Here is a 55,913-nt window from a genome sequence, read left to right as displayed (position 1 = left end):
GCACCCACCTGCCGGATGAAATCCTGCGCATGACGGGTGCGACGGCAAGCCTTGCGCTCTACATTCAAGAGCAGCCCTGATGTCTTCCAGTGCCTCGAAGTCCGAAAAGCCCACGGCCAAACGCCTGCGTGATGCCGCACGCAAAGGCCAGACCTTCAAGGCCCGCGATCTGCTGACCAGTTGCATGCTGCTGGTGGGCCTGGCGTTGATGCTCAACGATGCGCGTCTGCTGGAAATCATGGAGGTGTACCGGCGCTTGCTCGCAGGCGGCCTGGAAGATGACCTGGCCCGTTACTCGGCGAGCCTGCTGCGCCTGGCCCTTGAACTGATTCTGCCGATGGTGCTGGTGTGCATTCTGGGCAGCGCGTTGCCGGCCCTTGCGCAAAGTGGTTTTCGTCTGGCCAGTGAAGCGCTGAAGCTCAACCTGGGCGCCCTGAACCCGATCAATGGTTTCAAGAAGCTGTTCAGCCTGCGCACGGTCAAGGACAGCATCAAAGCTCTGCTCTACGTGCTGTGTTTCGCCCTGGCCCTGTGCCTGCTCTGGTGGAACTACCGGCCGCTGTTGTTTGCCCAGTTGCACGCCTCGCCACTGGCGCTGTTGTCGATCTGGGGTGAGCTGCTGCTGGCGTTGTTTGTATTGATCCTGGGCTGCGTGCTGGTGGTTGTGCTGCTCGATGCGCTGCTGGAGTACTGGCTGTTCATGCGCGAGATGAAGATGGACCTGCATTCGGTCAAGCGCGAGCACAAGGAGCAGGACGGCGACCCACAGATCAAGGGCAAGCGCCGGCAGTTGCATCAGGAATTGCTTAACGAACAGGTGCGCTCGGACGTGCGCAGCTCGCGGATGATTCTCGCCAACCCGACCCACATCGCCATTGGCATCTACTTTCGCCCCGAGGTCAGCCTGCTGCCGTTCATTTCAGTGATCGAAACCAACCAGCGGGCGCTGGCGGTGCGTGCTTATGCCGAGCAGGTGGGGGTGCCGGTGATTACTGATATCCAACTGGCCCGGCGCATTTTCCAGACCCATCGGCGCTACAGCTTCTTGCAGGTGCAGGAGGTCGAGCAGGTGCTGCGCCTGCTGGTCTGGCTGGAGCAGGTGGAGCAAGCCTGAGTGGGCTGGATGAGCGTTATGTGGCAGCGCTTGCCGCAAGGCTGGGGCCCAATACCCGGGTTGGCTTGAAGGAGTGCTTCGATGAACGACGGCGAAACGCTGGATGAAGATGTAGCACTGGGTATTGCCGATGCGGTGATGGCCGGAGCGACGTTGCGCGATATCCATGGGCTCAGTGATGAGCACATGGACAACCTCTATGCCTTTGCCTACCGCTTCTATGAGCAGGGGCGTCTGGACGATGCCGGCAAGGTGTTCCATTTCCTGTGCATTTACGACTTTCACAACAGTCAGTATTGGACCGGCTTGGCGGCCGTGCACCAACTCAAGAAGGACTACGCCAAGGCCATCGACCTGTACAGCGTTGCGCTGTTGCAGGACGACAAGGACTGCCGGCCGATGTTCTTCGCCGGTCAGTGTCAGCTCGCCATGGGCAAGCCCGGCAAGGCCCGACGCTGCTTCAACTATGTACTGCGCTATAGCAGCGACAGGCCATTGCAGGCTCAGGCGCAGTCCTGCCTGCAGGCACTGGATCAATTGCGCGACAACGACAAGGAATAACCAGCATGGACCTGTCAGCACTTTTCAAGGCTGCCCGTCAGCCCCTACCCGAACCGTCTGCAGACTACCGAGCGGCCGCCGGCATTGCCGCGCAGACCCTGGAGTTTCGCCACATTGCCAGCCAGGCCCTGGCTGCGGTGCAGTACACCGGCAGTGCGCAAGCGATCGCCGGCCGGCCACAGTTGGCCGCGCCACGCAGCCATGCCGACAGTCAGGCCACCTTCATCGCGTTGATGGCAAGCGTCAATGCACTGCTGGGCGAAGTGGGTAATCACAAGCTCAAGCAGCAACTGTCGATGCTGCAGGACCTCAATGGCGCACGGCAAAAAGCGCTGGAGCAACTGTCCGCCGAGTTCACGGGTGCGCTGCAAGCCTTCGACCAGGCCCAGGCGCAGGCCGAGCAGGGGCAAGGCCAGTTGGAGCAGCTGGCGGCACGCTTGGAGCAGGCCCGGCAACTGCTTCGCCAAAGCGAAGAACGCCTGGCCGGGCTATCGCCCGAGTCCCCCGAGTACCAGCAGGAGCTGCAGGTGTTGAACGGGTTGCGTGGGCAGGTCGAAATACAACAGCAGGTAATGAACACCGCTGTTGAGCGTCAACGTCAGCTCGTTGCCCAGGTAGAGCAGCTTGGCGCAAGGGCAATCCAACTTGAGGCGCAGGTTGCAGAATCGTCCTTTGATGGCGGTGCGGGCAAGCCACCCAACTCGCCATTGGCCCCCTTGATTGCCCGAGCGCTGCTGCTTCGCTTACAGATTATCGAGCTGCTTGGCGATGCGGCGCAGGAAAAGGAGCTGGCCAGCCGCGAGTTGTATCAGACCCTCCAGACAGCCCAGCAGGAAAAGCTCGAAGAAGAGGCACGCAAGGCCGAGCGTAGCAATGCCCTGGGGTGCATCTTCAAATGGGTTGGGGTCGCAATTGCCGCTGCGGTTCTGGTGGTAGCAACGGCAGGGGCGGGGGCTGCTGTCGCCGGAGGGGGCGTTGTCGCAGCAGGAGCGGGTACAGCCGCGACTGCCGCAGGCACTGCTGCGGGCGCGGCCGCCACGTCGGCGGTATCGGTCAAGGTCGTAGTGGCGGCAGTGGGCCTTGGCTTGACCCTGACCGACATGCTCGTCGAACAGGCTACCGGCAGTTCGTTCATGGCCAAGGCCATGGAGTCGTTGATGGAGGTCATGCAGTTCATGATGAAGGTATTTACCGAGCTGTATGCCGCGCAATTGAAGGCGCTCGGATTCGGTGATCAGGCGCGCAAGGTGGCCGAGATTGCCGCAATGATCGCCGCAGTGGTTGCCACCACGGTTGCCGTGGCGCTGGCCGCCAGTGCTGCTGGCAGCCTGGCCAGCAGCGTTGCGTCAAAGGTGGGCGCCAAACTCGGTGCCATGCTTCCGCAGGCCGCCAGTGGGGGACTGCAGAGCCTGCGCCAGGCCGCCAGTTCTGCCAGCGCCAGCCTTGGGCAGTCGATGCGTTCGGCTGTGGGGGTGGGGAGTGACAACGTATCCCTGGCGCGCTTCGCCACCCGTGTGGAAATGGCCGTGGAAGGTATCCAGCTGGGTGGCAGCCTGGTCGAGTCGGGGTTGCAGGTGGGCATCGGCGTACAGCACAAACAGATTGCCGAACATCAGGCCCAGGCGCATCTGGCCCAGGCTCAGGTCGAGTTGATTGTCCGGTACCTGGGGGAGGTGACCGAGCGTTACGGGGAGGCGCTAAAACAGCGCACCCGTGAAGTGGAGCAGCTTTTCAACGACCTGCAGCGTCAGGCAGAAGTGGGTCGATTTATCAGTCAACGTGTTTGAGGAATGAACTATGGAAATTCTGACTGTACCAGCAATGCGACAACTACCGGTCATTGGGTCCACGTCTTCTGCGCCTGCAGCCAAAGCATCCATTGCACATACTTTGCCAGGCTTGAATCTGGACAACCAAGTGCAAGGCCTGCACTTTCCCCCTGTTCAGGTCCCTGATGCTGCACAGGTCGAATCGCTGCTCAGTACCGAGGATTGGACGGTGGAGGAGAAGGTGCTTGTGCTGGATGGGTTCAAGCAATCGCTGGCCCCGGATGAGCGTGAGCGCCTGGCGTTTGACCCTGGCGCCTGGGAGAAACACGTCAATGTGCTGATTCAGTTCATCATCGCGCAGAACGTTGCCCGGCAGGTCAACGCCACCTTGGAGGGGGTGTTCATTGCTATTGAGGCGACGGCGACCCAGGCGCAGGCCGAGGCGATTGAAAAGGCCGGCATGATGCAAATGTACAGCGCGATTGCCTCAGGTGCAGTGGTGTGTACGGTTTCTTCGCTGGGTACGGCAAAGAGTCTCCAGGGCATGGCCGGGCGGCACCATGATGTCAGCACCCATAAGAAAAGTGCCATGGATGCACAGGATCTGGCCAGTGATTTGCGCGTGCAGCGTCATGATCTTGAGGTGCGGGGCAATCAGGCCGACGCTCGGGAGCTGGCCTGGTTCGACAGTGAGATCGCCAAGGCCAAAAAGCAGTCGCGCCTGGCCGAGTGGAACAGTGCGATGAGCGAGCAGGGCAATGGTCGGTTGCAGGCGGTCGGTCAGCAAATGTCAACCATGGCGGGTGTGCTGGGGCAGGCGCTGGGTGGCATCTTGCGCACCTTCGAGTCCAGCGCCAGGGCCGAGGAAGCCAGGCAGCAAGCCCAGGCCCGACTGGGCAAAGGGCTGGCCGATGAAACCGGGCAGAAGGATGCGGCAGATGCCAGCCTGCTGAACAAGCTCATGGAGCTTTTCATGCAAATCATGCAGTCGCGCGCGGCGACCATCAAAGTCAGTTGAGGCCAGCACCATGCATATCATCGTAGCGAACAACAGCATTCAACCGCAGGCTTTCGATGCAGCGGCCCAGGCACAGGCTTTACCGCAGCGGTTACCTACCAGTGGAGCGACTGCCGCCTCTCCTGCACGGCAACAGATGCTGGAGTGTTCAGTAGGGCAACTGCTGCGTCACCTGCACCCGGGTGTGCAGGGGGAAGCGCGCCAGGTGCGGATGGCCTTTGCCCAGCAGGAGCTGCGGGTGTTCGCCCGTATTGCCGAGTGTTGCGCTGCTGGCCTGGCCGACCGGCAACACGAACAACTGCAGGCGCAGCAAAGAGCGAGCGAGGGGATGCTTTTTGGCAATCTGCCTGCCGCGCTGAACCTGGGGGTACAGGCGGATGTACCGTTTTTCGACAAGTTGATCGAGCTGATCGGGGTTATCCGGGATGATTACCTGAGCGTGTACGAGCATGTTCTCGACGTATACACAAAGTTCTATGCCGCCTTTACCGACCAGATCACCAGCAAGATGAGCGGCTGGTTCGAAGCGGACAAAGATGGCAAGAAGATCATTTTCCAGCGCGCGACCTTCGAAAGTGCCTTGCGCTCGCTGATACAGCAGTTCGAGTACCAGCCCAGCCAACTGGTGCCCATTCCCGGCGCGGCGCCGATGAATGAGGACGAGGCGCGTAACTGGCAGCGTGCGCTGGGGTTGCCCGACTATTGCCTGAGTGAGGATGGCAACGGTAACTGGGTGGTGTACATGGATACCGCTCCGGTCATTGCCATTCTTCAGGGGCTGCCGCCCTCCGGGCCCGGTGGGACGCCACCTGTGATCGACACCGCCAAGTTCAATGCCTGGCAATCGGGCTTCAATGCCCAGGAAGAACGCTTGAAAAACATGCTCCAGTCCATCACCTCAAAATATGCCAACGCCAACACCTATCACGACAACTTCAACAAGACCTTGTCGGCGCACCTGAGCCAGTATGCCGACCTGCTCAAGCACATGACGACCTTGTGAGCGGCCTCGAGCCGCAGGTCATCGCCGTCATCGCCGGTTGCCTTGGCGGGCCCGCCAGGTCCATTGGTATCAATGATGACCTGGTGCACGATCTGGGGTGTGACTCGCTGAACATTGTGGAGCTGGTCGAGGCGCTCAACGCGGGGTTCCAGATCGTCCTCGCGCCCGGTGAAATCAGGACGTGGCGTAGCGTTGCCGATGTCATCGGTTCGGTACGGTGCGCTCAGATCGGCTGAAGGGTCCTACGGCCTCTTACGGATTAGTTGCTTTGTTATGTAGGTACTTGCCTGCATTTTCGCCGGGAAGTACTTCTTATAGTCGTTGGCCCGCCATCCTGTTCCGAGGTGTTCGCTCAGTGACAGGTGCGTAACAAAAAGGGCCAACCCACCATGACTGCCTTTGTCCACGCCCCCGAAAATGTCCACTATTACTTCGGCTATTGGTGCCTGTGCCCGGAGGGTGTGCTCTGGCACAACGAGAGCGGGCAGCACCTGCCGCCCAAGGAACTGCAGGTGCTGCGCCTGCTGCTGGCCAATCCCGGCATGCTGATTTCCAAGGACCGCATGCTCAGTGCAGTGTGGCCTGGGCTGGATACCGCCGAGGAGTCCTTGACCCGTTGTATCAGCGTGCTGCGCAAGCTGCTCAAGGACTGTCGCCAGTTCATCGTCACTGTGTATGGCAAGGGCTACCGCTTCAATTGCAGGGTCCAGCGCACTGCAGGCATCGCAGAGCAAACCCCGCTAAAGCCTACCCTTGCTATCCTGCCGTTTCGCGGCGGCCAATCGCTGGAGACGCTGGTGCTCAATACCCAGCTCAAATGTGCTGCGGGCATCGCCCTGGAGCAGCGCGCGCAGTTGCTGTCGCTATCGGTGGCCAGCTTGTCTGCGACCCCGTTGGAGACCTTGGCCCTGATCGAGCGCCTGGCGCCGAGTCATTACCTGTGCGGTTACTGCGTACAGGGCGAGCACCATTGGCAACTGACGGTCGAACTGGTGCGCGGCAATGATCATCGGGTGCTGGACTGCCGTCTGTTCCGGGGCACTCAAACACAGGTGATCGAGGCGCTGCTGGCATTTCTCCAGGCGTGTTTTCCGCTCACCGATCACCCTGATCGGCCCTCGTCAGAATTCCATCAGGATCCTTGCTTGCCACGTCTCTAGTCTGTGCTCGTTCTTGTGTTGTCACCTTTTCCAAGAGTGCGGGTATGCCAGCTTCCCTGACCGAAACTTGTGTCATGCGTGTGTTCAACGGCCCAATGGCCGGCACCGAGTTTGTCCTGTCCCAGGGTTTGACTCGGGTGCTGGTTGGCGCGCCGCAGGTGTTGGCAGCAGCCAGTGAGCCCGACCTGGTAACAGGGCAGGCGCTACTCATCGCGCTGGAGCAGGGCGGTTGCAGCTTCGAGATCCTGCTCAGCGATCCGCTTGGGCAATCGCTCAAGATTCGGCCGCAGCAAACACCGCCAACCCCCTGGCAGGAATGGCCGTTGCAGCAGCAGCGCCAGATCGGCGGGTTGCAGCTGGCGTTTCGTTCGAGCGCCCAAGCCTGGGACCTGCGACAACCGCCGGTGGCGCCCAGTGGAAAACGAGGCCTGGTCTCGATACGTATGCTTAGCCTGGCGACCGCCGTGTGCCTGCTGGCGGTCTCGGTAGCGGTCTGGTCGTTGCCGGACCGGACCGTATCGGCGCAGCAACGCGGCATCTCGACACTGGTCAGTGCCCAGGCGCGGGTCCTGCAAGGGCGCGACCTGCGCATGTACGTGCTGGTCGATTCACAACGTGAGGCCAGCTGGAACAGGCAAGTGCTGATGCGCCATCAACTGGGCAGCGTTGCTGTTGTCGTGACGGCCGACGAACAGCGGCGCCTGGAGCAACATTTGCTGGCGCTGGAGCCTGGCCTGGCCATTCGTCTGGTGGATTTGCGAGACCCCCGGGCGCCGGTACTGGTACTGGCCGGTACGCCGATCCAACCTGCACTCAAAGCGCAGCTCGAGGCGCAGTTGCTACGCGCGGCGCCTTATGCCGGGCACCTGGAAATTCGCGTGCAGGACGACAGCGCCAGTGTCGACCAGGCCATCGCTGGCCTGCGGCAGATCGGGGTGCCGTTCCAGCGGCATGACCAGCATAACGCGGTGGCCCTGCGCATCGAAGGCAACCTGCAGGACAGCCAGTTGCAAGCGACCCGGCGCTTCATTCAAAACTTCGAACAGCAATGGGGCACGCGCTTTGTGCACTTTTCCATCGTCCTTCAGGATGACCGACTCAAGGGCCTGTCGCAGCAGGCAGGCGAGCAGGGTTACATCAAGACCTCGTCGGCGTCCTGGCAATTTCACTCCCCTCGTACAGGTGGTTAACCATGCGCAGCATCTCAGCTCCAATCGAGTTTCACGATGACTTTCTCGGGCGTCAGGCCGATGCGTTCGAGCAGGGCGCCCAGGGCCTGAAAGAGGCCTTGGACAAAGCCCTGGAAGCCTTGCAAGGCGATGCCTCGGATCCGACCTTGCTGGCGGCTTATCAAGCGGCGTTCTCTTCCTACACGGTGTTTCGCAATGCGCAGACCAACACGGTCAAGGGCTTCAAGGATATCGACATGGCGATCATTCAAGCCGCCCGTTGATGACCTGACGCTTCGCCCCACCCACAGGAGCATTTGCCCATGGCTATTGATTTCATTGCCCCTTACGCCACGCCGCGCCTGGCCCACAGCCTTGATCCTGGCGGTCAGGGCGTCCCGGTTTCATTGCAGGATCGGTTGATTCAGTCATTCGCCGAGTCGGCACAGGCGAGCGAGTCGCAGGTCGCGCAGATTCAGCAGTTGCTGCAGCGGCCCGATATCACCAGCCCGCAAGCACTTGCCCTGCTGCAGGAGCAAACCGGCCAGTACAACGTCGATATCAACCTGCTCAACACCCTGGTGCGCAAAACCGTGGGCACCGTCGAAACCTTGTTGCGCCAGTCATGAGGTACTGGCTTGGGGTGATGTTCTGCCTGCTACTGAGCGGCTGCCGGCAGCCCCTGTTATTGCAGGGGCTCGACCAGCAACAGGCCAATGAAGTGGTGGCGTTGCTGCAGCGCAACAATATCGCGGTGCAAAAAGTCGACATCGGCAAGAGCGGCTACAACGTGCTCGTCGCGCAACTGGACTTCCCGGCAGCGGTGGATCTGCTGACCCAATATGGCTTGCCGTCGCGCTCGCGAATGCAGGTGGCCGAGATGTTCCCTGCCGATGCCCTGGTCGCCTCGCCACGGGCCGAAAAGGCCCGCTTGTATTCAGCCATCGAGCAACGCCTGGAACAGTCGGTGACGGCCTTGGCCGGCGTGGTATCGGCGCGGGTACATGTCAGCTATGACCTGGCTGCAGGTGAAGGCGGGCGGGCAAGTGCACCTGTTCATCTGTCGGTGCTGGTGGTGCATGAGCCTGACAGCGAGGCGCAGACGTTGATCGATGACCTCAAACGTTTTCTCAAGAACAGTTTCAGCGGTGTCGATTATGAACACATTTCCGTGATTCTGACCCCGCGTGTAGCCATCCAGCACCACGCGCCGCAGGCTCTGCAGTCGGGCGCCGGCATGTGGCGATGGCTGTTGCTGTTGGCTTTCGCCGCGATCATCAGCGGTGGATGGCTGTGCTACCAACGGCGGGAGTTGCGTAATGCAGCCACCCCTTGAATGGACCGAACGGCTTGCACGGCATCCGACCTACTGGCTCAGCGCTGATCGCCTTGACCTGCCGCCGGAATTCCATGGCCCGCAGGTCAGGCGAGTGCTCGACGAAGTACTGGTCCAGGGGCTTGAGCTGCCAGCGTTGCCGCAAGCCTGGCCAAACCATGATGTGACCCTGCTGTGGCTGGAGCATTGGTTGTTGTTGCCGCGCATCGCCCAGTTGCTCGGCGCCTATCGCTTATGGCCTGTGCTGGCCCGAGACGCCACCACTGACGGCTTGACGCCAGCGTTGCGCACCTTTGCCAGTTGCACACTGGGCCCGCGTCCGCTGTTGGACGAGCTGCCGGACCTTGCCTTGCCCTTGCGGCTGGAGACGCTCGGGCTAAATGCCTTGCTGGCCTGGCAAACCGAAGTGCCAGCGGGAATGTTGGCCCGTCTATACCTGCAGTTTCCCTATCAAGTGGTTGTCCTGCAGGCTGAACTGGCGGTGGCGCAACCGGACAAAGGACTTTTGCTCATGGCCCTGCAACATGCTCGATTTACTGCGTCGTGAACCCCACTTGCCGGGCCTGGACCCGGTGCACGTACGCCGGGCCGAGCGGGCCATGGCGCGGCGCTGTCAGCAGCTCGAACAGCAGGCTCGGCAGCGGGCGCAACAGTGCCTGGCGCAAGCCGAGGCACAGGCCGAGGTGCTACGCCAGACGGCCAGGCGCCAAGGCTATGGGCAAGGGGTATTGCTGGCGGCGCAGGACTTGGCCGAGGCCTTGCTGCACAGCCAGTGCCTGGCGGATCAATTGCGCGTTGAGGTGGTCGAGGCTACGCGTGCAGTGATGGCTGAAGTAGTGGGGCAGGTGGAATGGCTCGAGGCGATCCTTGCGCAGTGGTCGGCGGCGCACGCCAGGAGCGCAGCCTGCCTGCGGCTATTGGCGCCGCTTCACAGCCAGCGTGATGACGCCCGCCTGCTGATCGCGTTGCGTCGGGCCTGGGCGGGTGAGGTGCAGGTCGAGTATCGCCAGCAGAGCCATTACCGCCTGCACCTGGGCGAGCTGGCGCTGGAGTTTCACCCAGCGGCGGTCGAGGCGCAGTTGGCCGAGCAGGTATTGGCCCGTTGTAACGGCCTGGCATGCAGTGCCCTGCAACTGGATGAAAGTGCCAGGACGACCCTTGCCGCGAGCTTGCAGCAATGGTTGAGGGCGCCCGATGCGCAGTGAAGGCATCGGCAGCCCGCCACACGCGTTGCCGGTTGCGCAAACCGTGCACAGCCTGGAAGCGCGCATGGGGCCGGCGCCGGCTCGCTTCGACGGTTTGTATCAACAATTGCTGTCCATGGGCGGCCAGGGGGCGCAGGCCTTGTACCGGTGTATTCGCGGATGGCCCATGGAGCAGGGCAGTGATCCGGCGTATCGCACCGTGGCCGCGCAACTGGCGGTGGTCTTGCAAGTGTTGCAACAGCTCAAGGCTGACGGTCTTGAAGAGGATGTGCTGTACCAGGAAATGCGCGGTGTGCACACGCGGGTGTTCGGCGTCGAGTTGCAGATGAAGGCGTTTTTGCAGCAGGCGATGAATCCGCAGTGGGATGAGGACAGTCGGGAAGAGGTTGAGTGGTAAGTGTGTGCTGTTCCCAACAACAAAGAGGGAGTTCTAATGGTTGATTCAATCAGCAATGCCGGTTCAGCCAGCTATGTGCCAGCTGAGGCTTCCGAGCAGTCGATGCTATCAGCGCATGTCGTTATCGACATGCCAGAGGATTTTAATCCAGCCGACTTTCAGGGTTCGCAAACGCCTTTGAGCCGAGAACAGAACGATGTCTGCATCGACATCATCCAGACACTTGAAATCTTTGAGCAGCAAATCGGCTTCTCTGCGCAGGAAGCCCAGGCGGTGCAATCCTTTGTTGAGGACGGCATTGCTTCTCAGAATAGTGAGTTCGCCCATTCGCCGTCTTTGGAGACTGTACCGCAACGTATCGGTGCCTTGACTCAGCTCCTGCAAGTGCAACTGCGTGAAACCCTGGACAACCTGCCGCGCCCAGTCAACAACGTGTTGCTGTCCACCGCCTTCAACCTGCCATCGGTCTGTGCCCTGACCATGGCCCGCAGTGCGCTGAGTGCCGCCGTGGCCGAAGGCGTGTCAGGGTCGGCTGCGCTCATCACCGGTGCCGCTTGCTCGGCGCTTCCCTTGCTACTGACCCTCGCCGCTGCCGGGCACCACCTTTACAACGGCACTGCGACTCCGGCCTACCTGGCTTCCCAAGGCGCGTTCCTCGCAGTTTCGGCGCTGATTCTCGGTGCTGCGCTTGCTACCGGCCCGGCGACCATCTTCGCCGGGCTGGGTGGTTCGGCGCCAGCAGTGGCCTTGTACTGCCTCAGTCGTGATCTGCTACAGCCGTTTCACGGACTGGGCAGCAACACCGGCCTGAGCCTGCCGGTCAACCTGATCGATAGCGTCGCCTACGGTGCCATGCAGTTTGCCGCAGGCGCGGCGGCCCTGTGGACCGATTCGGGATTGGTGGGGGCCTTGATCAATGGTTTGATTGAAAGCATCGAGCCTGCGTTGAACGAAGAGCTTTCAGCCTGGCTGCAGGGTGGGGACGAGGCGGGTGACGAGCAGAGCTTCCGCTTGCAACACGAATTGCAGGTACCCAGCTGGCAACAGATTGTCACCCGCTTGGAAAACACCGGCATTCCCCGCATGACCGCTTTTGCCATCATCTCCACCGGGGTGGCCACCGCCCAGCATATCGGCGCCATGGGGCTCAGTGACAATCAGAACTTCTGGCTGGCCAATGGCGCCGGAGCACTGTTGGCCAGTTACATCCTTACGCCGTTCTATCAAAGCCATGCCTTACTCGCCGAAGTGGTGATCAGTTAGCTATAATCGCCGCCCCATCGCCGCTACCCGAGTTCATGCCGCCCATGTATACCCTGGCCCGCCAGCTGCTGTTCAAGCTCTCCCCGGAGACTTCCCATGACCTGTCCCTGGACCTGATCGGCGCCGGTGGCCGCCTGGGCCTGAACGGCTTGCTGACCAAGGCGCCGGCCTCCTTGCCGGTGACCGTCATGGGCCTGAACTTTGCCAACCCGGTCGGGCTGGCGGCGGGTCTGGACAAGAACGGCGCGGCCATCGACGGCTTTGCCCAGCTGGGTTTCGGCTATGTCGAGATCGGCACCGTGACCCCGCGTGCGCAGCCGGGCAACCCCAAGCCGCGGCTGTTCCGCCTGCCTGAGGCCGAGGCGATCATCAACCGCATGGGTTTCAACAACCTGGGCGTTGACAACTTGCTGACCCGAGTGCGTGCAGCCAAGTACCGCGGCATTCTGGGTATCAACATCGGCAAGAACTTCGACACTCCGGTGGAGCGTGCGGTGGACGATTACCTGATCTGCCTCGACAAGGTCTACGACCAGGCCAGCTACATCACCGTCAATGTCAGCTCGCCGAACACGCCGGGCTTGCGCAGCCTGCAGTTCGGTGACTCGCTCAAACAACTGCTCGACGCCCTGGCCGAACGCCGTTCACAACTGGTGAGCGAGCATGGCAAACATGTGCCTCTGGCGATCAAGATCGCCCCGGACATGAGCGATGAAGAAACCGCCCTGGTGGCCGCGGCCCTGCTCGAATCGGGCATGGATGCGGTGATCGCCACCAACACCACCCTTGGCCGCGAAGGTGTCGAAGGCTTGCAGCATGGTGACGAGGCGGGCGGTTTGTCGGGTGCGCCAGTGCTGGAAAAGAGCACCCATATCGTCAAGGTGCTGGCCGCTGAGCTGGGCGGCAAGTTGCCGATCATCGCCGCAGGCGGGATTACCGAGGGCAAGCATGCCGCGCAGAAGATCGCAGCCGGTGCCAGCCTGGTCCAGATCTACTCGGGGTTCATCTACAAGGGACCGGCCCTGATCCGCGAAGCCGTGGACGCCATCGCCGCCCTGCCTCGTTAAACGGCAGGCATAAAAAAGGGCCCCCTCAAGGGGCCCCTGGGCCTCAGCCCGCCGCCCGGATGGGGCGCGCATGGTAATCGGATTCAGTTCCTCGTTCAGCCAACGGCGTGAAGTTCGTTGAGTCTATGGATACCCGCAGTGCCGGTCATACCGTCCCAGTTGTCGCCGCGTCCTTCGCGCCAGCCATTGATCCATGCCTGGCGTACAGACGGTAGAGTAAAAGGGCAAAGCTCGCGGGATTTGCCGGTGACCCCATATTGGTAGCCACGTGAAAATGCTCGTTCCAACGGATCACGCTTAAGTCTTCTCATAGGGTGTTGCCCTCACTTGTTGACTGTAATGTCCCGTCGACCTCTAGAAGGTCGGGCAGAATCGTTCTGCCGGTTTACGCTCGCTGCCGGCGTCGCGAGCGGAAAATGTTGCCCCGTTGCGGTGACAACCTAAAACCAGTTCTAACCAATGCAAGACACAGTGTGAATGATCGTTTTGTCATAAGGACGTAACCTTTCATAGGGTCAAAGGATAAGTAAATAAATGCGTCTGATTAGGATCTGACGCAAAGCCCGCTATGATCAGGGTTTGACCCGAAGCGAAATCATCGGGCCATCGCTATGTGATAATTTGTAACAACGAAGGCAAAACGACGAAGGGTCATTTTTCCCGGTTTTTCGCCTGAATTTTTCATTCTGCCCGGCAATCAAAGACTCTCAGCCCATGGCAAAAGTCAGATTGGCGGGTGGCCCGGCGCTGACAAAAGCGCCATTCGAACGCTGTGGAAAGGCGTTCGATTAAACATCGGAAGGGCGATGCGCTTGCCTTTCCACTTTATTGCTCAAAGCTCTGGATACCCCATGTCGGACCGTTTCGAACTTTACCTCACCTGCCCCAAAGGCCTTGAAGGCTTGCTTGCCGAAGAAGCCCGCGGGCTCGGCCTTGAAGATGTGCGCGAGCACACTTCGGCGATTCGCGGCACGGCCGACATGGAAACCGCCTATCGGCTGTGCCTGTGGTCGCGTCTGGGCAACCGCGTACTGCAGGTGCTCAAGCGCTTCAACATGAAAAACGCCGACGACCTGTACGACGGCATCAATGAAGTCGAGTGGCAGGATCACCTGGAGGCCAGTGGTTCGCTGGCGGTGGAGTTCAGCGGTCACGGCTCGGGCATCGACAACACCCACTTCGGTGCCCTGAAGGTCAAGGACGCGATCGTCGACAAGCTGCGCACCAGCAGCGGCGAGCGCCCCTCGGTGGACAAGCTCAACCCGGACCTGCGTGTGCACCTGCGCCTGGAGCGTGGTGAAGCGATCCTGTCCCTGGACCTGTCCGGCCACAGCCTGCATCAGCGCGGTTACCGCCTGCAGCAAGGCGCTGCGCCACTGAAGGAAAACCTTGCCGCCGCCGTGCTGATCCGTGCCGGCTGGCCGCGTATTGCCGCCGAAGGTGGCGCCCTGGCCGACCCGATGTGCGGCGTGGGTACCTTCCTGGTTGAAGCGGCGATGATCGCTGCCGATATTGCGCCTAACCTGCGCCGCGAGCGTTGGGGTTTCAGCGCCTGGCTGGGCCACGTGCCGGCACTCTGGCGCAAGCTGCATGACGAGGCGCTGGCCCGTGCTGCGGCTGGCCTGGCCCGCCCGCCGTTGTGGATTCGTGGTTATGAAGCCGACCCGCGGTTGATCCAACCGGGTCGCAACAACGTCGAACGAGCAGGCCTGAGCGACTGGGTGAAAATCTACCAGGGCGAAGTCGGCAGCTTCGAGCCGCGCCCGGACCAGAACCAGAAAGGCCTGGTTATCTGCAACCCGCCCTATGGTGAGCGCCTTGGCGATGAAGCGAGCCTGTTGTACCTCTACCAGAATCTCGGCGAGCGCCTGCGCCAGGCCTGCCTGAACTGGGAGGCGGCGGTGTTCACCGGCGCGCCTGACCTGGGCAAGCGCATGGGCATCCGTAGCCACAAGCAATACGCCTTCTGGAATGGTGCCTTGCCGTGCAAGTTGTTGCTGATCAAGGTTCAGCCGGATCAGTTCGTCACCGGCGAGCGCCGCCAGCCGGAGCGCAACGGTGAAACCGCCGAGCCGCGTTCGCCGGCGGCAGTGGCCAGTGAGCCGGCACGCCTGAGCGAAGGCGGGCAGATGTTCGCCAACCGCTTGCAGAAGAACCTCAAGCAACTGGGCAAGTGGGCCAAGCGCGAAAACGTCAGTTGCTACCGCTTGTACGATGCCGATATGCCTGAGTACGCCCTGGCCATCGACCTGTACCAGGACTGGGTGCACGTGCAGGAATACGCCGCACCACGCTCTATCGATCCGGAAAAGGCCCAGGCACGCCTGTTCGACGCCCTGGCGGCGATTCCCCAGGCCCTGGGTATTGACCAGAGCCGCGTCGTGGTCAAGCGTCGCGAGCGCCAGAGCGGCACCCGCCAGTACGAGCGCCAGAGTACCCAGGGCCAGTTCCTGGAAGTGCAGGAAGGCGGCGTCAAATTGCTGGTCAACCTCACCGATTATCTGGATACCGGACTGTTCCTCGACCACCGTCCGATGCGCATGCGCATTCAGCACGAGGCCGCCGGCAAGCGTTTTCTCAATCTGTTCTGCTACACCGCCACCGCCAGTGTGCATGCGGCCAAGGGCGGCGCGCGCAGCACCACCAGCGTCGATTTGTCCAAGACCTACCTGGACTGGGCCCGGCGCAACCTGTCGCTCAATGGTTTCTCGGACAAGAACCGCCTGGAACAGGGCGATGTCATGGCCTGGCTGCAAGCCTGCCGCGACGAGTATGAGCTGATCTTCATCGACCCGCCGACCTTCTCCAACTCCAAACGCATGGAAGGAGTGTTTGACGTGCAGCGCGATCATGTCGAGTTGCTCGACCTGGCCGTGGCGCGCTTGGCGCCGGGTGGTGTGCTGTACTTCTCGAACAACTTCCGCAAGTTCCAGCTCGATGAGAACCTGGCTCAGCGTTATGCGGTGGAAGAGATCAGTGCCCAGAGCCTGGACCCGGACTTTGCCCGTAACAGCAAGATTCACCGGGCCTGGAAAATTCAGGCGCGCTGATCGAGCGATTGTCGCGGGCGATGATTGCTTCGTTAATGGCTAATGGCTATAACTCAATCAGAGCCCGCGATCTGCTGGACGCTGGCGTTTTGAGTGCTTTCTATGTCAATGCACGCCGCTCGTCCGAAGATGCTCGGCTTTGTCAGCGAGGAAGTGTCCGCCTGGCTGGTGGCCGGCGTGGCGTTTGTCGCCGGCGGTCTGTTGACGGCGTTGCTGGCACTGGCGACCCATGACCTGTACCACCGGCAACTGCGGCAACGCTTCGAGCTGCTGGCCAGTGAGCGTTACAGCCGTATCGAAGAACGCTTCGAGGATCAGGTGCAGCGCCTGGATGGGTTGCGCCGCTTCTTTGTGTTTTCCACCCAGGTCACGCTGGCCGAGTTCAATGGCTACGCCAAACCCTTGCTTTACCGTACCCAGGTCTATGCCTGGGCGCCGCGGGTGGCGGGGGATGCGCGCGAGCGGTTCGAGCAAAGCGCTACGCAAACCCTCGGCAAACCTTTTGTCATCCAGGAATTGAACGACGCGGGCAGCTTGCAGGTTGCGGCACGGCGCGCGTTGTATTACCCATTGCTCTATACCCAGGCCCTGGGCCAGCAGGCTCAACCACTGGGCCTTGACCTGCTGTCGCAACCCTTGCGCCAGGCTGCCCTTGAGCGTGCCCGGGAGCCTGGTAGCATGGCCGTTTCCGCGCCGTTGAACCTGGCCAGCGTTGACCCGGCCTTCACCCGCGGCGTGTTCATGGTCGCACCGGTATTTGCCCCAGGCAGCAACGCCGCGCCAGAGGGCTACGTGCTGGCGGTGATCAGCCTGCAACAACTGATGGCCGAAGGGCTGCCCAGCCCTGGCCGAGACAACCTGGTGGTGCGCATTACCGATCTGTCCGGGCAAGGCCAGCACGAGGTGCTGTTCCAGTCCGGCAACCAGGGCGCTGACACCGACCTGATTGCCAGCCACCTGTTGCGCCTGGCCGATCATGATTATCAGTTGGAGATCCGCCCCAGCCTGGCTTTCATGGAGGCCAATCGTTCTGCGGCGGTCAATGCCGTGGTGCTGCTCGGTGGATTGCTCAGCCTGTTGCTCAGCGCCTTGTTGTTCAGCCTGTTCGGTCAGCGCCAGCGTGCGCTGACACTGGTCGAGCAACGTACCGCCGAGTTGCGCGTCAGCGAGCAGTCGCTGCGCGATACTCACAGCCAGTTGCGCAGTGTCCTTGATGCCGCCACGCAGGTGGCGATCATCGCCACCAGCTTGCGCGGGGTGATCAGCACCTTCAATGCCGGTGCCGAACGCATGCTCGGTTATCACAGCGCTCAAGTCATCGGCCAGCTGACCCTGGAAGACCTGGTTTCACCGCAAGAACTGCAGGCCCGAGCGCGGGCCTTGAGCCTGCGCTACGGCCGCGAGGTCAGCCCGGCCCAGGCGATGTTTGCCGAGACGGTTCAGGAAGGCGAAAGCGAACCGGGCGAGTGGACCCTGTTGCGCAAGGATGGCAGCCATCTGCTGGCCAACATGCTGGTCACTGCGGTGCTCGACGAGCATGGGCTGTGGGTCGGTCATCTGGCCATCTGTATCGATGTCACCGAACGCAAGCGCGTGCATGAAGCCCTGGCCGCCCGTGATCGCTTGCTGGAGAAACTCAGCGCCGAGGTGCCTGGCGGTATCTACCAGTTCTACCTCGACCCCGACGGCAGGTCCTGCTTCAGCTATGCCAGTGAAGGCCTGCGCGATATCTACGAGATTGACCCACAGCGCCTGCGTGAGGATGCTACTGCGGTATTCGAGCGTATTCACCCGGATGATCTGGCGCGGGTGCGCACCTCGATTCGCTTTTCCGCCGATCACCTGACGCCCTGGCGCGAGGAGTACCGGGTCATGCTGCCAATAGCCGGGTTGCGCTGGATTCGCGGCGAGGCGACGCCGGAGCCGGCCGAACAGGGCGGTACCTTGTGGCATGGCTATCTTACGGATATTTCCGATCTGAAACGGGTTGAGGAGGAGCTGCGGGCGTTGTCGGTGACCGATGCGCTGACCGGTATCCACAATCGCCGCTATTTCCAGGAACGCCTGAAAGCAGAGTTGGAGCGGGCCCAGCGGGACAGTCAGGACCTGGCCGTGATCATGATGGACATCGACCACTTCAAACACATCAATGACCTGCATGGTCACGCCGTCGGCGACCATGTGCTGCGCAGCCTGTGCCAGCGCATCAATCACCGCCTGCGCCGTACCGATGTGTTCTGCCGCCTGGGCGGTGAGGAGTTCATGGTGCTGTGCCCGGGCAGTAACAGTGAGCAGGCCTACACCCTGGCCATGGAACTATGGCAGGGCCTGCGCAGTGTCCCGGTTGACGGCGTTGGTATCGTCACAGCGAGCTTTGGTGTGGCCGGCTGGCGCCCGGGGGAGGGCGCCGATGCTTTGCTGCTGCGTGCCGACTCGGGGGTTTACGCGGCCAAGCAGGCGGGCCGCGACCGGGTCGAGAGCGAACTGCCCTGAGCCAGGCTCAGGGCTGAACGGCGGCGGTGCTGTTGACCAGCTTCGGCTGGCGGTACAGGTCGAGCAGGACCTGATCGAGCACGGCCGAGGCACCCCAGGGTTTCGGGTCGTTGAGGATCGCCGCCACTGCCCAGGTGTTGCCGTTGCTGTCGCGGCTGAAGCCGGCAATCGCCCGTACGGTGTTCAGGGTACCGGTCTTGATATGCGCTTCACCGGTCATGGCCGTGCGCTTGAGGCGTTTGCGCATGGTGCCGTCCATACCCACCAGCGGCATCGAGCTGATGAATTCGGCAGCATACGGGCTGTTCCAGGCTGCTTGCAGCAAGGCGGCCATTTCCCGGGTGCTGACCCGTTCGGCGCGGGACAGGCCCGAGCCGTTTTCCATGATCAGGTGCGGTGCGGTGATGCCTTTTTTCGCCAGCCACTGGCGTACCACACGCTGCGCGGCGCGAGCGTCGTCGCCGTCGGCGTCGGTACGGAACTGCGCGCCCAGGCTCAGGAACAACTGCTGGGCCATGGTGTTGTTACTGTACTTGTTGATATCGCGGATGATCTCCACCAAGTCTGGCGAGAAGGCGCGGGCCAGCAGGCGGGCGCTCTTGGGTACGTTGTCGACCCGGTCCTGGCCCTGGATGCTGCCACCCAGCTCGTTCCAGATCGCCCGCACGGCACCGGCGGCGTAGGTCGGGTGGTCGAGCAGCGACAGGTAGGTCTGTGAGTTGCAGCCGTCGCCCAACTGGCCGCTGACCACGACGCTGACGCCATCGGCCTGGACCACCGGGTTGTAGCGCACGTCGCCACTGCACTGCTTGGAATTGACCGCCTTGACCTGGTTGTCGATGCGGATGTTGGCAATGGGTGGCTCGACCGATACCAGCACCTTGCCACCGTCGTTGCGGGCGACAAAGCGCAGGGCCTTGAGGTTGATCAGCAGTGAATCGGGCTTGACCAGGAACGGCTTGTTTTCATCGCCTCCGTCATCGTTGAACTGTGGCAGTTGCGGCTGGATGAAGTGGCTGCGATCGAGCACCAGGTCGCCGCTGATGGTCTGCACGCCATTGGCGCGCAAATCGCGCATCAGCAGCCAGAGTTTTTCCATGTTCAGCTTCGGGTCGCCACCGCCCTTGAGGTACAGGTTGCCCTGCAGCACGCCATTGCGCAGCGGGCCGTCGCTGTAGAACTCGGTTTTCCACTGATGGGTGGGGCCAAGCATTTCCAGGGCGGCGTAGGTGGTGACCAGCTTCATGGTCGAGGCCGGGTTGACCGAAACGTCGGCATTGAAAACGGTCGGGGTGCCCGGGCCGTTAAGCGGCAGCATGACCAGTGACAGGGCCGAGTCTTGCAGCTTGTTGGTTTTCAGGGCCTGCTGCACTTTTGGCGAAAGCGTGGTGTTGACCGCGGCGGCGTGGCTGGAAAGCGCCAGGGGCATCAGCAAGCCGGCAAGTAGCAGAGGGCGAAGAGATCTGATCATGTGCAATAAAACCCTGCGAGCGAGGGGTGAAAAAAACGGAGCGAAAAAAGGTGAAGGCCCCGACACGGAAATATATAGCGCGCATTATGCCCCAAGCCGAAAGCTCATGGGCCTGTGAATACAGGATCAAACAACAGCTTATCGGCTTTTAGTCCGACAAGGGCGCGGCGAAACTGGTAAAGTGCCGCGCGTTATTACTCAAGAGGATTGTTTCATGGCCACTAACCGTTCCCGCCGTCTGCGCAAAAAACTCTGCGTGGATGAATTCCAGGAGCTGGGTTTTGAGCTGAACCTGGAGTTCAAGGAAGACCTGTCCGACGAAGCCATTGACGCCTTCCTCGATGCATTCCTGGAAGACGCCATGGATGCCAATGGTCTGGACTACGTTGGCGGCGAAGACTTCGGTCTGGTCTGCAAGGCAGATCGTGGCTCGGTCACCGAAGAGCAGCGCGCTGCTGTTGAAGCCTGGCTCAAGGGCCGTAGCGAACTGACCAAAGTTGAAGTCAGCCCGCTGCTGGACGCCTGGTATCCGGAAAAACCGGTCAACCCGGCTTCCTGATCCAGCTGAAAACGGCGGCCCCAGTGGCCGCCGTTTTCGTTTCTGGGCCTGGATGCCTGTTCAGGCATTGTCGATGGAGCGCCGCTGTTGCGCAGATTGCTGCAGGTGTGCCTGTAGTGCGCATTCGAGCGCCTGCATGACGCTCAGCACTTGTCGTTGGCGCCGCCCGAGCACCGTGAGCGCGCGCGCATCCTTGCAGTCGGCTTCCAGGCGTTCACAGGCCTGGATCAGCTCGTCGGCCTGAATGATGCGTGCCGGCCCCAGAATCCTGTGGGCCAGGTTCATCAGTTGCAACGCATCCTGACTAGGGTCGATGGCTGCAAGCTTCGCCGCATCGCGCTGGAAGCTGCGTCGCAGTTCTTCGAGCAACTGACGCAAATCGCTGGCATTGCTGCCCACTAACGGCTCCAGCCCCTGCAGGTCGAACGGTATGGACATGGGCACTGTCTGGCGTGACGCCAGCAGCGGGGCCTTGGCCAGGCGCAGGCCCAGGGCATTGAGACTGATGGGCTTTAGCAGGCAATCATCCATTCCGACCTGTCGGCAACGTTCGCGTACTTCCGGCTGGGCGTTGGCGGTGTAGCCGAGAACAGTGCAGGGTAACCACTGGTATGCCTGCTCGTGGTCTCGCATGGCCTGGGTAAATTGATAGCCATTCATCTGCGGCATGTTGCAGTCGACAATCACCACGTCGAAACGGCCTTGACGCCAAATGCTCAGACCACTGAGGCCGTTGTCGGCGCTGGTGTGCTCAAGCCCGAGGAAATCCAGCTGCTGGGCGATCAGCAGCAGGTTGGCCGGATGGTCATCTATCACCAGTACGTGCAGTGCCGGCAGCAGTGTATCGGGAGCTGGGGGCGCGGGGGCCGGTTTGGGTGTATCGGCGAGCAGGGTCAGGGGCATGTTGATGGATACCCGGGTGCCTTGGCCGAACACACTGTGCAAACTCAGCGTGCCACCCATGGCCTGGCACAGATCACGGCTGATGGCCAGGCCCAGCCCGGTGCCGCTGCGGGCCAGGTTGCTGTCCGGGTTGGCTTGGGCGAAGGGCAGGAATAGACGTTGCTGGTCCTGCGCATGAATGCCGATGCCACTGTCCTGTACCGTGACCAGCAAGGTCGGTTGGCCGGCCGCGGGCCCAGGCTCCAGGGCCAGGTGTACGGTCACCTGGCCCTGCTCGGTGAACTTGATCCCGTTGCTGACCAGGTTTGACAGAATCTGCTTGAAGCGCAGGGGGTCGAGCAACACCTCACAACGCGCTTGCGCGGGGATTTCCAGGTTCAGGCGCAGGTCCTTCTGCCGGGCCACACCGTCGAACACGCGACCGACCGATTCAACCAGCTCGGCCAGGTTGACAGATTCCGGCGCCAGGGTCATGTGCCCGGACTCAATGCGCGCCATGTCGAGGATATCGCCGATCAAGGTCAGCAGTTCTTTTGCTGAGTTGTAGGCCACCTCGATTGCCGGCCGATCGATATGCCCCTGGTCCGCGCGTTTGAGGGTGAGCTCAAGCATGCCGATGATGGCGTTCATCGGCGTACGGATCTCGTGGCTGATGGTCGCCAGGAACACGCTCTTGGCGCGATTGGCATCGTCGGCCCGCTGCTTGGCCAGGCGCAGGTCCTGGATCAACTGGCGGCGCTCGCTGATGTCGATCCAGCCGCCGATGATGCCCTGGACTTCGCCGAGGGAGTCGCGGTAAGGCAGGATCCAGTGGTAGATGGTCAGCTCACGCTCCTTGAGCAGTAAAGGCCGGTCAACGATCAGTGGGACCCCTTCGCGCAGGACCCTCTGGTAGTCGGCCTGGATCTGACTGGCATAGCAGCTGTCGCCCAGGGTGCTGTCCCGGATGCTTTTGCCCAGGACATCTTCAAGCCGTGCTTCCACCGCTTCCAGATAGCTGACATTGCAGCTCTGCAGCAACCCCGCGCGATCGCGAACGTACATCGGGTGGGGCGTGCCGTTGAGCAAAGCGCGCATGAACTCGAGCTGGTCGTTGAGGGCGCGTTCGGCGGCCTCGCGCTGCTTGATCTGGCGGCGCATCCAGGCATTCCAGGCCAGTGACAGCAACAGCAACAGGCTGGTGCCCAGCACCACCTGAAGGATCAGACGCTGGTACTTTTGCCAGTAGGCATCGGTTTCGGTGCTGTAGCCACGCCAGCGGCTGTTGATGATACCGAGCTCCTCCGGAGCGATGCTCAGCAATGCCTTGTCGAGGATGGAACCCAACTCCTGAGCGCCTCGTGCCGTCGCCATGGCAAAGGTGGCGGGTTCGGCACCGACCGATGAGCGAATGACCAGCTCGCGTTGGGACGCCAGGCTGAAGTTGGCATTGATCAATGCGGTAATCGCCGCATCGACATGGCCGTTAGCCAGTAGCGAGGTGGAATAGAAGGTACTCTCGGTTTCGACCAATTGGATGCCGGGGAAGCGTTGGCGCAAGTCATCGTACAAGGGACTATCGCGGGTCAGTGCCAAGCGTCGGCCAGCCATGTGCTCCAGTGAGTCGGGTTGGTCGCTGCCCTTGCGCGTCAACAGCACGTAGGAATTTTCCAGGTAAGGCCGGCTGATCGCCAGGGTTCCTGCCCGGCGGGGGCTGGGTGAAATCGCCGCGATGACGTCGGCCTGGTCATGGTTAAGGCGATCGATCATGTCGCTGATACCACTGGCGCGCTGCACTTCGAAGCGCAGTCCGGTACGCAGGCGAATCAGTTCCAGCAGGTCGGCGGCAATTCCGCGAAAGTTTCCGGCGTTGTCGAAGAAGGTCAGTGGCGCGGCGGTTTCATTGACCACCACCCGCACCACCGGGTGGCCGCTCAGCCAGCGTTCTTCACGTTGCGACAGTTGCAGCTTGCGGTCGGTCAGCAACACGTCGCTGCCGGCGCTCCAACGCTTGAAAATGCTTTCTCGGGTGCTGCTGGACACCGTTTCGAGGGTGGCGTTGATCAGTTCCAGCAGGAGCTGGTTGCTGCGTTGCACAGCAAAGCTGAAACCAACGGGTTCATGTTTACCGAAGTTGGCCATCTTGACGTTCTGCAGATGGCCCTGATTGATCAGGTAGTGGGTGGAGATGGTATCGCCGAGAAAGACATCGGCCTGGTCGAAGGCCACCGCATTCAGCGCGTTCTGGTATGAGGGGTAGGACTGGATGGTGGCGTCAGGGTAGTTGGCCAGCACTTCCTCCATCGGCAGGTAGTGGTAGACCATGCTCAGGCGCAGGCCGGCCAGGCCGGTATCCAGGGGCCGCGTTTCGTTTTCACGGGTCACCATTACTGGTTGATCAACGGCGTAGGGTAATGACAGGGCGATGCCCGGGGTGACCGCCTCGAAGCCGTTGGTGCTGCCGAGCAGGTCGATCTGGCCTTGTGCCAGTGCCCTGACCGCCTCCTGGCGGGTGGCGAAGCGTTGCACTCGGATCGGCAAGCCCAGGGCCGAACCGATCAGGCCGGCGAAGTCGGCGGTCAGGCCTTCGTAGTCACGGCCACTGGCGGTCATGTCGAAGGGCGGGTAATCCGGTGCCGAAGTGCCCAGGACCAGTTCGCCTTTGCCTTTGATCCACAGGCGCTGGGCTGGGCTCAAGGACAGTTGCATGGCAATCGGGCCGGCGCGGCTGAACAAGGTAAAAGGCGTGGAGGCGACTTCGTGCGCCTGCGGGGCCATGCTCAAACAGGCCAGCAGGCCGCAGAGCAGGAGGGCAAGGCTGCGCCTAAGCATTAATGGCCTCAAACCAGTGCATTGCGCTTGGCCATTTCAATCAGTTCGACCAGTGAGCTGGCCTGAAGTTTTTGCATCAGCCTTTTTTTATAGGTGCTGACGGTCTTGTTGCTGAGAAACATGCCTTGGGCTATTTCCTTGTTACTTCTACCTTGGGCAAACAATTGCAGGACCATCAACTCGCGATCGTTGACCTGTTTGAACAGGTCCAGTTCCGAGGCTGGATCTTCGTGTTTGCGTACCGGGTTGATCGCTTGGCTGGGGAAGTAGTTGTAACCGGAAAGAACTGCTTTTATAGCACTGAGTAGTTCACTGAGGTCTTCTTGCTTGCAGACATAGCCGGCAGCACCCGAATGCATGCAGCGAATGGCGAAGAGCGCTGGTGATTGCGCGGTCAGTATCAGGATTTTCAACGGGATGCCCATCGTGTGAAAGCGCGAGAGGACTTCCAGACCGTCCAGTCGGGGGATACTGATGTCGAGGATGATCAGGTCCGGCAGGCATTCGCGGACCATTTGCATGGCATCTACCCCGTTGTCCGATTCTCCCACCACTCGATAGCCTTCATTCTCCAGAAGCATGCGCACCGCCAGGCGGATGACCGGATGATCGTCGACGATGAATACAGAATACATGTTGAATTTCCATAAGGTGCCAGAGGGAGTAAGGGCACCTTAACGCAGATGGAACAGGTCGGGCATGAACTAACGGGTGATTAGTGGATATATAGGAAAAGTCCTACTTTATTTGAAGTATAGGATTACAGTTGGTTCTGTGAAGTGGTTGGTGTCAATAGGGTGGCGGTAAGCTTATGTTTCGAATGTGTAGGTCTGTTTATACTTTGCTTTGAAGTGTAGGTAGTTTCCTGCTTGTCTCGGCTGCACACGCACTGCTCGACTGACGGTCAGTGCGCGGCAGAGAACATCAAGTCGGGCTGGAGCGGCCGGTCATCTCACGGGCCATTTCGCTGGCGTAACTGTCTGTCATTCCGGCGATGAAATCGATCATGCGCAGGAACGAAGCGTGCAGGGAGGCGTCAGGGCTCGGTGCATTTTTGCCCAGCAAATCGAGAATTCTTCGACTCTTGAACGATGGCGTACGCCCGCCATGTTGTTCCAGAGCAGCACCGCAGAACGAATTGAGGAGGATTTCCAGGGTGGTATAGGCGCCAATCTCATGCAGGGTCTTGCGTTTGTCCTGGAAGATTTTTTTCCGGGCAATGTCCTTGGCCTGCAGCACGCAACGTTTGGCCGGGCCATGCATGTGCTCGACCAGATCACCACAGAGGGTGCCTGCGAGCAGTGCGTCCTGTTGCTCGACGAAAGCGCGCGCGGCGGCGTTGGTCAGGTGCTCTATGGCCTTGCCGCGCAGGATGGCCAGCTTGCGCCGACGCGAGTCGTCGGGGCCAAGCTGGCGGTAGGTTTCCGGTAGATCGTCACCCACCAGGCTCAGTAGCAGTGACTCGACTTCGGCGTAGTCGAGCAGGTCCATCTCCAGGCCGTCTTCCAGATCGATCAGGCCATAGCAGATGTCATCGGCAGCCTCCATCAGATACACCAGCGGGTGACGTGCCCAGCGCTGCTCTTCAAGTTGCGGTAGGCCCAGCTTGTGGGCGATCTGTTCAAGCAGCGGCAGCTCGCTTTGGTAGCAGCCGAACTTGTGCTTCTTGTAGCCCAGGGCGTCAGCGTGACGTGCCGTCCAGGGATATTTCAGGTAGGTGCCAAGGGTTGCGTAGGTCAGCCGGGTGCCGCCGTCGAACTGGTGATATTCAAGCTGGGTAAGGACACGAAAACCCTGGGCGTTGCCTTCGAAATTGAGAAAATCGGCGCGTTCGGTTTCGCTCATTGCATCCAGCCAGCCGCGCCCGGCGGCCTGTTGGAACCAGTGGCGGATGGCGTCTTCGCCGGAGTGGCCAAAGGGTGGATTGCCGATGTCGTGAGCCAGGCACGCAGATTGTACGACCATGCCCAGGTCGCTGGGATCGCACCATTGCGGCAGGCTGGCACGCAGGGTTTCGCCGACGCGCATGCCCAGCGAGCGACCGACGCAGCTGACTTCCAGGGAATGGGTCAGGCGGGTGTGGATGTGGTCGTTGCTTGACACCGGATGCACCTGGGTCTTGCGGCCCAGGCGGCGGAAAGCGCCGGAAAAGATGATCCGGTCGTGGTCTTTGTGGAACGGGGTACGGCCGAGCTCTTCGGGGCTGTGCAGGGGTTTACCGAGGCGTTCGCGGGTGAGCAGGGTGTGCCAATCCAAGGCCATTTCTCCGGTGTGGGGGGGCAGGGGGTTAGCTTCGTGCTTTGGGTCGGGGGCTGCAAGTGTGTTCTTGCAGCCCGCTCCCACAACAAGGCCAGCTCAACGCTTGCTAGCAGCCCCTTGCATGGCCAGCTTCAACAAAGGAATCAAGCTGGTTCCCAGGCGTACCAGGCGGCTGACGCTACCGCTACGCGCGCCTTTGCCAGTGAGAAACCCGAGCAGCACCACGGCACCAATGCCCCACAGCGGCGCGTGTTTAATGCCCAGGCCGCCTTGCAGCGAGTCGCCCACGGCGCGCAAGCGGGTCAGGGGGTTGAGCAGTTGCCCGGATTCATGGCGGATCTCCTGGCGGTGCATCTCCAGACGCAAGCGGACCAGGGCTTTGCGCAGTTCCCGGCGATCGGTGGTGTGCGGTAGTTCTGGCAGGCTCATGGCAGCAGGCGCTCCCGGTCTTTGGCAAGTTCTTCGAGGGTTGAGCTGAACGGCGATGACTCATCGAACACCGCCGCCTTCAGGCGCAGGCCGCAGAACAGTGCCGCAATCGCGTAGAACACGCACAGGCCAATGATGCCGGCCAGGCGGTAGCTGTCCCAGAGCATGACCAGCATCAGGCCGGAGAGGGCGGTCAGCAACAACAGGGCAAACACCAACGCCAGGCCTGCGAACAGCAGCAGGCTCAGGGTGCGGGCTTTTTGTTCCTGCAGTTCGATGCCGAACAGTTCGACGTGGCCGTGGAGCAAGCCCAGCACCGCGGCGCCAAGACGTTTGCTGGAGGGGCCGGCGCCGGCAAGTGGTTCACTTTCCATGCGCGCTCCTCAGCGGCGGCTGGCCAAGAGGCCAATCAGGAAGCCGACACCCGCAGCAATGCCGATCGACTGCCAGGGGTTGCTTTGCACGTACTCCTCGGTGGCCGCCAGGGCCGCCTCGCCGCGCTCGCGTACCGAGTCCTGGGTCAGTTGCAAGGTTTTCCGGGCGCGCAGCAGGCTGTCGTGGATCTGCTCGCGCAGGTCATCGGCTTGATCGCCAGCCAGGGTCGCAGTGTGCTCCAGCAGCTTTTCGGTATCGCGTACCAGGGCCTGGAAGTCAGCCATCAGTATGTCTTGAGCAGTCTTTGCCGATTTGCTGGCCATGGGGCTCTCCCTAACGGTGTGTATGGCTATTTCGAGTCGTGGGCGCGGGCGAAGGTTCAAGTGCAATTTCGCTGGTACAGCTTTTGCTTCGCCATGGTGCGCCAGGCCCGGTGCCTGCGCCGATTACGGGCGCAAGCAGATGCCGGGACCTGTAAACCTTAACCCAATCCACGACAAACCCAAGGAAAAACTCCTGTACCACCCGGATTGGCCAGGGAGGTGGCCGTAACAACGATCCAGGCTGGTGCATGCAGGAGTGTTTTTGAACTGTCTTGGTGCTTTTTGCAGGCCTGCCCTTTCCATGGAAAATTTGCAAAGCGCAGTGGACACCCTGGTCCACGGTTCCAATACGCTGTTCATTCTGCTCGGTGCGGTGATGGTCCTGGCCATGCATGCCGGTTTTGCCTTCCTTGAAGTGGGCACTGTGCGGCACAAGAACCAGGTCAATGCCCTGTCGAAGATTCTCAGCGATTTCGCTGTCTCGACCCTGGCGTACTTCTTCATCGGTTACTGGATTTCCTACGGCGTCAGTTTTCTGCAGCCGGCCCAGGTGCTGAGCCAGGAGCATGGCTACAGCCTGGTGAAGTTCTTTTTTCTGCTGACCTTTGCTGCGGCGATTCCGGCGATCATCTCCGGCGGGATCGCCGAGCGGGCGCGCTTTGCTCCGCAACTGTGCGCCACGGTGCTGATCGTGGCCTTTGTCTATCCGTTCTTCGAAGGCATTGTCTGGAACGGCAATTTTGGCCTGCAGGCCTGGCTGGCGGCGCGCTTTGGCGCAGGCTTCCATGACTTTGCCGGCTCGGTTGTGGTGCATGCCATGGGCGGCTGGCTGGCGCTGGCGGCGGTCTTGCTGCTGGGGCCGCGCAATGGCCGTTACCGCGACGGCAAGCTGGTGGCCTTTGCGCCGTCGAACATTCCGTTTCTGGCCCTGGGCTCATGGATTCTGATTGTCGGCTGGTTCGGCTTTAACGTCATGAGTGCGCAAACCCTGCAAGGGGTCAGTGGCCTGGTGGCGGTCAACTCGCTGATGGCCATGGTCGGCGGCACCGTTGCCGCCTTGCTGGTCGGGCGCAATGACCCGGGCTTTCTGCACAACGGCCCGCTGGCCGGGCTGGTGGCAGTGTGTGCGGGGTCCGACCTGATGCACCCGGTGGGTGCGTTGGTCACCGGGGCGATTGCCGGGGCGTTGTTTGTCTGGTGTTTTATCGCAGCGCAGAGCACCTGGAAGATCGACGATGTCCTGGGGGTATGGCCGCTGCACGGTTTGTGCGGGGTGTGGGGCGGGATCGCCTGTGGCATCTTCGGCCAGAGTGCCTTGGGCGGGCTGGGCGGGGTGAGTCTGATCAGCCAACTGATCGGCAGCCTGGCCGGCGTGCTGGTGGCCTTGCTCGGTGGTTTTGCCGTGTACGGCAGCATCAAGCTGCTGCACGGCTTGCGCCTGAGCCAGGAGCAGGAGTATTACGGCGCCGACCTGTCGATTCACAAGATCGGCGCCACCAGTCAGGACTGACGGGTTCAGCGTCCGGCGAGCAAGCGCGCTTCGCAGGCTTCCAGAGCGCTCAGCGGACCGCTGACCAGCACCGCATCACCGGCATGCAGGCAGGTGCCAGAGTCGAGGCTCAGTTCCTGGCCCTGGCGCTGGACCGCCTGCAGTTCAACGCCCAGTTGCTCCAGACCCAGTTCGTTCACCGGGCGGCCGCAGGCGTAGGCCTCGGCGCCAAGGTTGACCGCATGCATCATCGCCTTGGGCAGTCCCTCGCTGTCGACCGGGCTGGTCTGGGCGCCATGGTAGAAGGCATGCAGCAGGCGATAGCGGCTCTTGCGCACTTCGTCGACGCGCTGCTGCACCTGCTCTTGCGGCAGGCCGAGCATGACCAGGGCGTGGGAGGCCAGCATCAGGCTTGACTCCAGCAACTCAGGGACCACTGCCGTGGCACCTGCGGCACGCAGTTCGTCGCGCTGGCTGTCGTCGCGGGTGCGCACCAGGATCTGTACCTGGGCGTGGCGTTCGCGCGCCGCTTGCAGAACGCTCAGGGCGATGTCGGTCTTGTCCACGGCAATCACCAGTAGCCGCGCCCGTTCAAGGCCGATGGCAGTGAGTAGCTCGCCCCGGCGTGAGTCACCGTAGTGCACGCAGCTTTCTCCCGCAGCGGCTTCCTGAACCCGCACCGGGTCGTCATCCAGGGCAATGAACGGAATGTTTTCCCGGCGCAGGAAACGTCCGATCGACTGCCCCACCCGGCCGTAGCCGCAGATCAGTACGTGGCCATGCATCGAGGCGCTTTGTGCTTCGATCTCCTCCAGATGAACCTCCTGGTTGGGCTTGCGGTGCAGGCGTGCGGCGATGGCCGGGGCCGCACGTAGCATCAAAGGTGTGACCAGCATCGAGCAGAAGGTGGCGGCCAGCAGCAAATGCCCCAGCTCTTCAGGCAGCAGTTGGGTCTGTTGCATCTGGGCCATCAGGGCGAAACAGAATTCGCCGCCCTGGGCCAGGGCCAGGCCGCTGCGCCAGGCGGTTTCGGCGTCGCTGCCACGCACCCGTACCAGGGCGGCGACCACGCAGCCTTTGACCAGCAGCAGCGCCAGGGTCAGGCCGAGGATCTCCAGGCCATGGCTGGCAAACAGCTGCAGGTCGATGAGCATGCCGATACTGACGAAAAACAGCCCCAGCAAAATGTCCCGGAACGGACGGATATCGGCTTCGATCTGATGGCGGTAATTGCTTTCGCCCAGCAGCATGCCGGCGAGGAAGGCGCCCAGCGCCGGGGACAGGCCCAGCAGGTGGGTCAGCCAGGCAGTCAACAAGACGATGACCAAGGCCAGCAGCACGAACAGCTCCGCCGAATGCGAGCTGGCCACTTCATGGAACAGGCGCGGCAGCAACCAGCGGCTGGCCAGCAGCAGGCCGACGAACAGGATCACGGTCTTGCCCAGGGTCAGCGGCAGGGCCCAGTACCAGGCCTGGCCGCTTTGCCCGGCAAACACCGGTACCAGGGTCAGCAACAGTACCGCCACCACGTCCTGGAACAGCAGCACGCCAATGGCATTCTGGCCGTGGCTGCTGAAAATCTCGCCAAGGCTGGTCAGCTCCTTGCTGACGATTGCCGTGGATGATAGCGCCAGACCCGCACCAAGCAGCAGGGCAGCGTTGGCGGGCATGCCGAGCAAGCTCAGGAGCCCGGCGAGGAGCAGGCTTGTGCAGATGACCTGCAGGCTGCCCAGCCCGAACACTACCTTGCGCAGGGCGAGCATCTTCGACAGGGAAAATTCAAGGCCCAGGGAAAACAGCAGAAAGACCACACCCATTTCCGCCAGGTCTGGCAGTTCCTCGCTTTCATTGACCCAGTCCAGGGCGGTTGGCCCTACGAACAGGCCAACGCACAGGTAGCCCAGTACCGGTGGCAATTTCAGTCGCCGGAAAAAGGCGATAACGACCAGCGATGAGGCGAGGATGATCAACAGGTTGGCAAACACAAAACACTCCCTTGCGAAAACAGCGAAAAAACCATTAAGTCTGAACGACTTGCACTATTTAGCCGTTGATGTGCATCAGTACTTGAGTGCTGTTTGCAGGCTTGTGCGGCGCGCTCGACTGGCTCCGAATGCAGACCTAGAATAATGATCCGTTCCTACAGATGCTGGTACCCATAAATGCTTCCTGAATGCCAATTGTTCGGCACCCTGGGTTGTCACCTGTGTGAAGTGGCCGAGGCACTGCTGATGCCCTTTGTTGAGCATGGCCTGCTGGTCGAGCTGGTCGATATCGCCGAGCACGAGGGGATGGTCGATGCCTATGGCTTACTCATCCCGGTGTTGCGTCGTTGCGATACTGCGGCCGAGCTGCACTGGCCGTTTGACGCCGAACAGGTGGTCACCTTTCTGAGGTAACGCTTTTGCGCGCAAGGAGCAACTTCCTGTCGTGCATGGATTAAGCAGTGCAAGGACAATACGGCTGAATCCAAACGCCAAGGAATGGTCCCATGCTGCTTTCCCCGCATTTTACCCTTGCCGAGATGACGGTCTCGGAAACCGCCGCCCGCCGCGGTATCGACAATACTCCCAGTGAACAGATCATCAGCAACCTGCAACGGCTCAGTGCCGGGCTCGAAGACATTCGCCGCCTGGTCGGTCGGCCGATCCTGGTCAGCAGTGGCTACCGCTCGCAAGCGCTGAACAAGGCGGTGGGTGGCTCGACCAGCAGTGTTCATACCCAGGGCCTGGCGGCGGACATCATTGCGGTCGGGCTGTCACCTCGCGAGTTGGCCAGGCAGGTGGTCGACAGTGGGCTGATGTTCGATCAACTGATTCTGGAATTCGACCAATGGGTGCATTTTGGCCTGAGTGCCGAGACACCGCGTCGTCAGGTGCTGACCATTCGCCGTGGCAGTGGCTATCTGTCGGGCCTGATCTGACAGTGACGGTCTGATTGACGCAGGTGACATCTCTGAATATGCTGTATATAAATACAGTATAGGGAATGACGCTTGCGTCGAGGGTCCGGATCAATGGTCAATGTCGAACAACTGAAATACTCCGTCAATCGCATGGCTGTCGAGGCCGTGAGTGAAGCGGTGCTCGAGTTGCGCCTTGACGGCCTGGTGCTCGAAGGCAAGACGCCGTTCAACAAAGTGCACTTCAATACCTGTTTCGCCGAGATCGAAGCCTTGTTCCAGCGCGCCGGTTACCACCGGGCGCTGGATGTGGTTGGGTATCAAGGGTTGTTGTACGCCCTCTATGATCCCGGCCGCTGGGAAGCAGTCGAGGTGCTGCGTTGGCTTAAGGAGTTCATCGAGGCTGCCGCTGCCGCTGCCGAAGCTGGCTGAGCGAGCGGGCATGGGCGATAATGGCCGGTCAATCTGTCTCGAGTGTTTCCATGGTCACGCCCCCCTTCGATCCGGCTCAGCATCAAGCCAGTACTGTTTGCCTGCCGCCCGGTAACTGGGTGACAGTGCTCGATTGCTTGAGCGAGCACTTCAAGGCTATTGGCCGTGAGCAGTGGCTTGATCGCATTGCCCGTGGGCGGGTGCTGGATGCCCGGGGCCTGCCGATCAGTGCTGAACTGGCGTATCGCCCGGGCCTGCGCATCCATTATTTTCGCGAAGTGCCGAACGAGAAGCCGATTCCGGTCGAAGAAGCCATCCTGCACATCGATGAGCACCTGGTGGTGGCAGACAAGCCGCATTTCCTGCCGGTCACCCCGACTGGCGAGTATGTCGAGCAGACCTTGCTGCGCCGTCTGATTCGCCGTCTCGACAACCCCAACCTGGTGCCCTTGCACCGTATCGATCGGCACACCGCCGGGCTGGTGCTGTTTTCGGCCAACCCGCAGAGCCGCTCGGCCTACCAATCGCTGTTCCCCAACCGGCAGATCGACAAGCGCTACCAGGCCATTGCGCGTGCTTTACCTGAGCTTGAGTTTCCGCTGGTACACAAGAGCCGACTGGCCAATGGCGAGCCGTTCTTTCGCATGCAGGAAGTGCAGGGCGCAAGCAACAGCGAGACCCTGGCCCAGGTGCTGGAGAAAAACGGTGAGCTGTGGCGCTACGGGCTGTCGCCGGTGACCGGCAAGACCCACCAGTTGCGCGTGCACATGACGGCCCTGGGGGCGAGTATCTGCAATGATCCGTTCTATCCGCAGATCATTCAGGGGCCTGATGACTACAGCAAGCCATTGAAGTTGCTGGCCCAGAGCCTGCGTTTCAATGATCCGTTGAGCGGTGAAGAGCGCTATTTCGAAAGCCGGCTGACGCTCGACTGGTAAGGCGGGGCAACCGCGCACCGCCAGAGGCGATGCGCGGTCGGGCTTAGCGGTTGAAGCGTTCCACCAGCGAGTACTGGCTGGTGGCAGTGCGGGTCAGTTCTTCGCTGAGCTGCGCCGAGTGCTGGGCCTGTTCCGAGCTCTGGTCAGCCAGTTCGGCGATGGTGCTGATGTTGCGGCTGATTTCATCGGCAACGGCCGTCTGCTCTTCGGTGGCGGCGGCAATCTGCGTAGCCATATCGGTGATATTGGCCACTGCTTCACTGATGCCCACCAGCGCCTGGTCCGCTTCCAGTACCCGTGCCACGCCTTCCTCGGCCTGGCGGTGGCCGGTTTCCATGGTTTGTACGGCGCTGTTGGCGGTCTGTTGCAGCTTGGCGATCAGGCCGTGGATCTGCCCGGTGGACTCGGCAGTGCGTTGCGCCAACTGGCGCACCTCGTCAGCCACCACGGCAAAACCGCGGCCCATTTCGCCGGCCCGGGCTGCTTCAATGGCGGCGTTCAAGGCCAGCAGGTTGGTCTGATCAGCAATGCCCTTGATCACATCGACCACGCCGCCAATCTCGTCGCTGTCGCGGGCCAGTTGGGTCACGGTCAGCCCGGTTTCGCCCACGGCGGCCGATAGGCGCTGGATCGCCTCGCGGGTTTCCCCGGCGATGTCGCGACCGCGCCCGGTCAGGCGATTGGCTTCTTGGGTGGCATCGGCTGTGCGCTGCACATGGTTGGCCACTTCCTGGGTGGTGGCGGCCATCTGGTTGACGGCGGCGGCGACCTGCTCGGTTTCCACCCGCTGGCGCTCAAGGCCCGAGGAGCTGTTGTGGGCCAGGGTGTCGGACTGGCGCGCCTGTTCGTTGAGGTGCTCGGCGGTGTCCTGCAGGCGGGTCAGGCAGGTTTTCATCCGGGCATCCTGGCTGAGCATGGCCATTTCCAGGCGCGCCTGCACGCCACGGCTGTCGGTATACATCTGCGCGATCAGCGGATCGGAAGTGGTTTGTTCGGCCAGGCGCAGCAGGCGCTTGAGGCCGCGTTGCTGCCAGCTCAGGCCGAGCAGGCCGAGCGGTACCGACAGGGCGGCGGCCAGGGCGAAGCCCCAAGAGTGGCCCAGCCAGTTGCCAATCAAAAAGCCGATCTGGCTGACCAGAATGAATGGCAGCCAGTCCTGCACCACGGGCAGCCACTTGTCGCGACGCGGGATTGCCGGCTTGCCCTGGTTGATGCGCTGGTACAGCGCTTCGGCGCGGCGGACCTGCTCGGCGGTCGGTTTGACCCGTACCGATTCAAAGCCCACCACCTGGTTGTTTTCGAACACCGGCGTGACATAGGCGTTGACCCAGTAATGGTCGCCCGACTTGCAGCGGTTCTTGACAATGCCCATCCATGGCAAGCCTTGCTTGAGCGTCGACCACATGTGCGCAAATACAGCCGCCGGCACATCCGGGTGGCGGACCAGGTTATGCGGCGCGCGCATCAGCTCCTCGCGGGAGAAGCCACTGATCTCGATGAAAGCGTCGTTGCAGTAAGTGATAACACCCTTGGCATCAGTGGTCGAAATCAACCGTTGCTGAGCTGGGAAAGTCCGTTCGCGTTGGGTAATCGGCTGGTTGTTACGCATTAGCTGTTCAATCCGCAAGGCTTTCCAGAGTTATCGGCACGCCGGGGCTTTTGTTGAATGAATATTTGCAGGGCTTGATTTCGATCAAGGAGTCCTGCCCCGACCTGCGCTACGTCACTGGCGCAAAGTTCGTCAAAATCGCTGCATTTTTTCATATTTTTGACACAAAAGTCAGCTAGTGACCGCAGGTTCACAACGGTGCCAGGGCCGGATAGCTGAAACCGGCAAAGTGCGCGAGATTCAGGCCGAAATGGCACAGTACCGCGGCGAAAAGGCCGCCGTAACGATAAGCCAGGCCATAACCGACACCGGCCAGGCCGGCCAGCAGCACCCACTGCCAGCCGCCGCCCAAGTGAGCCAGGCCAAACAATGCTGCGGCCAGCACTAGCGCCAGGTTCTGGTTTCTCAATAGACGTTGCAGGCCGCCCTGGATGTAGCCGCGAAACAGCAGTTCTTCCGTCAGGCAGACCAGCAGCAGGTTGTTCATCGCCCAGATCCAGCCTTGCTCCGGCCACTTCGGCGCCCAGGCGACCATCCCCAGCAGCCAGGCACCGCCCAGGCACACGGCGATCACCAACGGCAGGGTCAGGGCCAGGCTTGCGAACGGGCGCTTGTTGTTCAGCGCCAGCACCCACGGGCAGGCCAGCAATAGCCAGAAGCCGATCAGGGGCTTGTCCAGGTTCAGGTACATGGAAAAGGGCAGGGCCTCGCTGCTCAAGCGCACCTTGTCGATGACTTTGGCGCCCATGAAGCCCGGCAGCATGTGCAGTGCCAGGGCGATGGCCAGCAGCACGAACAGGGCATGGCCAACCAGCCTTTGCCAGAGGCTGGCACGGCGCACCAGCAGGCCGGCGCAGAGCAGGGCAATCAGGCTGGGCAGTGCCAACAGGCCGAGGTTGCCTTTGAGCAAGGCGAAGATGTAACCGAGGCCGAGCAGCGCCAGGCCGATCCATTGCGGGGCAAGCATGAGACATCCTTTGAAAAGCAAAACGTGAACCCTTCGACTGCGCTGCTGCGCTCGAGGACACGCCTGTCGGCCATCCTTTGGCCATTATGCTTATCGTACGTTGTCTGCGGCGTGAGGCAAAGGCCCGGTCACAGGGGACCGGGCCGTTTCTTCAGGCTGCGATCAATTGCCGCAGGACATAGTGGAGGATGCCCCCCGCCTTGAAGTACTCGACTTCATTGAGGGTGTCGATGCGGCACAGCACCTGGATCTGTTCCTGGCGGCCATCCTCGCGGCTGATGTTCAGTGTCAGGGTCATGTGTGGCTGCATCTGGGCATGGCTCAGACCGAGGATGTCGATACGTTCGCTGCCGTCCAGGGCCAGGCTCTTGCGGTTCTGCCCAGGCAGGAACTGCAGGGGCAGTACCCCCATGCCCACCAGGTTGGAGCGGTGGATACGTTCGAAGCTCTCGGCCAGTACCGCCTTGACTCCCAGCAGGTTGGTGCCCTTGGCCGCCCAGTCGCGGCTGGAGCCGGTGCCGTACTCCTGGCCGGCAATCACTATCAGTGGCGTGCCGTCGGCCTGGTAGCGCATGGCTGCGTCGTAAATCGCCAGCTTCTCGCCCGTGGGCACGTACAGGGTGTTGCCGCCTTCTTCGCCACCGAGCATCTCGTTGCGGATGCGGATATTGGCGAAGGTGCCGCGCATCATCACTTCATGGTTACCCCGGCGTGAGCCGTAGGAGTTGAAGTCGCGCGGTTTCACGCCCTTGTCGCGCAGGTAGCGTCCGGCCGGGCTGTCGGCCTTGATGTTGCCGGCCGGGGAGATATGGTCAGTGGTCACCGAATCCCCCAGCAGCGCCAGGACTCGGACGCCGCGAATATCCTCGATTACCGGCAACGGCCCGGTAATGTCGTCGAAGAACGGTGGGTGCTGGATGTAGGTGGAGTCGTCCTGCCAGACATAAGTGGCCGCCTTTGGTACTTCGATGGCTTGCCATTGGGCGTCACCGGTGAACACCTCGGCGTATTCCTTGTGGAACATCGCAGTGTCGACGCTGGCCACAGCCTCGGCGATTTCCTGTTGGCTTGGCCAAATGTCGCGCAGGTACACCGGCTGGCCATCCTTGCCGACGCCCAGCGGTTCGCGGCTGATATCGATACGCACGCTACCGGCCAGGGCGTAGGCGACGACCAGGGGCGGGGAAGCCAGCCAGTTGGTTTTCACCAGTGGGTGTACGCGGCCTTCGAAGTTGCGGTTGCCCGACAGCACCGAGGCAACGGTAAGGTCGGCACTGGTGATGGCCTTTTCGATGGCGTCATCCAGCGGGCCGGAGTTGCCGATGCAGGTGGTGCAGCCATAGCCGACCAAGTCAAAGCCCAGGGTATCCAGGTAAGGGGTCAGGCCGGCGGCCTTGTAGTAGTCGGTCACCACTTTGGAGCCCGGTGCCAGCGAGCTCTTGACCCAGGGTTTGCGCTGCAGGCCTTTTTCTACCGCTTTTTTCGCTACCAGGCCGGCCGCCATCATCACGCTGGGGTTGGAGGTGTTGGTGCAGGAGGTGATCGCGGCGATGACCACGGCGCCGTTTTTGAGCACATGGTGCTGGCCCTGGTGCTCATAGCTGACTTCGCCGGCCTGGTCGGCATTGCCCACCGCCACGCCGCCACCGCCTTCGCTTTCCAGGCGGCCCTCTTCTTTGCTCGAAGGCTTGAGCTGCAGGCCGATGAAGTCATCGAAGGCCTGGCTGACATTGCCTAGGGCGACGCGGTCCTGCGGGCGCTTGGGGCCGGCCAGGCTGGCTTCGACTTCGCGCATGTCCAGGGCCAGGGCGTCGGTGAACACCGGCTCCTGGCCGGGCAGGCGCCACAGGCCCTGGGCCTTGCTGTAGGCCTCGACCAGTTTCACCGTGGCTTGCGGTCGGCCGGACAGGCGCAGGTAATCTAGGGTGATCTGATCGACCGGGAAAAAGCCGCAGGTAGCGCCGTATTCCGGGGCCATGTTGGCAATGGTGGCGCGGTCGGCCAGGGGCAGGTCGGCCAGGCCATCGCCATAGAACTCGACGAATTTGCCGACCACGCCTTTTTTACGCAGCATCTGCGTCACAGTCAGCACCAGGTCGGTGGCGGTGATGCCTTCACGCAACTTGCCGGTCAGCTTGAAGCCGATCACTTCCGGGATAAGCATTGACACCGGCTGGCCGAGCATTGCCGCCTCGGCTTCGATGCCGCCCACGCCCCAGCCGAGTACGCCCAGGCCGTTGATCATGGTGGTGTGCGAGTCGGTGCCGACCAGGGTGTCGGGGAAAGCGTAGGTGCGCCCGTCCTCTTCACGGGTCCAGACCGTGCGGCCCAGGTATTCAAGGTTGACCTGGTGGCAGATCCCGGTGCCCGGCGGCACCACGCTGAAATTGTCAAAGGCGTTCTGGCCCCAGCGCAGGAAGGCATAACGTTCGCCATTGCGCTGCATTTCGATGTCAACGTTCTGGGTAAAGGCCTGCTGGCTTGCGTAGCGGTCGACCATTACCGAGTGGTCGATGACCAGGTCCACTGGCGACAATGGGTTGATTCGCTGTGGGTCACCGCCAGCCTTGGCCATGGCTGCACGCATGGCGGCGAGGTCGACCACCGCCGGTACCCCGGTGAAGTCCTGCATCAGTACCCGCGCCGGGCGGTACTGGATCTCGCGGTCGGAGCGCCGCTCCTTGAGCCAGTGGGCCAGGGCCGAGAGGTCGTCGCTGGTGACAGTCTTGCCGTCTTCCCAGCGCAGCAGGTTTTCCAGCAGCACTTTGAGCGACATCGGCAGGTGCTGCAGGTCGCCAAGGGAATTCGCGGCGTCGGGCAGGCTGTAATAGTGGTAGAGACGGTCGTCGACCGTCAGGGTCTTGAGGGTTTTCAGGCTATCGAGCGAGGGCATTACCAACTCCTTCTGTGCCGGTGAACGGCAATCTTCCCTGCTGTCGCCGGTTCACCGCCTCTGTAACGGTCCGCACGGCACGGACCTGGCTGAACGGTCAGGTTAGCCCTGTTTGGCGCGCCTGACCAAGTTCTGGACCGGCAGGAAGTGTCGCAGGTTCCGAACTTCCTTTATCATTTGCCGATTTACCGGCGCTGTGCACTGCGCCCGGTCAGGGTTGGCGTGATTGGGCGCCGGCCGTCCTGGAGTGAAGATGAATACCCTGTTTATGCATTGCCGGCCTGGTTTCGAAAGTGAAGTCTGTGCTGAAATCGCCGAGCACGCCGCACGCCTGAGTGTCGCCGGCTACGCCAAGGCCAAGCCGCTGAGCGCCTGCGCCGAATTCATCTGCAACGACGCCGAGGGTGCCGAGCAGATGATGCGCGAGCTGCGTTTTGCCCAGCTGATTTTCCCCCGGCAATGGGCCCGTGGCGCGTTCATCGAACTGCCGGAAACCGACCGCATCAGTGTGCTGCTTGAGGCCCTGGCCGAATATCCACAGTGCGGCAGCCTGTGGCTGGAGGTGATGGACACCAACGATGGCAAGGAACTCTCGACCTTCTGCCGCAAGTTTGAAGTACCGCTGCGCAAAGCCTTGAGCAAGGCCGGGCGGCTGGTCGAGGATGCACACAAGCCACGTTTGCTGTTGACCTTTGTCAGTGGCCGGCGGGTGTTTGTCGGCCTGGCGGCGGCAGACAACTCGGCGATGTGGCCGATGGGCATCCCGCGCCTGAAGTTCCCCCGCGAGGCGCCGAGCCGCTCGACCCTGAAGCTGGAAGAGGCCTGGCACCACTTCATCCCCCGTGAGCAGTGGGATGCGCGGCTGTCTGACGACATGACAGGGGTTGACCTCGGCGCGGCGCCAGGTGGCTGGACCTATCAACTGGTCAAGCGCGGCATGCTGGTGACCGCCATCGACAACGGCCCCATGGCTGAAAGCCTGATGGACACCGGCCTGGTCCAGCACCTGATGGCCGACGGCTTTACCTACAAGCCCAAGCAGACCGTGGACTGGATGGTCTGCGACATCGTCGAGAAGCCGGCGCGCAGCGCCGCCTTGCTGGAAACCTGGCTGGGCGAGGGCTTGTGCCGCGAGGCGGTGGTCAACCTCAAGCTGCCGATGAAGCAGCGCTATGCCGAAGTGCGGCGCTTGCTCGAGCGCATCGAGGAGGGTTTCAAGGCGCGCAAGGTCAAGGTCTCGATTGGCTGCAAACAGCTGTATCACGACCGCGAAGAAGTGACCTGCCACCTGCGACGCCTGGACCTGAAACCGCGGTGAGGCTATCGCTGGCAAGCCAGCTCCCACAGGGGGCGGTGAGGCCAGCGAAGATGACCCTGCACCCTGCGTGAGCGACAATAGCCGATTGTTTCCGGAGTTCTACATGACTGACTTCACCCCAGATGCCGTCCTCGACGCCACCGGCCTCAACTGCCCGGAGCCGGTGATGATGTTGCACCAGCACATTCGCGACCTGGCCCCCGGTGGCCTGCTCAAGGTGATCGCCACCGATCCCTCGACCCGTCGCGATATCCCCAAGTTCTGCGTATTCCTCGACCATGAACTGGTCCAGCAGCAGGAAGAAGCAGGCACTTACCTGTACTGGATCCGCAAGAAACTCGACTAACGCTTTTCGGCGCGGCGAATGTGCTTGGCGCTGCTGCGCGCCAGGCGAATCGCCAGCATCAGCGCCGCGCACGTGAGGCCGGCAATCAGGCCTTCCCACAGGCCATTCGGGCCGCTGGCCGGACCGAACAGATCGGTCAGCCCCAGCAGGTAGCCCACCGGCAAGCCGATGCCCCAATAGGCGAACAGGGTCAGGATCATGGTCACCCGGGTGTCCTGGTAACCGCGCAGGGCACCGGCGGCGATCACCTGGATGGCGTCGGAGAACTGATACAGCGCGGCGTAGACGATCAGCATCGCGGCAATCTGGATGACCGCCGTGTCGGGGGTGTAGATCGAGGCGATCGGCTCGCGCATGAGCAGGATCAAACTGGCCGAGAAGCACGCAAACACCAGCGCTGCGCCCAGCCCGACCAAGGCAGCAAAGCGCGCCTGGCGAGGCATCCCGGCGCCGACGGCCTGGCCGACGCGTACGGTCACCGCCATCCCCAGCGAATATGGAATCATGAACAGCAGCGAGCTGATGTTCAGGGCAATCTGGTGCCCGGCCACCACGGTCGGGCCGAGGCTGCCGATCAGCAGGGCTATCACCGCGAAGATGCTCGACTCGGCGAACACCGCGATACCAATTGGCAAACCGACGCCGACCAGGCGCTTGATCACCGGCCATTGCGGGCGCTCGAAACGCACCAGCACCCGGCTCTGGGCGTAGGCCGGGGCCCAGCGGGTCCAGGCGGCCATGCCCAGGGCCATGAACCACATGACGATGCCACTGGCCCAGCCGCAACCGACGCCACCCAGGGCCGGCAGGCCAAAGTGGCCGTAGATCAGCACGTAGTTCAACGGAATGTTAAGCAACAGGCCGGACAAGCCGATGACCATGCTTGGCCGGGTGCGGCCCAGGGCGTCGCTGTAGCAGCGCAATACGTAGTAAAGGGCGACACCGGGGAAGCCGAAGGCGATGCCCTGCAAATAACCCATGCTCGGCGCCACCAATTGCGGGTCGACCTTCATCACTTCAAGGATCGGTTCGGCGCTGAGCAGCAGGCCACTGCCAATCAGGCCGACGCTTGCAGCCAGCCACAAAGCCTGGCGCACCAGTGGGCCGATCTCGGCATGCTGGTCGGCGCCAAAGCGCTGGGCGACCTTGGGCGTGGTCGCCAGCAGGGTGCCGGTCATCAGCAAGTACACCGGGATCCAGATCGAGTTGCCCAGAGCCACCGCGGCCAGGTCGCGCGGGCTGACCCGGCCGGCCATCACCGCATCGACAAAGCCCATGGCGGTGGTCGCCAACTGGGCAATGATGATCGGCGTTGCCAGCATCAGCAGGCCGCGCAGCTCGGTGCGGATCCGCGTCGAGCGCGACAGGGCAGGGGTGGGGGTATCGGCGGTCATCGGTGTCACAAGGCAGGCGTCCACAGTAAAGATGGGCAAAGCCGACTAGTCTACGCCTTGACGCAACAGTCAGGAACCTTGCCTGCATCTGGAACAGCCCGGTCGTATCGGCCTACACTGCGCACCCTGATAGGAGAGCGCCATGCTGATTGTTGCTGACGAGAATATTCCTCTGCTCGATGCTTTTTTTGCCGGTTTCGGCGAAATCCGCCGCTATCCAGGGCGCGCTATCGATGCGAGCTGTGTGAAAGACGCCGACGTGTTGCTGGTGCGTTCGGTGACCAGGGTCGACCAGGCCCTGCTTGATGGCAGCAAGGTGAAGTTCGTGGGCACCTGCACCATCGGTACCGATCACCTGGCCCTGGATTACTTCGAGCAGGCGGGGATTCACTGGTCCAGCGCGCCGGGCTGCAATGCCCGTGGAGTGGTCGACTATGTGCTCGGCAGCCTGCTGACCCTGGCCGAGCTGGACGGTGCCAGCTTGCCGGCGCGTACCTATGGGGTGGTGGGTGCGGGTGAAGTCGGTGGGCGTCTGGTCGAGGTACTGCGTGGTCTGGGCTGGCAGGTGCTGGTCTGTGATCCGCTGCGTCAAGCGCGCGAAGGCGGCGATTATGTGAGCCTGGAACGGATCCTCGAGCAGTGCGATGTGATCAGCCTGCACACACCGCTGACCCGCAATGGCGAGTTGCCAACCTGGCATTTGCTTGGCCAGGCGCAACTGGCCCGTCTGCGCCCGGGTGCCTGGTTGATCAACGCCAGCCGCGGCCCGGTGGTCGACAACCAGGCCCTGCGCCAGCTGCTGCGTGAGCGCGATGATATCCAGGCGGTGCTCGACGTCTGGGAAGGCGAGCCCCAGGTCGACCTGGCTCTGGCCGACCTCTGCGTGATCGCCACCCCGCATATCGCCGGCTACAGTCTGGACGGCAAGCAGCGCGGCACGGCGCAGATCTATCAGGCGTTCTGCGCCTGGCGTGGCGAGCCTGCCCAGGTGCAGTTGAATGACCTGCTGCCACAGCCGTGGCTGGGCGAACTCGCCTTGCAGGCCGAGACTGATCCGACCTGGGCCCTGGCCACCTTGTGCCGTGCGGTGTATGACCCGCGCCGTGACGATGCCGATTTTCGTCGTAGCTTGAGTTGTGATCCGGTTCGGCAGAAGACCGCTTTCGACAACCTGCGCAAGCATTACCCGCCACGCCGCGAGATTGAGGGCCTGGCTGTGCGTCTGTATGGCGAGGCGCCCGAGTTGGCGCAGATGGTCCGGGCCCTGGGCGGCGTGTTGGTGTAAATCGCGGGCAGTAAAAACCCGGCGCTAGCGCCGGGTCAGGTAATTCGGAGGGGTCAGTCTTTCTTGGCGGGCTCTTTGCGGCTATCTTCCAACTGCTTGCAGGCGCGCTGGACCATCTCTTCGGTGATGATGATCTCGTTACCATCCGGGCCGATGATAGAGCCGCCGACAGGTGCCTGCGGGTTCGGTGCGGTTTTTGGCTGGGGTTGGGTATTGCCTTGTTGCAAGCTCATTTCCTGTCTCCTCATCAGGTTGCAAGCTCAGACTAGAATCGCCTCGTGACCGGCCTGTGACAGCTCTTTTAATTATCACTGTGCGATCTCTGCAGTCCACCAGAAAGCCGAGTAAAGCTCCAGTAGTACTTTAGACCGAAACGGTCTAGTCGGCTGTGGCCTGGGTCTTACATATTCAGGTTCTGATTCCGACGTTTGATTTGTGCCCGGAGTTCCTTGGCGCAGGACCTGCGGTCCGGTGTAGGCTGCTGCAAACAGCGGACAAACGGCGTATTCCATGCTCAACCGGTTTTCTTCGCGCCAACGCCAGGCTCTGCGCCTGGGCTGGCGCTTCATTTATCCCTACCGTAAACAGGCGTTGCTGGCGTTGCTGGCACTGATCATTACCGCAGCCATCACGCTGTCGATGGGCCAGGGTATCCGTCTGCTGGTCGATCAGGGCTTCATGACCCAGTCGCCGCACTTGCTGAACCAGTCCATCGGCTTGTTCCTGCTGCTGGTGCTGGCCCTGGCGATCGGCACCTTCAGCCGCTTCTACCTGGTGTCATGGATCGGTGAACGCTGTGTTGCCGACATTCGCCAGCAGGTGTTCGATCACCTGATCTACCTGCACCCGGGTTTTTTCGAGAGCAATCGCAGCTCGGAAATCCAGTCGCGGCTGACCGCCGATACCACCTTGCTGCAGTCGGTGATCGGCTCGTCGCTGTCGCTGTTTTTGCGCAATGCCTTGATGGTGCTGGGCGGGATCGTCCTGCTGTTTGTCACCAACCCCAAGCTCACCAGTATCGTGGTGCTGGCCTTGCCGCTGGTGCTGGCGCCGATCCTGATCTTTGGTCGGCGCGTGCGCAGCCTGTCGCGGCAAAGTCAGGACCGGGTTGCCGATGTCGGCAGCTACGTGGCTGAAACCCTCGGGCAGATCAAGACCGTGCAAGCCTACAATCACCAGGCCACTGACCAGCGACGGTTCGGCACCACCGTCGAGGCGGCCTTCGAGGTGGCCCGTCAGCGCATCCTCCAGCGCGCCTGGCTGATCACCCTGGTGATCGTGCTGGTGCTTGGCGCGGTGGGTGTGATGCTCTGGGTCGGCGGCATGGACGTGATTGCCGGGCGTATTTCCGGCGGTGAGCTGGCCGCTTTTGTGTTTTACAGCCTCATCGTCGGCAGCGCCTTCGGCACCCTCAGTGAAGTGATCGGTGAGCTGCAACGGGCGGCGGGGGCTGCCGAGCGAATTGGCGAGCTGCTGGCGGCGAGCAGCGAAATTATCGCCCCGACTCAGGGCCTGCAACGTTCAGCAACGCGGGTCAGCGGGCGTGTCGAGTTGCAGGCCGTAGGCTTTGCCTACCCGTCACGGCCGACGCCACCGGCCATCGATGGCCTGAGCCTGACTGTCGAGCCAGGAGAAACCCTGGCTCTGGTCGGACCGTCGGGGGCGGGCAAGTCGACGCTGTTCGACCTGTTGCTGCGGTTTTACGACCCGCAGCAGGGGTGCATCCTGCTCGACGGGCAGGACATCAGTCGCCTCGATCCCCAGGACCTGCGCCGTCACTTTGCCCTGGTGGCGCAGAGCCCGGCACTGTTCTTCGGTACGGTGGAAGACAACATCCGTTACGGGCGTGCCGATGCCACGGTCGAGCAGGTCGAGGCGGCGGCCCGTAGTGCCCATGCCCATGAGTTCATTCTGCAATTGCCCAAGGGTTACCAGACCCACCTGGGCGATGCTGGCCTGGGTCTCTCGGGCGGGCAGCGCCAACGCCTGGCGATTGCCCGGGCGTTGCTGGTGGATGCGCCGATCCTGTTACTCGACGAAGCCACCAGCGCCCTCGACGCCCAGAGCGAGCACCTGATCCAGCAGGCCCTGCCGACCTTGATGAGCGGACGCACCACCCTGGTGATCGCCCACCGGCTGGCCACGGTGCAGCACGCCGACCGTATTGCGGTGATCGATCAAGGCAGGTTGGTGGCCATTGGCACTCATCGCCAGTTGATTGTCGAGAGTCCGTTGTATGCACGGCTGGCGGCGTTGCAGTTCAATGTTGTTACACAACTGTGATTGCGCCGCGCCGACCATCACGGTTTCTTTAGCATCCCCTGAGGGGTATCAGTTCCAGTTATCACACTTCCAATCGGTATATCTAAAGACGCGTATGGGCATCCATCTACTCTCACCTCAAGTCATTCATCGGGAGTTCCCGATGAGCGACGTTCAACCGCAAACAGATGCGCAAGAGAGGTGTCCTTGGGTAATTCGGGAATTGACTGTGCCGGCGATTCCCGAGGCGTTGGCCAGTGCTATTGGCACGAGCGTTCTCGAGACGCTCGATAGTGCGCTGGCGCTCGACAGGGTGCTGGAGCAATCACAACACATGCGTGCTGCGTTTCACGAGCTCCAGGTCGAGCACGCAGTCGAGGCGTTGAGTGCCAGCATTCAGGCATACCTGAGTGAGGAGGGACAGAACGACTGTGGTTACGGTGAGCAGGGCACGTCTGCCCGTGAACTGTGTGAGGTCTTTGAAGATGCGCTTGAGGAGGTGGGGGAAGGGGGCGTTGATGTGCGCTGCAGTCTGTCTGAGAGCCCATCGCAGGATGAGTACTTTGATGCCTATGCTCATTTCAGTGCCGAGGAGCCGGCCTGTTTCCAGGAGTCCGCTGTAGCAGGTCGCTTGAGTAACGTACTCAAGGCGCTCGAACGTATTGCCCACAATGATTTCGAGGCCCCCGCAGCGCGGCGCCTATCGAATGCCGCCAACCTTGCACTGCAATCTTTCATCAGCGTCGGTTTGCCTGCCTTTGTCAGGCAGGCGGTTGCCTATGCCATCGAAAGTGCCTTGCACAGCGGCCAGGCCAGCATGGCAGCGCGTACGACGCTAGGCGCAGTGGCAGGTTCTTTACCACTGTTGCTTGGTGCGGCAGGAATGTTGCGTGATAACCTGGATGGTGTAGCGACTGGCACATCCAATCTCTCACGCGGGACGTGTTTGCTCATCGGCTCGGGAGTTATGGTCGCTGCCGGCATCAACGGTTCGCTCGCGACGTTGGCGTCGACTCTGGCTGCCTACAACCTGGTCTATGCGACCTTGAGTGAGGGCATTCATTCCTGGCTTCGCGTGCAAGATAACGCCAACGCGTTGAATGCCCGTGCTGCGGCCATGATTACTGCTTCATCGGTCATCAATACAATGGCTGCACGCCAGGCCAGCGCTTATGGTGCCAGTTCTTCGGGCGCGGGGCAGGGCGCTCAGGGGCTCGGTTGGCAGCCGCTGGCGGATTTGTCCTATGGCGTATTGAGCTTCGCCTCCTCGACGGCGGGCGGGCTGTTCATCCACGCTTGGCGCTACCTTGCGTCCTCATCAGAGGCGCGCCAGGATGTGCGTTTGTCATTGGTGGCCGCGTTACCCACGCGCGGCGACCTCGTGCAGCGCCTACTGGGCAAGTACTCGTTGGGGGGCAGTGCATCGACCAATAGTTACCTGCTCGATGACATGCTGGCGCCCTTCATCACGGCGACGAACCTGAGCCAGGCACAAATTCTGGCGGTGCGTGATGCCTTGGTCGCGGTTATTGCCGGCGGACAATACCCGCTCATGGTCGGTGCACAACACTATCGTAAACCGCCCCAGCCTCCAGGAGATCCCGAAGCAGGTACTGGTCAGCCGGGCTAGTGAGTTGCAGGGCGCCGCAGCAAAATTACGGATTTGTGACAAAGTCCTTGTGGTTGTCACATTTCTGTAGCAATCCCTTGAGACTATCTGTATCAACTGTTGTTGCGTAATGCTTGAACATGGCTGCTATCGATCGATGGCAGCTTTTTTTTGGCCTGCCGTCAGTGGCCAGTGAACGAGGACAGGGATGTCTTTGTTTGGTTGGCGCCGCGTGCGCCGCTCCCTCATTCCTTGTTCCGGAACTCTTTTGATGTTGCGTAAATCCCTCAGAGTGCAAATTCTTGCCCTGCTCGGCGGCAGCCTGGTGGCGATTCTTTTGATTGCCCTGGTGTGTTTCCAGTTGCTGTCGTCCAGCGTGCGTGGCTACGGTCAATTGATTGACGGGCCGCTACAAGCGTCGCAGTTGATCGATGAGGCCAACCTGCAGTTCAAGGTCCAGGTGCAGGAGTGGAAGAACGTGCTGCTGCGTGGCAAGCAGCCGGCTGAGCGGGACAAATACTGGCAGCAATTCCTGGCCCGTGAACAACAGGTGCAGGGCATTCTTGAGCAGTTGATCGAAGCCAGCGAGCCGCCGCTCAAGGCACGTGCCGAGCAGCTCAAGGCCAGCCATCGGCAGTTGGGTGAGGCGTACGCTCGCGGCCGGCAGGCGTTTCTGGCGGCCGGTGGCGATCCGGTGGCGGGCGATCAGGCGGTTAAGGGCGTAGACCGTGCAGCCAGTGAGCAGATGAGCGATCTGGTCAGCCAGTTGCGCAACGATGCTCAGGCCCGCGCCAAGGCTATCAGCCAATCTGCCGAGCGCACAGTGTGGCTGGGCTTGCTGGTGATGTTTGGCTCAGCCGTGCTGGTCGGGCTGTTCAGCCTGTGGCTGGTCAACCGCAGCCTGATCGAGCCTATCCGTGGCCTGATCGACTATGTCGCCCAGTTGAGCCAAGGGCGCTTCGAGGCGCGGGTCGCCAGCGACCGTCAGGATGAGCTGGGACGGCTGGCAGTGGCGGCCAACACCCTGCGCGATTTTCTCGCCGACACCTTCAGCCGCCTGCAGCGCAACGCCGCTGAGCTGGACGGCGCCAGTGGTGAGCTGCGCGGTATCGCCAGCAATATGGCACGCGGCACCGACGATCAGTTCCAGCGTACTGATCAGGTGGCGACGGCTATGCACGAGATGTCCGCGACTGCCCAGGAAGTCGCCCGCCATGCCGCCGATGCCGCCCGTGCCGCCGACCAGGCCGACCATAGCGCCCAGGCCGGTGAGCAGGTGATGCAGGCAACGATCAATACCATTGCCGTGGTCAACCAGGAAATTGCTGGCACGGCCAAGGTAATTCGCCACCTGGAAGCTGACAGCGCCCGCATCGGCAAGGTGCTCGAGGTAATTCGCGGCATTGCCGAGCAGACCAACCTGCTTGCGCTCAATGCGGCGATCGAGGCAGCAAGGGCTGGTGAGGCCGGACGCGGCTTTGCCGTGGTCGCCGATGAGGTGCGTAGCCTGGCCCAGCGCACGGCGGCGTCGATTGCCGAGATCAACCAGATCATCAGCGCCGTGCAGTCCGGCGCGGTGGAGGCGGTCAAGGCCATTGAAAGCGGGCAGCAGCGCAGCGAGGAGGGCGCCGAGCAGGTGCAGCAGGCCGGGCAGATGCTGCAGCGCATCACTGTGGCGGTGGAGGCGATCCGCGACATGAACCGGCAGATCGCCACGGCGGCTGAAGAGCAGACCAGCGTCGCCGAAGACATCTCGCGCAACCTGGTGGAAATCACCCGCATTGCCACCACCAACCAGCAGGCCGTGCAACAGACTGAACAAGCTGGGCAGCACTTGCACGGGTTGTCCGGGCAGCTCGGTGAAGTCACTGCGCGGTTGAGCGCCTGAGTAGAAAAGGGGGAAATCCGCCACATTCTGTCGAAAAGGCCTGGTAATGTGGCGGATTGCCGCCAGCTTAACCGTTAAAGTTAGGGTGCGACGACTCGTCCTAGCTATTAGCCGTTGGTCTTGTGAAAGTTGGCCCGCTTCCTGCTTTAAGGCGAGCCACCCTGACACCGGCGGCGCTGCCCCGAGTCTGGCGTGACGACCGTTCCCGATCCATCGAACAACCCCAGCCGCCATCCATTGCCTGTGCATCCGGCCGATTGCCTGAGCACCCGCTACGCTAAGCTTTGGACTGCGCGAGCAACAATAAGAATCCGGGCGTGCACTACGGGACCTGCGGTCATTGCCAATTACTTCACTTCAATTGGATTGAACTATGAAAAAAATCCTGCTGACGCTCCTGTGCCTGAGTGTCATCGGTTGCTCAAAGCCCAGTGAGCCCGAAAAAACCGTAGACGTGCTGCTGATCGGCGGCGGCATCATGAGTGCAAGCCTGGGTACCTACCTCAACGAGCTGGAACCCGGTTGGTCGATCGATATCTACGAACGCCTGGACAAGGTCGCCGAAGAAAGCTCCAACGCCTGGAACAACGCCGGTACCGGCCACTCCGCGTTCTGTGAGCTGAACTACACCAGCGAAGGTGCCGACGGCAAGATCGACATCAGCAAGGCGGTGGGTGTCAACGAGCAGTTCGAAATCTCCAAGCAGTTCTGGGCCTACCAGGTCGAGCAGAACGTGCTGAGCAACCCCAAGTCGTTCATCAACAACGTGCCGCACATGAGCTTCGTCTGGGGCGACAAGAACGTCGAGTTCCTCAAGAAGCGTCATGAAGCCCTGCAGCACAGCTCGCTGTTCCGTGGCATGGAGTACTCCGAAGACCACGCGCAGATCCAGAAGTGGGTGCCGATCGTGATGGAAGGCCGTGCCGCCGACCAGAAGATCGCGGCAACCCGCATGCCGATCGGTACCGACGTCAACTTTGGCGAGATCACCCGCCAACTGATCACTTCGTTGACCAAGCATGACAACGTCAAGCTGCACGTTCAGCACGAAGTCCGTGACATCGTGCGCAACGCTGACAACACCTGGACCGTGGTCGTCGCCGACCTGGCCAACAAGGGTGTCGAGAGCAGCATCAAGGCCAAGTTCGTCTTCATTGGTGCCGGTGGTGGCGCCCTGAAGCTGCTGCAGAAATCGGGCATTCCTGAAGCCGACGGCTACGCCGGCTTCCCGGTGGGCGGCCAGTTCCTGATGACCGACAACCAGGACATCGTTGCCCGTCACAAGGCCAAGTTGTACGGCAAGGCTTCGGTGGGTGCACCGCCGATGTCGGTTCCGCACCTGGATACCCGCGTGATCGATGGCAAGGAAGTGCTGCTGTTCGGCCCGTTTGCCACCTTCTCGACCAAGTTCCTGAAGAACGGCTCGCTGCTGGACATGTTCGCTGCGCTGACCACCCACAACATCATGCCGATGACCCACGCCGGCATCGACAACATCGACCTGAGCACCTACCTGATGGGCCAGTTGATGTTGAGCTTCGATGACCGCATGACTGCCCTGCGTGAGTACTTCCCGAACGCCAAGAACGAAGACTGGAAACTGCTGCAAGCCGGTCAACGTGTACAGGTGATCAAGAAGGACCCTGAGCACGGTGGCATCCTGCAGTTCGGTACCGAAGTCGTTGCTGCCCAGGACGGCACCATCGCTGCGCTGCTGGGTGCATCCCCTGGTGCTTCGACCGCTGCACCGATCATGCTGACCGTGCTGGAAAAGACCTTCAAGGATCGCATCAAGACCCCTGAATGGCAGGCCAAGCTGAAGGAAATCGTTCCGACTTATGGCCAGAAGCTCAACAACAATCTTGAGCTGACCAACAAGACCCGTGAATGGAGCAGTTCGCGTCTGGGTCTGCTGTACGTTCCGGTGCTGCCGGAAGCGGCCCCTGCAGTACAGGCTGAGCCTGCGCTGTAAGCTGTTGCTGTGCTGAAAACAAACAACCCCCTGAATAGGGGGTTGTTTGTTTTTGGAGTAGGGAATCATCGCGGGGCAAGCCCGCTCCCACAGATCAGTGGCGCTTCTTGCGATGGCTGTCCGCCAGGTTGTTGCCCAGTGCACCGCCTGCTGCGCCGCCCAGGCCGGCACCGATTGCCGACCCGGTGCTGCCGCCCAGCTTGCCGCCAACCAGCGAGCCACCGGCCGAACCCAGGCCGCCACCAATGGCCGCCTTGGTCTTGTTGCCTTTCTTCGCGCCCATGGCGCTGCCTGCCGCGCCGCCGACGCCTGCACCAATGGCCGCGCCGGTGCTACCGCCAAGCTGCTGCCCGACCACGTTACCCAGCACGCCACCCAGGCCGCCGCCTACAGCGGTCTGGCCATCACCGGCCACGGCGCCTTGTGCGCACAGCAGGCCCAGGGTCAGGGCGACAAAAGTCTTACGCATGTGAATCAACCTCGATGTTCGAAAGGCGCGCATTCTGCTGGCAGCGCCGCCGCCGCGCAATGCTGGCCATTGCAACTCATCTGCCAGGCACGAAAAAGCCCGCGCGGGGCGGGCTTTTTCGCTGAGCAAGCTGGTCGGAGAGACAGGATTCGAACCTGCGGCCTTCTCGTCCCGAACGAGACGCGCTACCTGGCTGCGCTACACTCCGATGGAGAAAATATTACTCAAACTTGTCTTATCGGCAAGCCCTCGAAAGCGGCTTGTCGATCAGATCACAGATCCTTGACGGTACGGACCTGATCCTTGTTGATGCGGGTGCGCTTGCCGTCCAGTTGTTCGAATTCGTAGAAGCCCGAGTCTTCATCGTATTGCGGAGTGTCGACCGCCTGGATTTCGCGACCATCGTTCAGGGTGATGACGGTCGGCGAAGCGCAACCAGCCAGAGTGCCGAGACCCAGGGCAAGCAGGAAAGCGGGAAGAGTCCGTTGAATCATTGTGGTTCTCCAATAAAGGATGGTGCGTAATGTTTCTTGAGACGCAGAGCGCCTGCGCAAGTTCCATACAGATTGCAGCATAGCGCCAATCCAGCACTATTGACTGGCAACAATGCCTTGGGCCGTGCCGGGCGCGAGGCTGGCGGGGCTGTGATATAACACCGCTCATTCGTTCCTATCAATGGATTCAAGGTCTCATGAAAGCCAAGGCAGATGTACCGTTCGTGCCGCTGAACATTGCCGTACTGACGGTCAGCGATACCCGCACCCTGGAAACCGATACCTCAGGTCAAGTGTTCGTCGACCGTCTGAGCGAGGCTGGCCATACCCTGGCCGCGCGGGTACTGCTCAAGGATGACCTGTACAAGATCCGTGCCCAGGTCGCAACCTGGATTGCCGACGAGCAGGTGCAAGTCGTGTTGATCACCGGCGGTACCGGCTTCACGGGTCGCGACAGCACGCCGGAGGCGGTAGCCTGCCTGCTGGACAAGCAGGTCGATGGTTTCGGCGAGCTGTTCCGGCACATTTCCCTGGCCGATATCGGGACGTCCACCGTGCAGTCCAGGGCGCTTGCCGGGCTGGCCAATGGCACCCTGGTGTGCTGCCTGCCAGGCTCGACCAACGCGGTGCGCACCGGTTGGGACGGCATCCTCGCCGAGCAGCTGGATGCCCGTCACCGGCCTTGCAACTTCGTTACCCACCTCAAGCAGGCCGCGCCCTGCGAAAGCCGTGGGTGAGGCGTCCATGTCCACTGTGTTGATGCCGGTCGAAGACGCCCTGGACAAATTGCTGGCGCTGGCTGAGGCTGCGCCTATCAAGGAGACCGAACAGGTTCCCCTGGCCGCCGCCGAGGGCCGCGTGCTGGCCCGGGAGCTGGTGTCGAGCCTCGACCTGCCGCCCTGGCCAAACAGTGCCATGGACGGTTATGCCTTGCGCCTGGCCGACTGGACCGGCGAGCCGTTAGCGGTCAGCCAGCGGGTGTTCGCCGGGCATTCCCCCGAGCCATTGCAGCCGGGCACCTGCGCGCGGATTTTTACCGGCGCGCCGCTGCCACTGGGCGCCGATTGCGTCGAGATGCAGGAAAACGCCGAAGTGCTGGACGATCAGCGCATACGCTTCAGCGAGCCTTTGCGTGAGGGTCAGAACATCCGGCCGCAAGGTCAGGAGACCCGGGCCGGTGAAGCGGTGCTGGCGGCAGGTACGCGACTCGGGCCAATCGAGCTGGGGTTGGCGGCATCGCTGGGCTGTGCCGAGCTGACTGTGGTGCGGCGGGTGAGGGTGGCGGTGTTGTCCACCGGCGACGAGTTGGTCGAGCCTGGCTTGCCTCTGGGGCCTGGGCAAATCTACAACAGCAACCGGCGTTTGCTCGGCAGCTGGTTGCAGCGCCTGGGCTGCGAAGTGATCGATGCCGGTATCATTGCCGATGACCTGCAGACCACCCGCGATTGCCTGGCGGCTTTGCAGGCGGTTGACCTGATTCTCTCCACGGGCGGTGTGTCGGTGGGTGAGGCGGATTACTTGGGTATCGCCTTGCGCGAAGAGGGCGAACTGTCGCTGTGGAAGCTGGCGATCAAGCCCGGCAAGCCGTTGACCTTCGGCCATTACAAAGGTGTGCCGGTGATTGGGTTGCCAGGCAATCCGGCCTCGACCCTGGTGACCTTCGGCCTGCTGACCCGGCCCTACCTGCTGCGCCGTCAGGGCGTTGGCGATGTCACGCCGTTGCAATTTCCGGTTCCGGCCGGTTTCGACTGGCCCAAGGCTGGCAATCGCCGTGAGTATTTACGCGGCCGGCTGGAGCAGGGTAGCGCGCTGATCTACAAGAACCAGAGCTCCGGCGTGCTGCGCAGCGCCGCCTGGGCCGAGGGATTGGTCGAAGTCCGTGAGGGCCACACCCCGGGCAAAGGCGACATCGTCCAGTTCATTCCCTTGAGCGAACTACTTGGCTGAGCGGCTCAGCAAGGGGGCGTCCACCAGCTCGGCGCCGCTGGGTGCCCGCAGGCTGGGGCGTGCGTGTACGCTTTCCAGCTGGCCGGCGGCGACGCTCCAGTCGTGCTGGCTGCAGACAAACTCCCGCGCTGCTTGCGACAGCTGGCGCATGCGCCACGGCTGGTTGAGCAACTGGGTGATCATCAGTGCCAACTGACCGCCGTCATCGCTGGCCAGGTAGTGTTCACCCTGGGTTACCTGCAAGCCTGAAACGCCTTTTTCCGTGGTGACCACCGGCAGCCCGGCGGCCATGGCCTCGAGCACCTTGATTTTCGAGCCGCCGCCGTAACGCAGTGGCGCGAAGAAGATTGCCGATTGACGTTGCAGTTCGCGCAGATCAGGCAAGTAGCCCACCCATTCAATCCGTGGGTCGCTCCAGCGCAGTTTCCAGCTGGGTGGCAGCGCGTGGCCAACCACGGCCAGGCGTACCGCCGGATTGCTCAGCCAGACTTGCGGAAGAATGTCTTCCAGTGCCCATTCGATGGCCTCAAGGTTAGCGCCATACTCGAAGTTGCCGACAAACAGCAGGCGCTGGCTGTGCAGTGCGGGCTGGATGTTCTGGTAGTGCGCGCAGTCGACACCGTTGATCACTACCGAGGTGGGGTGGCCGGTCACCTGGCTGATATGCGCAGCATCGGTTGGGCTGACCGCAACCACTTCGTGAGCCTGGCTCAGCACGCGGTTCTCCCAGCGCCGGTAGCGCCAGCGATCGAACGCATTGAACGGGCGCAGCCACAGCGGCAGGCGATCGTGACAGGCAGCGCCGCTTATCGATTCGATCGTGTGTTCGCTGAGCAAGAACGGCAGCCCGCGTGCCTGCAGGGCTTTTTCGAATGGCTGGAAGCTGTAGCTGTGTTCGATCTGGATGACATCCCACGGCTCGTCCAGCATTTGCTCGAAGCGATGACGCAGGTGCGGCGCGAGGCCATTGATGCTGGCGCGCATCGGGTAGCTTGCGTAGATCGCCGCCAGCAGGTTCAGCGGGCTGTGCAAGGGCCGTCTGGGGAGCACGATCAGGCGTTCGAGAAAAGGCTCCAACGCCTGCCGTGCTGCCTCGCTGGGAGGCACTTTGGATTGCACCAGCAGGGTGATGCGATGACCGCGCTGCGCCAGGCTGCGCAGCAGGTGGTATTGCCGGGTTTTGCCGCCGCTGGTGGTTGGCCAGGGTAAGTAAGGTAGTGTCCAGAGTACACGCATGACCCCTTTTCCTCTGTGTTAAGGCAGGTAACGGCATGCAAATGAAAATGGACGCGTCGTGGCAGTCAGCTTGCGGCTGGCTCCGGGGCGCGTCCATAGATATCAGTAAAGCGCACGATGTCATCCTCGCCCAGGTATTCGCCACTTTGTACTTCAATCATCACCAGATCGATCACGCCCGGGTTGGTCAGGCGGTGTACCCGGCCGGGTTTGATGAAAGTCGATTCGTTGGTGTCGAGCAGAAATTCTTCTTCACCATTGGTGACACAGGCCATGCCGCTGACCACGATCCAGTGCTCGCTGCGGTGGTGGTGCATTTGCAGTGATAACGAGGCCTCGGGGCGGACCATGATGCGCTTGATCTTGAAGCGCGGGCCTTCCTCGAGCACGGTGTAGGTGCCCCACGGCCGGTTGACGGTGCGGTGCAGGCGGTAGGCGTCGTGACCCTGACGCTTGAGCTGCTGGGCGATCACCTTGACCTCCTGGCTGCGCGCGGCATCGGCAATCAGCAGGGCGTCGGGGGTGTCGATGATGATCAGGTTGTCCAGGCCTACCGCGCCGACCAGGCGCCGAGGCGAGTCTATGTAGCAATTGCGCACATCGTGCAGCACGGTTTCGCCGGTGCAGCGGTTGCCTTGGTGATCACCGGCCTTGAGCGCGCGAACCGCCTCCCAGCTACCGATATCGCTCCAGCCGAACTGGCTGGGCAGTACCGCGACCTGTTGCGA

The 55,913-nt window shown here is 61.7% G+C and carries 53 protein-coding genes, 1 tRNA gene and 1 pseudogene (2 of these 55 running past the window's edge); 35 read left to right on the top strand and 20 right to left on the bottom strand.

The window, feature by feature from the left end; all coding sequences use genetic code 11:
- The 15 genes from sctT to M5G17_RS20190 all read left to right on the top strand — a co-directional run.
- Positions 1-80 carry the 3' portion of a type III secretion system export apparatus subunit SctT gene (gene sctT / locus M5G17_RS20260; RefSeq protein WP_273894689.1) on the top strand. 694 nt of this gene lie to the left of the window's left edge, so the window shows 80 of its 774 coding nt (coding positions 695-774); its start codon lies beyond the left edge, outside the window; it ends in the stop codon at positions 78-80.
- Positions 80-1,114, top strand: a complete 1,035-nt coding sequence (locus tag M5G17_RS20255) for an EscU/YscU/HrcU family type III secretion system export apparatus switch protein (RefSeq protein ID WP_273894688.1) — start codon at positions 80-82, stop codon at positions 1,112-1,114. The genes sctT and M5G17_RS20255 overlap by 1 nt, the downstream gene beginning before the upstream one ends.
- Before the next feature lie 81 nt (positions 1,115-1,195).
- Positions 1,196-1,675, top strand: coding sequence for a SycD/LcrH family type III secretion system chaperone (locus M5G17_RS20250; RefSeq protein ID WP_273894687.1), 480 nt, complete (start codon positions 1,196-1,198; stop codon positions 1,673-1,675).
- 5 nt (positions 1,676-1,680) lie between these two features.
- A complete protein-coding gene (sctE, locus tag M5G17_RS20245; RefSeq protein WP_273894686.1) occupies positions 1,681-3,462 on the top strand; it encodes a type III secretion system translocon subunit SseC family protein in 1,782 nt (593 codons plus the stop codon).
- 10 nt (positions 3,463-3,472) lie between these two features.
- On the top strand, positions 3,473-4,462 hold the full coding sequence (locus M5G17_RS20240) for a hypothetical protein (RefSeq protein WP_273894685.1): 990 nt from the start codon (positions 3,473-3,475) through the stop codon (positions 4,460-4,462).
- A gap of 10 nt (positions 4,463-4,472) precedes the next feature.
- Complete coding sequence (locus M5G17_RS20235) at positions 4,473-5,465, top strand: IpaD/SipD/SspD family type III secretion system needle tip protein (protein ID WP_273894684.1); 993 nt, start codon at positions 4,473-4,475, stop codon at positions 5,463-5,465.
- Complete coding sequence (locus M5G17_RS20230; RefSeq protein WP_273894683.1) at positions 5,462-5,701, top strand: acyl carrier protein; 240 nt, start codon at positions 5,462-5,464, stop codon at positions 5,699-5,701. The genes M5G17_RS20235 and M5G17_RS20230 overlap by 4 nt, the downstream gene beginning before the upstream one ends.
- A gap of 153 nt (positions 5,702-5,854) precedes the next feature.
- Positions 5,855-6,625: a winged helix-turn-helix domain-containing protein gene (locus tag M5G17_RS20225; protein ID WP_273894682.1), complete on the top strand. Its 771-nt coding sequence runs from the start codon at positions 5,855-5,857 to the stop codon at positions 6,623-6,625.
- Positions 6,626-6,669: 44 nt separating this feature from the next.
- Entirely contained in the window at positions 6,670-7,815 is a 1,146-nt protein-coding gene (locus M5G17_RS20220) for a PrgH/EprH family type III secretion apparatus protein (RefSeq protein WP_273894681.1), read from the top strand.
- Positions 7,816-7,817: 2 nt separating this feature from the next.
- A complete protein-coding gene (gene sctF / locus M5G17_RS20215; protein WP_273894680.1) occupies positions 7,818-8,078 on the top strand; it encodes a type III secretion system needle filament subunit SctF in 261 nt (86 codons plus the stop codon).
- 39 nt (positions 8,079-8,117) lie between these two features.
- Positions 8,118-8,423: a type III secretion system inner rod subunit SctI gene (gene sctI, locus M5G17_RS20210; RefSeq protein WP_273894679.1), complete on the top strand. Its 306-nt coding sequence runs from the start codon at positions 8,118-8,120 to the stop codon at positions 8,421-8,423.
- Positions 8,420-9,130, top strand: a complete 711-nt coding sequence (locus tag M5G17_RS20205; protein ID WP_273894678.1) for an EscJ/YscJ/HrcJ family type III secretion inner membrane ring protein — start codon at positions 8,420-8,422, stop codon at positions 9,128-9,130. Before sctI ends, M5G17_RS20205 begins: the two co-directional genes overlap by 4 nt.
- Complete coding sequence (locus M5G17_RS20200; RefSeq protein WP_273894677.1) at positions 9,114-9,677, top strand: hypothetical protein; 564 nt, start codon at positions 9,114-9,116, stop codon at positions 9,675-9,677. The genes M5G17_RS20205 and M5G17_RS20200 overlap by 17 nt, the downstream gene beginning before the upstream one ends.
- Positions 9,655-10,335 carry a hypothetical protein gene (locus tag M5G17_RS20195; RefSeq protein WP_273894676.1) on the top strand — a complete coding sequence of 227 codons (681 nt, stop codon included), beginning with the start codon at positions 9,655-9,657 and terminating at the stop codon, positions 10,333-10,335. Before M5G17_RS20200 ends, M5G17_RS20195 begins: the two co-directional genes overlap by 23 nt.
- Positions 10,325-10,732 carry a hypothetical protein gene (locus tag M5G17_RS20190; RefSeq protein ID WP_273894675.1) on the top strand — a complete coding sequence of 136 codons (408 nt, stop codon included), beginning with the start codon at positions 10,325-10,327 and terminating at the stop codon, positions 10,730-10,732. Before M5G17_RS20195 ends, M5G17_RS20190 begins: the two co-directional genes overlap by 11 nt.
- 108 nt (positions 10,733-10,840) lie before the next feature.
- On the opposite strand, the gene M5G17_RS20185 is transcribed toward M5G17_RS20190, so the two are convergent.
- Positions 10,841-11,059, bottom strand: coding sequence for a hypothetical protein (locus M5G17_RS20185; RefSeq protein WP_273894674.1), 219 nt, complete (start codon positions 11,057-11,059; stop codon positions 10,841-10,843).
- Between the two features lie 39 nt (positions 11,060-11,098).
- On the opposite strand from M5G17_RS20185, the gene M5G17_RS20180 reads away from it, so the two are divergent.
- Complete coding sequence (locus tag M5G17_RS20180) at positions 11,099-11,995, top strand: hypothetical protein (protein WP_273894673.1); 897 nt, start codon at positions 11,099-11,101, stop codon at positions 11,993-11,995.
- Between the two features lie 44 nt (positions 11,996-12,039).
- Positions 12,040-13,062 (top strand): quinone-dependent dihydroorotate dehydrogenase, encoded by a 1,023-nt coding sequence (locus M5G17_RS20175; RefSeq protein WP_273894736.1) that lies wholly within the window; start codon positions 12,040-12,042, stop codon positions 13,060-13,062.
- Between the two features lie 95 nt (positions 13,063-13,157).
- Here the strand turns inward: M5G17_RS20175 and rmf are convergent, their stop codons facing one another.
- On the bottom strand, positions 13,158-13,373 hold the full coding sequence (gene rmf / locus M5G17_RS20170) for a ribosome modulation factor (protein ID WP_010223328.1): 216 nt from the start codon (positions 13,371-13,373) through the stop codon (positions 13,158-13,160).
- 540 nt (positions 13,374-13,913) lie between these two features.
- On the opposite strand from rmf, the gene rlmKL reads away from it, so the two are divergent.
- Entirely contained in the window at positions 13,914-16,112 is a 2,199-nt protein-coding gene (rlmKL, locus tag M5G17_RS20165; RefSeq protein ID WP_273894672.1) for a bifunctional 23S rRNA (guanine(2069)-N(7))-methyltransferase RlmK/23S rRNA (guanine(2445)-N(2))-methyltransferase RlmL, read from the top strand.
- A 102-nt stretch (positions 16,113-16,214) separates the two neighbouring features.
- Positions 16,215-18,605 (top strand): sensor domain-containing diguanylate cyclase, encoded by a 2,391-nt coding sequence (locus M5G17_RS20160; RefSeq protein WP_273894671.1) that lies wholly within the window; start codon positions 16,215-16,217, stop codon positions 18,603-18,605.
- A gap of 7 nt (positions 18,606-18,612) precedes the next feature.
- On the opposite strand, the gene dacB is transcribed toward M5G17_RS20160, so the two are convergent.
- Positions 18,613-20,076, bottom strand: a complete 1,464-nt coding sequence (dacB, locus tag M5G17_RS20155; RefSeq protein WP_273894670.1) for a D-alanyl-D-alanine carboxypeptidase/D-alanyl-D-alanine endopeptidase — start codon at positions 20,074-20,076, stop codon at positions 18,613-18,615.
- A gap of 214 nt (positions 20,077-20,290) precedes the next feature.
- On the opposite strand from dacB, the gene M5G17_RS20150 reads away from it, so the two are divergent.
- Entirely contained in the window at positions 20,291-20,635 is a 345-nt protein-coding gene (locus M5G17_RS20150; RefSeq protein WP_273894669.1) for a YggL family protein, read from the top strand.
- 60 nt (positions 20,636-20,695) lie between these two features.
- On the opposite strand, the gene M5G17_RS20145 is transcribed toward M5G17_RS20150, so the two are convergent.
- The 6 genes from M5G17_RS20145 to M5G17_RS20120 all read right to left on the bottom strand — a co-directional run bounded on the left by M5G17_RS20145 (position 20,696) and on the right by M5G17_RS20120 (position 27,735).
- Positions 20,696-24,349 carry a transporter substrate-binding domain-containing protein gene (locus M5G17_RS20145; protein WP_273894668.1) on the bottom strand — a complete coding sequence of 1,218 codons (3,654 nt, stop codon included), beginning with the start codon at positions 24,347-24,349 and terminating at the stop codon, positions 20,696-20,698.
- An 8-nt stretch (positions 24,350-24,357) separates the two neighbouring features.
- Positions 24,358-24,984, bottom strand: a complete 627-nt coding sequence (locus M5G17_RS20140) for a response regulator transcription factor (RefSeq protein ID WP_273894667.1) — start codon at positions 24,982-24,984, stop codon at positions 24,358-24,360.
- A 289-nt stretch (positions 24,985-25,273) separates the two neighbouring features.
- Positions 25,274-26,605, bottom strand: coding sequence for a deoxyguanosinetriphosphate triphosphohydrolase (locus tag M5G17_RS20135; RefSeq protein ID WP_273894666.1), 1,332 nt, complete (start codon positions 26,603-26,605; stop codon positions 25,274-25,276).
- 99 nt (positions 26,606-26,704) lie between these two features.
- Positions 26,705-27,037, bottom strand: a complete 333-nt coding sequence (locus M5G17_RS20130; RefSeq protein ID WP_273894665.1) for a hypothetical protein — start codon at positions 27,035-27,037, stop codon at positions 26,705-26,707.
- Positions 27,034-27,411, bottom strand: coding sequence for a phage holin family protein (locus M5G17_RS20125; RefSeq protein WP_273894664.1), 378 nt, complete (start codon positions 27,409-27,411; stop codon positions 27,034-27,036). The genes M5G17_RS20130 and M5G17_RS20125 overlap by 4 nt, the downstream gene beginning before the upstream one ends.
- Positions 27,412-27,420: 9 nt before the next feature.
- Positions 27,421-27,735, bottom strand: a complete 315-nt coding sequence (locus M5G17_RS20120) for an ElaB/YgaM/YqjD family protein (protein ID WP_273894663.1) — start codon at positions 27,733-27,735, stop codon at positions 27,421-27,423.
- A gap of 301 nt (positions 27,736-28,036) precedes the next feature.
- Between M5G17_RS20120 and M5G17_RS20115 the strand changes: the two genes are divergently transcribed.
- Positions 28,037-29,245 (top strand): ammonium transporter, encoded by a 1,209-nt coding sequence (locus M5G17_RS20115; protein ID WP_273894662.1) that lies wholly within the window; start codon positions 28,037-28,039, stop codon positions 29,243-29,245.
- Between the two features lie 5 nt (positions 29,246-29,250).
- On the opposite strand, the gene M5G17_RS20110 is transcribed toward M5G17_RS20115, so the two are convergent.
- The gene (locus tag M5G17_RS20110) at positions 29,251-31,209 is read right to left on the bottom strand and encodes a monovalent cation:proton antiporter family protein (RefSeq protein WP_273894661.1); all 1,959 of its coding nucleotides are present in this window, start codon (positions 31,207-31,209) and stop codon (positions 29,251-29,253) included.
- A gap of 177 nt (positions 31,210-31,386) precedes the next feature.
- Between M5G17_RS20110 and M5G17_RS20105 the strand changes: the two genes are divergently transcribed.
- The 4 genes from M5G17_RS20105 to M5G17_RS20090 all read left to right on the top strand — a co-directional run bounded on the left by M5G17_RS20105 (position 31,387) and on the right by M5G17_RS20090 (position 33,496).
- Positions 31,387-31,623, top strand: a complete 237-nt coding sequence (locus M5G17_RS20105) for a glutaredoxin family protein (RefSeq protein WP_273894660.1) — start codon at positions 31,387-31,389, stop codon at positions 31,621-31,623.
- 92 nt (positions 31,624-31,715) lie between these two features.
- Positions 31,716-32,147: a D-Ala-D-Ala carboxypeptidase family metallohydrolase gene (locus M5G17_RS20100; RefSeq protein WP_273894659.1), complete on the top strand. Its 432-nt coding sequence runs from the start codon at positions 31,716-31,718 to the stop codon at positions 32,145-32,147.
- Between the two features lie 93 nt (positions 32,148-32,240).
- A complete protein-coding gene (locus M5G17_RS20095) occupies positions 32,241-32,558 on the top strand; it encodes a transcriptional regulator (RefSeq protein ID WP_273894658.1) in 318 nt (105 codons plus the stop codon).
- Positions 32,559-32,608: 50 nt separating this feature from the next.
- Positions 32,609-33,496: a pseudouridine synthase gene (locus M5G17_RS20090; RefSeq protein WP_273894657.1), complete on the top strand. Its 888-nt coding sequence runs from the start codon at positions 32,609-32,611 to the stop codon at positions 33,494-33,496.
- A gap of 43 nt (positions 33,497-33,539) precedes the next feature.
- Here the strand turns inward: M5G17_RS20090 and M5G17_RS20085 are convergent, their stop codons facing one another.
- The 3 genes from M5G17_RS20085 to acnA form a co-directional block, all read right to left on the bottom strand.
- Positions 33,540-35,105: a methyl-accepting chemotaxis protein gene (locus M5G17_RS20085; RefSeq protein ID WP_273894656.1), complete on the bottom strand. Its 1,566-nt coding sequence runs from the start codon at positions 35,103-35,105 to the stop codon at positions 33,540-33,542.
- A 190-nt stretch (positions 35,106-35,295) separates the two neighbouring features.
- On the bottom strand, positions 35,296-36,072 hold the full coding sequence (locus tag M5G17_RS20080; RefSeq protein WP_273894655.1) for a CPBP family intramembrane glutamic endopeptidase: 777 nt from the start codon (positions 36,070-36,072) through the stop codon (positions 35,296-35,298).
- 151 nt (positions 36,073-36,223) lie between these two features.
- The gene (acnA, locus tag M5G17_RS20075) at positions 36,224-38,965 is read right to left on the bottom strand and encodes an aconitate hydratase AcnA (protein ID WP_273894654.1); all 2,742 of its coding nucleotides are present in this window, start codon (positions 38,963-38,965) and stop codon (positions 36,224-36,226) included.
- 253 nt (positions 38,966-39,218) lie between these two features.
- Here acnA and rlmM point away from each other — a divergent pair, with 253 nt between their 5' ends.
- Both rlmM and tusA read left to right on the top strand, forming a co-directional pair.
- On the top strand, positions 39,219-40,283 hold the full coding sequence (gene rlmM / locus M5G17_RS20070; RefSeq protein WP_273894653.1) for a 23S rRNA (cytidine(2498)-2'-O)-methyltransferase RlmM: 1,065 nt from the start codon (positions 39,219-39,221) through the stop codon (positions 40,281-40,283).
- 103 nt (positions 40,284-40,386) lie between these two features.
- On the top strand, positions 40,387-40,629 hold the full coding sequence (gene tusA / locus M5G17_RS20065) for a sulfurtransferase TusA (RefSeq protein WP_273894652.1): 243 nt from the start codon (positions 40,387-40,389) through the stop codon (positions 40,627-40,629).
- On the opposite strand, the gene M5G17_RS20060 is transcribed toward tusA, so the two are convergent.
- On the bottom strand, positions 40,626-42,023 hold the full coding sequence (locus tag M5G17_RS20060; protein WP_273894651.1) for an MATE family efflux transporter: 1,398 nt from the start codon (positions 42,021-42,023) through the stop codon (positions 40,626-40,628). The two genes, tusA and M5G17_RS20060, sit on opposite strands and share 4 nt — an antisense overlap.
- Before the next feature lie 142 nt (positions 42,024-42,165).
- Here M5G17_RS20060 and pdxB point away from each other — a divergent pair, with 142 nt between their 5' ends.
- Positions 42,166-43,308 carry a 4-phosphoerythronate dehydrogenase PdxB gene (pdxB, locus tag M5G17_RS20055; RefSeq protein WP_273894650.1) on the top strand — a complete coding sequence of 381 codons (1,143 nt, stop codon included), beginning with the start codon at positions 42,166-42,168 and terminating at the stop codon, positions 43,306-43,308.
- 53 nt (positions 43,309-43,361) lie between these two features.
- On the opposite strand, the gene M5G17_RS20050 is transcribed toward pdxB, so the two are convergent.
- Positions 43,362-43,541 carry a PA1571 family protein gene (locus M5G17_RS20050; RefSeq protein ID WP_273894649.1) on the bottom strand — a complete coding sequence of 60 codons (180 nt, stop codon included), beginning with the start codon at positions 43,539-43,541 and terminating at the stop codon, positions 43,362-43,364.
- 277 nt (positions 43,542-43,818) lie between these two features.
- On the opposite strand from M5G17_RS20050, the gene M5G17_RS20045 reads away from it, so the two are divergent.
- From M5G17_RS20045 to mqo, 5 genes and pseudogenes are all read left to right on the top strand, one after another.
- On the top strand, positions 43,819-45,591 hold the full coding sequence (locus tag M5G17_RS20045) for an ABC transporter transmembrane domain-containing protein (protein ID WP_273894648.1): 1,773 nt from the start codon (positions 43,819-43,821) through the stop codon (positions 45,589-45,591).
- Between the two features lie 142 nt (positions 45,592-45,733).
- Entirely contained in the window at positions 45,734-47,200 is a 1,467-nt protein-coding gene (locus tag M5G17_RS20040; RefSeq protein ID WP_273894647.1) for a hypothetical protein, read from the top strand.
- Positions 47,201-47,387: 187 nt separating this feature from the next.
- Positions 47,388-48,182, top strand: a pseudogene (locus tag M5G17_RS27695) (methyl-accepting chemotaxis protein); the annotation flags it as partial.
- Positions 48,183-48,299: 117 nt separating this feature from the next.
- On the top strand, positions 48,300-49,067 hold the full coding sequence (locus M5G17_RS27690; RefSeq protein ID WP_420793613.1) for a methyl-accepting chemotaxis protein: 768 nt from the start codon (positions 48,300-48,302) through the stop codon (positions 49,065-49,067).
- 373 nt (positions 49,068-49,440) lie between these two features.
- The gene (mqo, locus tag M5G17_RS20030; protein WP_273894645.1) at positions 49,441-51,039 is read left to right on the top strand and encodes a malate dehydrogenase (quinone); all 1,599 of its coding nucleotides are present in this window, start codon (positions 49,441-49,443) and stop codon (positions 51,037-51,039) included.
- Positions 51,040-51,133: 94 nt separating this feature from the next.
- Here mqo and M5G17_RS20025 read toward each other — a convergent pair whose 3' ends face one another.
- The 3 genes from M5G17_RS20025 to M5G17_RS20015 form a co-directional block, all read right to left on the bottom strand.
- Positions 51,134-51,508: a bacteriocin gene (locus M5G17_RS20025; protein ID WP_273894644.1), complete on the bottom strand. Its 375-nt coding sequence runs from the start codon at positions 51,506-51,508 to the stop codon at positions 51,134-51,136.
- A gap of 131 nt (positions 51,509-51,639) precedes the next feature.
- A tRNA-Pro gene (locus M5G17_RS20020) sits at positions 51,640-51,716 on the bottom strand.
- 64 nt (positions 51,717-51,780) lie between these two features.
- Positions 51,781-52,002, bottom strand: a complete 222-nt coding sequence (locus tag M5G17_RS20015; protein ID WP_010223359.1) for a YgdI/YgdR family lipoprotein — start codon at positions 52,000-52,002, stop codon at positions 51,781-51,783.
- A gap of 197 nt (positions 52,003-52,199) precedes the next feature.
- Between M5G17_RS20015 and moaB the strand changes: the two genes are divergently transcribed.
- Positions 52,200-52,739 carry a molybdenum cofactor biosynthesis protein B gene (moaB, locus tag M5G17_RS20010; RefSeq protein ID WP_273894643.1) on the top strand — a complete coding sequence of 180 codons (540 nt, stop codon included), beginning with the start codon at positions 52,200-52,202 and terminating at the stop codon, positions 52,737-52,739.
- A 7-nt stretch (positions 52,740-52,746) separates the two neighbouring features.
- Positions 52,747-53,949: a molybdopterin molybdotransferase MoeA gene (locus M5G17_RS20005; RefSeq protein ID WP_273894642.1), complete on the top strand. Its 1,203-nt coding sequence runs from the start codon at positions 52,747-52,749 to the stop codon at positions 53,947-53,949.
- On the opposite strand, the gene M5G17_RS20000 is transcribed toward M5G17_RS20005, so the two are convergent.
- Positions 53,938-55,185 (bottom strand): glycosyltransferase family 4 protein, encoded by a 1,248-nt coding sequence (locus M5G17_RS20000; RefSeq protein WP_273894641.1) that lies wholly within the window; start codon positions 55,183-55,185, stop codon positions 53,938-53,940. The genes M5G17_RS20005 and M5G17_RS20000 overlap by 12 nt on opposite strands.
- Positions 55,186-55,250: 65 nt before the next feature.
- Positions 55,251-55,913, bottom strand: partial view of a mannose-1-phosphate guanylyltransferase/mannose-6-phosphate isomerase gene (locus M5G17_RS19995; RefSeq protein ID WP_273894640.1) — the 3' end only. It continues 792 nt past the right edge of the window; the window shows 663 of its 1,455 coding nt (coding positions 793-1,455); the start codon falls outside the window, past its right edge — the gene reads right to left on this strand; its stop codon occupies positions 55,251-55,253.

The organism is Pseudomonas rubra, from assembly GCF_028656935.1.
Classification (GTDB): domain Bacteria; phylum Pseudomonadota; class Gammaproteobacteria; order Pseudomonadales; family Pseudomonadaceae; genus Aquipseudomonas; species Aquipseudomonas rubra.
The sequence above is the reverse complement of the archived record's forward strand: the minus strand, read 5'-3'. Positions and strand labels throughout refer to the sequence as shown.

Coding starts and splice junctions, on each gene's coding strand:
- M5G17_RS20255 (WP_273894688.1), top strand. CDS start 80: ATGTCTTCCAGTGCCTCGAAGTCCGAAAAGCCCACGGCCAAACGCCTG.
- M5G17_RS20250 (WP_273894687.1), top strand. CDS start 1,196: ATGAACGACGGCGAAACGCTGGATGAAGATGTAGCACTGGGTATTGCC.
- sctE (WP_273894686.1), top strand. CDS start 1,681: ATGGACCTGTCAGCACTTTTCAAGGCTGCCCGTCAGCCCCTACCCGAA.
- M5G17_RS20240 (WP_273894685.1), top strand. CDS start 3,473: ATGGAAATTCTGACTGTACCAGCAATGCGACAACTACCGGTCATTGGG.
- M5G17_RS20235 (WP_273894684.1), top strand. CDS start 4,473: ATGCATATCATCGTAGCGAACAACAGCATTCAACCGCAGGCTTTCGAT.
- M5G17_RS20225 (WP_273894682.1), top strand. CDS start 5,855: ATGACTGCCTTTGTCCACGCCCCCGAAAATGTCCACTATTACTTCGGC.
- M5G17_RS20220 (WP_273894681.1), top strand. CDS start 6,670: ATGCCAGCTTCCCTGACCGAAACTTGTGTCATGCGTGTGTTCAACGGC.
- sctF (WP_273894680.1), top strand. CDS start 7,818: ATGCGCAGCATCTCAGCTCCAATCGAGTTTCACGATGACTTTCTCGGG.
- sctI (WP_273894679.1), top strand. CDS start 8,118: ATGGCTATTGATTTCATTGCCCCTTACGCCACGCCGCGCCTGGCCCAC.
- M5G17_RS20205 (WP_273894678.1), top strand. CDS start 8,420: ATGAGGTACTGGCTTGGGGTGATGTTCTGCCTGCTACTGAGCGGCTGC.
- M5G17_RS20200 (WP_273894677.1), top strand. CDS start 9,114: ATGCAGCCACCCCTTGAATGGACCGAACGGCTTGCACGGCATCCGACC.
- M5G17_RS20195 (WP_273894676.1), top strand. CDS start 9,655: ATGCTCGATTTACTGCGTCGTGAACCCCACTTGCCGGGCCTGGACCCG.
- M5G17_RS20190 (WP_273894675.1), top strand. CDS start 10,325: ATGCGCAGTGAAGGCATCGGCAGCCCGCCACACGCGTTGCCGGTTGCG.
- M5G17_RS20185 (WP_273894674.1), bottom strand. CDS start 11,059: ATGGGCGAACTCACTATTCTGAGAAGCAATGCCGTCCTCAACAAAGGA.
- M5G17_RS20175 (WP_273894736.1), top strand. CDS start 12,040: ATGTATACCCTGGCCCGCCAGCTGCTGTTCAAGCTCTCCCCGGAGACT.
- rmf (WP_010223328.1), bottom strand. CDS start 13,373: ATGAGAAGACTTAAGCGTGATCCGTTGGAACGAGCATTTTCACGTGGC.
- rlmKL (WP_273894672.1), top strand. CDS start 13,914: ATGTCGGACCGTTTCGAACTTTACCTCACCTGCCCCAAAGGCCTTGAA.
- M5G17_RS20160 (WP_273894671.1), top strand. CDS start 16,215: ATGTCAATGCACGCCGCTCGTCCGAAGATGCTCGGCTTTGTCAGCGAG.
- dacB (WP_273894670.1), bottom strand. CDS start 20,076: ATGATCAGATCTCTTCGCCCTCTGCTACTTGCCGGCTTGCTGATGCCC.
- M5G17_RS20150 (WP_273894669.1), top strand. CDS start 20,291: ATGGCCACTAACCGTTCCCGCCGTCTGCGCAAAAAACTCTGCGTGGAT.
- M5G17_RS20145 (WP_273894668.1), bottom strand. CDS start 24,349: ATGCTTAGGCGCAGCCTTGCCCTCCTGCTCTGCGGCCTGCTGGCCTGT.
- M5G17_RS20140 (WP_273894667.1), bottom strand. CDS start 24,984: ATGTATTCTGTATTCATCGTCGACGATCATCCGGTCATCCGCCTGGCG.
- M5G17_RS20130 (WP_273894665.1), bottom strand. CDS start 27,037: ATGAGCCTGCCAGAACTACCGCACACCACCGATCGCCGGGAACTGCGC.
- M5G17_RS20125 (WP_273894664.1), bottom strand. CDS start 27,411: ATGGAAAGTGAACCACTTGCCGGCGCCGGCCCCTCCAGCAAACGTCTT.
- M5G17_RS20120 (WP_273894663.1), bottom strand. CDS start 27,735: ATGGCCAGCAAATCGGCAAAGACTGCTCAAGACATACTGATGGCTGAC.
- M5G17_RS20115 (WP_273894662.1), top strand. CDS start 28,037: ATGGAAAATTTGCAAAGCGCAGTGGACACCCTGGTCCACGGTTCCAAT.
- M5G17_RS20105 (WP_273894660.1), top strand. CDS start 31,387: ATGCTTCCTGAATGCCAATTGTTCGGCACCCTGGGTTGTCACCTGTGT.
- M5G17_RS20100 (WP_273894659.1), top strand. CDS start 31,716: ATGCTGCTTTCCCCGCATTTTACCCTTGCCGAGATGACGGTCTCGGAA.
- M5G17_RS20095 (WP_273894658.1), top strand. CDS start 32,241: ATGGTCAATGTCGAACAACTGAAATACTCCGTCAATCGCATGGCTGTC.
- M5G17_RS20090 (WP_273894657.1), top strand. CDS start 32,609: ATGGTCACGCCCCCCTTCGATCCGGCTCAGCATCAAGCCAGTACTGTT.
- M5G17_RS20085 (WP_273894656.1), bottom strand. CDS start 35,105: ATGCGTAACAACCAGCCGATTACCCAACGCGAACGGACTTTCCCAGCT.
- M5G17_RS20080 (WP_273894655.1), bottom strand. CDS start 36,072: ATGCTTGCCCCGCAATGGATCGGCCTGGCGCTGCTCGGCCTCGGTTAC.
- acnA (WP_273894654.1), bottom strand. CDS start 38,965: ATGCCCTCGCTCGATAGCCTGAAAACCCTCAAGACCCTGACGGTCGAC.
- rlmM (WP_273894653.1), top strand. CDS start 39,219: ATGAATACCCTGTTTATGCATTGCCGGCCTGGTTTCGAAAGTGAAGTC.
- tusA (WP_273894652.1), top strand. CDS start 40,387: ATGACTGACTTCACCCCAGATGCCGTCCTCGACGCCACCGGCCTCAAC.
- M5G17_RS20060 (WP_273894651.1), bottom strand. CDS start 42,023: ATGACCGCCGATACCCCCACCCCTGCCCTGTCGCGCTCGACGCGGATC.
- pdxB (WP_273894650.1), top strand. CDS start 42,166: ATGCTGATTGTTGCTGACGAGAATATTCCTCTGCTCGATGCTTTTTTT.
- M5G17_RS20050 (WP_273894649.1), bottom strand. CDS start 43,541: ATGAGCTTGCAACAAGGCAATACCCAACCCCAGCCAAAAACCGCACCG.
- M5G17_RS20045 (WP_273894648.1), top strand. CDS start 43,819: ATGCTCAACCGGTTTTCTTCGCGCCAACGCCAGGCTCTGCGCCTGGGC.
- M5G17_RS20040 (WP_273894647.1), top strand. CDS start 45,734: ATGAGCGACGTTCAACCGCAAACAGATGCGCAAGAGAGGTGTCCTTGG.
- M5G17_RS27690 (WP_420793613.1), top strand. CDS start 48,300: ATGGCACGCGGCACCGACGATCAGTTCCAGCGTACTGATCAGGTGGCG.
- mqo (WP_273894645.1), top strand. CDS start 49,441: ATGAAAAAAATCCTGCTGACGCTCCTGTGCCTGAGTGTCATCGGTTGC.
- M5G17_RS20025 (WP_273894644.1), bottom strand. CDS start 51,508: ATGCGTAAGACTTTTGTCGCCCTGACCCTGGGCCTGCTGTGCGCACAA.
- M5G17_RS20015 (WP_010223359.1), bottom strand. CDS start 52,002: ATGATTCAACGGACTCTTCCCGCTTTCCTGCTTGCCCTGGGTCTCGGC.
- moaB (WP_273894643.1), top strand. CDS start 52,200: ATGAAAGCCAAGGCAGATGTACCGTTCGTGCCGCTGAACATTGCCGTA.
- M5G17_RS20005 (WP_273894642.1), top strand. CDS start 52,747: ATGTCCACTGTGTTGATGCCGGTCGAAGACGCCCTGGACAAATTGCTG.
- M5G17_RS20000 (WP_273894641.1), bottom strand. CDS start 55,185: ATGCGTGTACTCTGGACACTACCTTACTTACCCTGGCCAACCACCAGC.